Origin of the sequence: Methanocalculus chunghsingensis (genome assembly GCF_018132105.1) — an archaeon.
In the GTDB taxonomy this organism is placed as follows: domain Archaea; phylum Halobacteriota; class Methanomicrobia; order Methanomicrobiales; family Methanocorpusculaceae; genus Methanocalculus; species Methanocalculus chunghsingensis.
Genome location: NZ_JWHL01000001.1, coordinates 228,694 through 275,126 on the forward strand (window position 1 = coordinate 228,694; position 46,433 = coordinate 275,126).

Here is a 46,433-nt window from a genome sequence, read left to right on the forward strand (position 1 = left end):
GGCCCGGTGAAATGGAAGAGGATCTCAAGCGATCCACTATTATATAGCTCTTGTAGCTCTGGTTTGAACCGGAAGAATGCCTTCAGGAAGACCTCCTGGATCATATCTGTATCCGTTGTCTTTGGATCGTTGCATTCAAGACTCACACGGAGGATCGTTGTGTCTGTATCTCTTCCTCCATAGAGGAAGGCTTCATACTCACCGGTAAGATACTCCATATTCTCCTTCTGAAAAACTCCCCGCTCGACATCGACGCGGCAGAAGGATCGACCCTCAACCCAGAACCGTTCACCCTCACGCTCAGGTGTTTTAATCCGGAGTGATGTCCTCCCACAGATACACCGATCACGCGAGACGACCGCAGTTGCATCCTCAGTATCATAATTAATGAGCAGTGTTCCGCATCGTTCCCCTACAGGCAGGAGTTTTGTTAAGATGATCCGCCCGTACTCTCCGTCTTTTACAAAGTGATCCATCCGGGGGTTATAGAGATCCATGTGGATGAGATCCTCGGGGACATGAAGGCCTGCTTTTGCATAACACTCCCCGCACATCGTCCCCTCAGTACTCCCATAGGTATTATACACCTCACAGCCCCATAGGCTCGACATATAGGTCCGGGACGCCTCGGCAAAGCTCTCCCCCCCGACGACGAGCCTCTCGACCCCGGAGGTCTTTGGATCAATCCCCTCTGCAGTCAGCCGCCTGGCAAGCCGGATCAATTTGAAGACCGATCCGATGATAACAGTCGGCTTGTAGTTCTTCACCACCCGGACAGGAAATGTGCACTTTCCTTCCGGGATGATGGTACTCCCTGTCCGGCGTGCGGCGAGCGTCATCATATTTGCACCGACATTCATCCCGTAGCTTGCACAGACGACGATCCGATCCCCGGGAGCAATCCCATACGATCGGAAGATACGTGCGTACTTCTCTGAGTACCGAAGCCAGTCCTGCCATGTGAGAAAGAAGGCCTTTGGTGCCCCCGAGGTTCCGCTCGTTTCATGAATGGTATAGATCTCGTTCATTCGTGCGGAGAGAAATTCAAAACGTTCTGTGACGGGAGGCTGATTATTCCGGATTGTGCTCCCCGAGATGATAGGAAGCTCCAGGAGATCTTCGTGCTCCCTGATCGAGGAGATATCGATGGCATGCTCTCTGAACCATTTGCGATAGAACGGGGAATGTTCATTTGCGTAGTGAATGGTATATCTGACTCTTTCATCGATGACTGCATCAAGCTCGTCACGCGGCATCGTCTCGATCTTCTCGCGGAAATACCCTGTCTCGCCCATACGCTTTTTGATGCTATATGACCGGATATATCTTATCATAGACCGGGGAAGGTATTGGATCGCTTCTTTTTTCAATGCACAGATACGATCAGGTATAGGAATGGCATCTCATACACAACTGACCCCGGCGATGAAGCAGTTCTGGGATATGAAGAATCAGTATCCTGACTGTATTCTCCTTGTCAGGATGGGGGATTTTTACGAGACGTTTTATGAGGATGCAGTGACCTGTGCACGGGAACTCGACATCGTCCTGACGACACGATCAAAAGATCCCGAGGGGAATCCCATCGCACTTGCGGGTGTGCCGTACCATGCCGCAGAGACCTACATCCCACGTCTGGTGCGAAAAGGGTACCGGGTTGCCATCTGCGAACAGGTTGAGGATCCAAAGAAGGCAAAAGGTGTGGTGAAACGGGATGTTGTCCGGGTTGTGACCCCGGGGTGCGCCATCGACCCGATGATCATCGATGCTCCGGAGTCACGGTACCTGATGGCGATCCTACCGGACAGGAAGAACGAGTCCTTCGGCATCGCCTGTCTTGAGCTATCAACTGGTGAATTCTTCGTCAGGATGATTCAGAAAGGCGAGGGGAGAATGGGGATCGCCTCTCTCATCGAGGCGTCCCGGCCTGCTGAGTGTCTCATCCCTGAACGGACCGATCCGGCAGTTACCAGCCTTATCGCCTCTCTTGGGGTAGTCATTACCGAGCGGAGTCCGGCAGAGTTCGATCCCGCAGATAGCGATACCATCCTCTGCCGGCAGTTCGGTGTCGCATCGCTGGAAGGGTTTGGCCTCCGTGAGATGCCATTAGCTGTGGGTGCTGCAGGTGCTGCTTTCTCCTATGCAACCCGTACACAGAAGACTGCACTTCCGCACCTCTCAGAGATCAGGGTGATGCAGCCATCTGAGGGGATGATCCTGGATGCCGTCACCCAGAGAAACCTTGAGATCACCCGGACAGAACGTGGCGAAAAGAGTCGTTCAACCCTCCTTGGCACGCTTGATCTGACGAAGAGCCCGATGGGACGGCGGCGACTCTCAATGGAGATTACCGCACCCCTGACCAGCATATCCGCCATAAATGAACGTCTTGATCTGGTGGAGTGGTTCATACATCACCCCTTGATCCGATCAGATATTGAAGATCTATTGTCAGAGTGCAGCGATATTGAGCGGATCGCAGGGAGGATCGCCTATGGAAATGCATCCCCACGTGATCTCCTCTCCCTCGCGGGATCCCTTTCGTCTCTTGTGAGGATCAGAACCTGTCTCTCCGGAGAGGTACCTCCTCTTATGGATAAACTCTCCCGGGATATCGGACAGTTCGGGGATATCATTGCGCTGATCGAATCTGCAATCGCAGATGACCCCCCGCTCCTCATCCGAAACGGTGGTGTCATCCGTGAGGGTTATGATCCAACCCTCGACGAGCTCCGGAAGACAGCCGGCTCCGGGAGAGAATGGATTCTTACCCTCCAGCAGTCTGAGCGGGAACGGACCGGGATTAAATCGCTGAAGATCGCGTATAATCAGGTATTTGGGTATTATATAGAAGTGACGAAGCCGAATCTCACAAAGGTTCCTCCTGAGTATGAGAGGAAGCAGACGACGGCGACAGGGGAGCGTTTTACGCTTCCTGAACTTCGTGAATATGAGCGGACGATTGCCACCGCCGATGAACGGGCACTCCTCCGGGAGGCAGAACTTTACATACACCTCATCGAGGAACTCCGCCCGATGGTTCCGGCGTTTCAGAAGGCGGCACGGGCAACGGGGATGATCGATCTCCTCCTCTCATTTGCCCTGGTTGCAGAGAGGCAGGGGTACACACGCCCGGGCCTGACCGGGGGCGGATCTATCCGGATACGTGGAGGCCGCCATCCCGTCGTCGAGTCGACGGTTACCGGCGGGTACGTCCCGAATGATACAGACCTCGATACCGTCGGGGATCAGATCCTGATCCTCACAGGGGCGAATATGGCGGGAAAATCCACGTATATGCGTTCTGTAGCCCTCATCTGTATTATGGCACAGACCGGGAGCTTCGTTCCGGCAGATGCAGCAGAGATCGGGGTGATAGATCGGATATTCACCCGTGTCGGTGCCTCAGATGATCTCGCAGGCGGGCAGAGCACCTTCATGGTCGAGATGGTGGAGCTTGCATCCATCCTCAGGAATGCCACTGAGCGGAGCCTTATCCTGCTTGATGAGATCGGGCGGGGAACGAGTACCGTCGATGGATACAGCATCGCCAGATCCGTCCTTGAGTACCTTCATGGCAAGCGGCCCTCAGGGCCTAAGACCCTCTTTGCAACACATTTCCATCGGCTCGTCGAGGTTGAGGGGGAGTTATCCCGGGTCCGGAACTACCACTTTGCTGTCAGAGAGACAGAGAAAGAGATCACGTTCCTTCGAAAACTCATCCCGGGTGCGACAGATCGGAGCTATGGTATCCATGTCGCACGTATTGCCGGTGTCCCAGAGAAGGTTCTCATCCGTGCGGATTCGATTCTGAAAGAGGTGCTTGAAGAAGAGGAGCGGGGAGGAACAGAAGGCAGGCGGAGGCCCCGGTATACCCAGCTCCTCATCTCTGATCTGAGTCAGGAGAAACCTCCGGAGAGTCCTGTCCTTGCAGAACTACGGCAGATAGATATCGATCGTCTCAGTCCCATTGAGGCGTTGAATATCCTTTCTGACCTGAAGAAGAGAGCTGGTGATTAGATGATGGACAATCCAGTCATCCATATTCTTGATGAAGAGACCGTCTCACATATCGCGGCAGGAGAGGTTGTGGAACGGCCGGCATCGGTTGTGAAGGAACTGGTTGAGAATGCAATCGATGCCGGGGCGTCGAGGATCCGCATCGATATCAGGAGTGACCGGAGCGAGGTCAGACGTATCATCGTCACCGATAACGGCATCGGGATGAGTCCGGATGATGCCGAACGTGCTTTTCGACAGCATGCAACGAGCAAGATCAAAACCGCAGACGATCTCGGACTCATCCGGACACTGGGGTTTCGGGGTGAGGCACTTGCAAGCATCGCTGCAATATCCGAAGTCGTCCTCTCCACGAGAAGAAGAGATGATATTGCAGGAACAGAGGTTCACCTCTCAGGTGGGGCGATCACCTCAGTTTCTGAGTGTGGAACACCCCCGGGGACGATCCTCGAGGTCTCCGGCCTCTTCTTCAACACACCTGCACGGAGAAAGTTCCAGAGGACCATCTCAACGGAGCTTGCCCATATCTTCGATATGGTGGAGCGGACGGCACTCTCACATCCCGGGGTCTCTTTTCAGCTCCTTCACCAGGAGAAGGAGAAGTTCCGGACCTCAGGACGGGGGGATCTCCTTGATACGATTCAGAGCCTCTTTGGGGCAGATCTCTCCCGCCGACTCATTGAGGTTCTGCCAGCTCCGGGTGGAATCTCCATATCCGGGTTTATAGCGTACCCTCTTGTATCACAGAGGGGGAGATCCTCGGTGTATCTCTCGGTGAATGGTCGCCAGATAACCTCTCCCTCCCTTGCACGTGCGATCCGGGATGGCTTTGGGGAGAGTCTCCCAAAGGGTGAATATCCGTTTGCTGTCATCGACTGCAGGATGGATCCCGAAGAGGTCGATGTGAACGTCCATCCAACCAAGAAGGAGGTCCGGTTTTCATCAGAACGGGCTGTTGCTGATACGGTACGGGGAGCTGTCCGTTCTGCCCTGACGACCTCGGGTTCATTTCAGGTGCCGGAGATCAGGCAGAATCCGGCACCTGTCCCGATCAGAGATGGGGAACTCCATCATCCGGAACCGGTATTACGAACGGCTTCAGGTGCCGTGGAATTCCCCCGGCAGCCCGTCGTCGCCGAAGGAAAGGGTATTTATGGCCGAACCGACCGGCAGCTTCGCCAGACCGAGCTTCCCAGGAAGAGTCAGGAGATTCCACCCATCCCGTCAGTTCTCGGGCAGATTGATGGAACCTACATCCTCGCCGCGGGAAAGGATGGGGGTCTGCTGATCATCGATCAGCATGCAGCGCATGAAAAGATCGTATATGACAATCTCCGGAAGCAGACGGATGGTACAACCGCGTATCAGCATCTCCTTGAACCGGTGACGATCAGCCTTTCACGCAAGGATTCAGCCCTTCTCAAGGATGCACTAGAGGATATCGCTTCTGCCGGTATCATCCTTGAGGAGTTCGGTGGTGATACCTGGATGGTCCGTGCAGTACCGGCAGACGGAGTGAAGCTTGAAGAAGCTGATGAGATCCGATCGCTTCTTCTTGAATTGATTGAGGGTGTTCGGGGACCTGCAGGGGATCGACGCCTCCGGATGTACCAGACGATCGCCTGCAGAGCAGCGATCAAGGGAAATACCCTCCTCTCACAGGAGCAGATGGAACGACTCCTCTCCCAGCTCTTCACTGCTGCCCCTCCGTATACCTGCCCCCATGGGAGGCCAGCTGTTATCAGCTATGCGCCATCGGATCTTGAGCAGCTCTTCAGGCGAAGGTAGGATGAAAAAGGGCACATTGATTATCACCTCCTGCCTCACATGATATACTGTGAAATGGGGGATTCTTGGTGGCGGGCTGACTGGTGTGACGCTCGCCCGGCTATTGCATGAGGCAGGAGAGGACCCGGTTGTCTTTGAGAAGGAGGACCGGATTGGTGGTCTCTGCCGTTCCATGCGTCAGGATGGCTTCACCTTTGATCAGGGTGGTTCACATATTATCTTCTCACGTGACACCGATGTGCTCACGTTCATGCATTCCGTTCTTGATACCAATAAGGCTGAGCGGAAGCGAAATACGAAGATTTTTTATAAAGACCTCCTTGTGACATATCCTTTCGAGAACGGGCTCTATGAACTTCCTAAAGAGGATCTCTTCCTCTGCATCAACGAATATATCAGGACACTCATCGCCGCTGAAAAAGGGGAGATTCCCGCTCCTGAAAACTTCCGTGAATGGATTTATTGCACCTTCGGCCGGGGGATAGCTGAATGTTATCTTGTTCCATATAACGAAAAGATCTGGAACTATCCGACAGAACGGATGTCGGCACACTGGATGGAAGGGCGCGTTCCACGCCCCCCTGTTGAGGATATCATCCGGTCTGCGACCGGAATTCCAACAGAAGGATATACCCATCAGTCGGTCTTCTGCTATCCTGTCGAGGGGGGAATCGAAGCCCTTGTATCGGCAATTGCAGATCCGATCAAGGGGAAGATACATACTGACTGTGCAGTCAGCTCTCTTCGAAAGGATGGGGACGTATGGTTCATCGGAGATGGAAAGGACGAGTATCGGGTCGATGCGGTCATCTCCACGATCCCGCTCCAGTATCTCCTGCCAACTCTTTCTGAAATCCCTTCTTCGGTCGTGGAGGCCTGTAATAATCTCCGTTACAACTCCCTCATCTCGGTCTGTATCGGATTTGAAGGGAGGGTCCCTCCCCTCTCCTGGGTTTATATCCCTGACAGCGCCACAGGCCATTTCAACCGGATATCATTCCCATCAAACTACAGTGATGCGGTCGCCCCGCCCGGCCATGCATCGATCCTTGCCGAGATCACTTATAATGACGGAGATGTCATCTCAGAGCTGACCGATGAGGAGATACTCGATGATACCATCTCTCACCTGATCCGGATGGGCTTCATCCCTGAGGATGCCAATATAGTCACCCGTTCGGTCGCCCGTTCGGAGTTTGCCTACGTCGTCTATGATCTTGAGTACCTCAGGAATATTCAGATTGTGCGGTCCTATCTTGAGGATCTCGGCATCCACCTCGTCGGGCGTTTCTCGCAGTTTGAATATCTCAACATGGATGGTTGTATCCGTAGTGCTCTTCAGTTTATGGAGGAATTATGAGAGTGAATATCTTTGTTGAGGATATCTTCTTCTTCAAGTACCTCGGCTGTTCAACCCTGGCAAAGACACTCTTTCGGGGGATATCTGCATCAAACTCTATTGATGCTCACTGGAACTCCTATAATGCCGATTTTGATCTTGTTCATTATCATAGCTTCGGACCGATGACGCTCACCCATAAATCATATAGTGATGGGGTCAAGGTTCTGACGGCACACTCGACCCCCCGTTTAAATGACGGCAACATCGCCTTCTCTTCCTTCATAAACAACCAGTATCCGAAGATCTACTCGAAGTTCGATCATATCATCGCAATCACACCCCCAAGCCTGCGCGAGATCAAGGAGATGCTCCCCGATATGGAGACAACCCTTATTCCAAACGGGGTGGATCGAGAGAAGTTCAGGCCCGACAAGGAGAAGAGAGACCGCTTCCGGGGGTTCATCGGGGTTTTGGACACAGATATCGTCGTCCTGACTGTAGCACAGGAGACGCCGAGAAAAGGGATCTATGATTTCCTCAACCTTGCAAAGCTTTTCCCTGATGTCACCTTCGTCTGGGTTGGAGGGTACCCATACAGCATCTTCTCAAAGGATTATGCAAAGATCGAGTACTGTAAGCGAAATGCAGGAAAGAACGTCATATTCACCGGATTTGTTCCTGATATCACCGAGGCGTATGCAGGAGCCGATATCTTCCTGATGCCGTCGTTTGCCGAGATCATGCCGATGGTCCTCCTTGAAGCTCTCTCAAGTGGCGTTCCGGTCATCGCCCGTGACATCCCGGAGTTTCGGGAGGTCTTTGGGTGTGCTGCCCTCCTCTTCTCGGATATTGAAGGGGCGGCAGCCCATCTGAGGGATGAGCCAGAGATCAGGCGTATCCGAACCATCGCGAGGCCATTTACGGAACGGTATGATATCAGGAAGATTGCAGACGAGCATATTGCGACATACAGAAGACTGGTGAACGAGGCATGATATCTGTCATTGTACCAACCTATAACGAAGAGGGAAATATCGAGGCCTGCCTTCAGAGCCTCTCAGACCAGACGATCCCACGATCGGACTATGAGATCATCGTCGTCGATGGCAACTCACGCGATGCAACCCGGACTATTGCAGAGAAGTATGCAGACTCGGTCTTCATCCAGACCAGTGCAAAGGTCGGCGGTGCACGCAACGATGGTGCTGTAGCATCAAAGGGGGATATCATCGCAACGACGGATGCCGACTGCCTCCTGCCGAGAGACTGGATTGAGCGTGTTGCAGCAGGATTTTCCGATCCTGAGGTAGTACAGCTGTATGGCCTTGTGGATCCACGTGAGCCTGGAATCAGGCATATCATCTCGCTCGCCTTTGCCAACGCCTTCTCTCGGATTGGGCACTCTACGAACACCCTTTATTATACACTCGGATGCAACACGGCATTTCGGAGGGAGTCCTTCTTTGAGGCAGGGATGTACCGGACCATCGATGCAGGGGATGATCTTGAGATTGCGCGACGAATGAGAAAGCTTGGCAGGGTCCGGCTCGACAGCAGGCTCCGTGTCCGGTTCTCTATGAGGCGTTATGTCCAGTTTGGGACGCTCAAATCCCTGTATGAATGGCTCTATATCACCGTGAAGGGTGGGGATGATGAGAAGTACCAGTACTCCAGGCGTGAGTACAAGTGATTAGAAGAGGCGTGTCTGTCTGCTTCCGGCAATCGAAAGATACGGGAGTGCATGCCTGAGGATAACCCCTGCCTCCTTCAGGAGTGCCGGTGATATCTCCCTCCCTCTCTCTCTGAGTACCAGAATACGTTCTGCTGCCTTGGGCCCGATACCGGGGATCCTGAGCAATTCCTCCCTGCTACCTGATGCCGGGTCAAGAAGGTGTGATTCGGCTGCATGTATCTTCGGATCGCCCGGGAGGAGCATCCCATCATTACCAAAGGCAGGACGAAGTTCCTCTTCATTGTATCCATATGAGCGAATCAGTGCATCGACGGCATAGAGCCCTTTTACACGTGCCGGATCTGCTCTTTCTGCCCCCTGAAGCGGGGTCTTCTTAAGGGGCGTAAAGCCGGAATAATAGATTCTGGCAGGCTGGTATTTCCGGTATTCAGACGCGATGAAGGAGAGGATCTCATCATCGCCTTCTCCTGCAGCCCCGACGACGATCTGGGTGGTATGCCTGCCGGGTGCTTCTTCTGCAATCCATGCATGCCTTCTCAGGAGGTCGGATTCATAGTTCTTTACAGATGCGATCTCAGAGAGGCGACTTTTACCAACTGCTTCGAGATTGATACTTATCCGATTCGCAATACGTGCCGCCTCGGCGATATCCCCTCGTAATGCTCCGGGTACAATCTTCAGGTGGAGGTATCCGGTAAAGCCACCCTGCCTGAGGAGTTCTCCGGTCCGGAGGAGCTTCTCCATACTCTCATCAGTATCACGGGGGATACCTGTTGAGAGGAAGAGGCCGTCTATCACTTTTTCCCTCCAGAGCTGGAGGACAAGCGAGGCGAGTTCGTCTGGAGAGAAGGAGACGGGTGATTCGTTTCTGCATATGGCACAATATGCACAGTCAAAACTACAGCCCCCATCAAGAAGGCACTTCAGATACCGTCCTTTTACCATACCTGAGCGCATATCTCCGTTTGGGAGGGTGAGATCGAAGCAGGATCGTGAGAGTACCCTGAGCTTCCGAAGCTGTTCTGACATTCCAGGTGATCATCTGAGGGAAGAGATGATAGTCTCAAGGGCCGGAGGGTGAAAGTGTTCTTCCCTTCTGATGATGGAGCGAAAGCGGGTTTTCGACCAGCGGGAGAAGTCTTATATTCACCCTCTCCCTCTCACTCTTCTGGAGAATAGTATGAGGGAGTTGGTCTGTACTATCTGTGGAAAGAAAGCAGTTGGGTGTCAGGTGTTTGGCTGCTGCGGATCCTATGTCTGCCATGAACATGCAGATAAACCTCTGCAGGATCTGAAACCCGGAGAGAAGCTCGATCTCGGTGGGAGATATTACCTTCGCTTGAAAGATGAATCCAATGAGGAGGTTGATACCTCTGTTGATACGGAGGGGGTGGAGTAATCAGCCAGAGGCCGGGGATTCCCCCGGCACCTTAAATGATAAGTCTCCTCCTCATCAGGTTCAGCCCGATCACAAAGAAGATTGCCGCAACCCCGATGATCCAGATGATGTTATAGAGGATCAGGGGCGAAAATTCCGCTGCTGTGATGGCCCGGTTCAGGCTGACGACGTTGGCAAGGGGGAGGAGGCCGAATGCAAAGTACTGAAGTGACTCCGGAAGTATGGATATTGGGAAGAATGTCCCTGAGAAGAGGAACATTGGGGTGATGAAGAGAAATGCCGGATAGTTGAGGGAGTCGATGCTCGGGGTGATTGCAGTAAAGCAGATGCCGATACTGGCAAAGAGGATGCCTGCCGGGATGGCACAGGGGATCAGAAGCAGCGAGATCGGCAGATCGATGACTCCAAAGAGGAAGAGGACCGGTATCATCAGTCCGGCATAGATTGTCCCTCGGGTGGCACCCCAGAGAATCTCGCCGGTGACAATATCCTCAATTGAGAGCGGTGTTGCGATGATCGCATCAAATGTCTTCTGATAATACATTCTCACATAGCTTGAATAGGTACACTCAAAGAAGGCTGAGTACATAACCGATATCGAGACGAGAGCCGGGGCAATGAAGACAGGATAGGGGATGCCGTTCACATCCTCGATGAGTGCCCCGACACCATACCCGAGAGCGAGAAGATAGAGGACGGGCTCGACGAATGGAGGGATGAAGTTGACTTTATACGTCCTGATGAATGCGTCAAAGTTCCTCCGCCAGACAGCCAGTGACCCTCTTGAGATCTCAGTTAATCCAAAGTATCCCATATCTTCTACTCCCGAAGCGTCCTCCCGGTGAGCTTCAGAAAGACATCCTCAAGGGTCGCCCGGCGAACAGTGACAGTCGTATGACGGCATGATTCCATCAGCGTATGTGCAATAGCCTGAGGTGTTGCAGTCTGTACCTGGAGGAGATCACCGAAGATATCATAGGAGATATCCGCAGCTTCCAGGCAGGAGATAGCCTCAGGAGTCGGGGTGGTCTCGATGATCTCGGATCCGGCATACTCCCTGACAAGTTTCTCAGGACTCCCCTCAACAAGGATCTTTCCATGATCCATGATGACAAGACGATCGCAGAGCCTTTCTGCTTCATCCAGATAATGCGTCGTCATTACCTGGGTACATCCTTCTGCCTTCAGATGGCGTAATTTCTCCCAGATCAGGTGGCGGGCCTGGGGATCGAGGCCGATGGTGGGTTCATCCAGTATGAGGAGCTGTGGATCATTTATCAGCGCCCGTGCAATGATGAGGCGCCTCTTCATCCCTCCTGAGAGCTTCTCAATCAGAACATCCCTCTTCTCCGAAAGTTGCATGAATGCAAGAAGCTCTTCTGCCTTCGTCTCGGCATCACGGCGGGGTATCCCAAAGTAGCGGCCATAAATCGTCAGATTCTGGAATGCAGAGAAATCAGGATCAAGATTATTCTCCTGGGGTACAATCCCGAGGCGCTCTTTAATCTTCCGTGCATCTTTGTTGACATCCATTCCAAAGACGGAGAGGATCCCTCCGGTCTTGGGTGAGACGCAATGGATCATCTTCATTGTTGTCGTTTTTCCGGCACCATTTGGTCCGAGAAACCCAAATATCTCCTTTTCTTCCACCGCAAAGCTGATCTGGTCAACAGCTGTCAGGTCAGGGAACCGCTTCTCAAGCCCATGTGCTGATATCACCTCCATATAACTACCTTGCTCTCTGTTTGTCTGGTTTGAGACAGGGTGAATCGGACTCCCCGGCATGACTATGATCGTATCGTCTCTTATGTCTGTGCATCACATAGTACCTGAGTGATAGGTACGCTATCAGGCCTTTATCAGGAGAAGAGATGAGCTGGCAGGATATTACAATATCGGTCATCACATTTCTGCTCGCTGCCATGCTCCTACCCCAGCTCGATGATGTGATCCGCCGGGGAGCTGTGGTTAACTTCTTTACAGCGTTCTTTACGAGTTTTCTTGCCTTTACTCTGACATTCATCTTCGCGACCCTCAGCCTCTGGACAGCAACAATCGGGCAGACCACTGTTGCCACGGTCTGGCTTCTTCTGGCATACTACTCCCTCAGAAATGTTCGCGATATGCAGTATCCGGATCAATCCGTTTTTTTTGTGGCACGCGATCATCTCGGGGTGTGGTTGATGGGCATTTCATATGTTCTATCACGTTTTTTCAAGGCTTTCTTAAGAAAAGGATGATATTACTCTCTTTCTCCCCGCACAAGTGATATGATAACGCCGATTGAACAGAGCCCCATGTAGATGAGGAAGGCCATTCTCTGGGCCGCTATAAAGTCTGCGGCCTGTCCGGGTCCGATCTCCATCGAGCCGATGAAGATGGTGAAGAGGAAGAGGGTGATCCCCATCGAGAGGACCATCCCAAGCTGCCGCATCGTCGCTACCGTTCCGGATGCAACACCATACTCGCTGCTTTGTACCGATCCCATCACGGCATTGGTATTTGGGGAAGAGAAGAGGGCAAATCCAAATCCGAGAAATAATAGGGCGAGAATGATTGTTGGTATCGTCGTCCCGGCAGTAATGGTTGCAAGGATGAGAAGACCGACTGCATTGAGTCCCATACCAACGGATGCGACATACTTTGGATCGATTCGATCTGATAACCGCCCCGCCCATGAGGAGAAGAGGACCTGCATCAGGGGCTGACTGACCAGGATCAGTCCGGCACTCTGTGGATCTATCCCCTTAACCACCTGGAGATACAGGCTCAGCAGAAATGCAATAGCAAATGTAGCGCTATAGTTGATGAGGGCAGCAATGTTTGAGAAGGCAAAGACTCTGTTCCTGATAAATATCCGGATATCAAAGACAGGAAATGCGGTTCTTCTCTGATATTCAATAAAAATCGGAAGGAGGATGAGTGCAGAGATAAGAGAGATGACTCCTTTCATCGATGTGATGGATGTGATACCATATATCCCAAGGAAGATCATGCCTGCATACATTCCGGCCCCTGCGAGATCGAATGGTGGAGCTTTGGGGTCTCTCCAGTCTTCATCAAGATAGCGGTGTACCATCACGAGGACAATCATACAGAGTGGAACAAGTGCAAAGAAGATGCTCTGCCATCCGAGATAGTGGGTCAGCACCCCGCCGATGACAGGGCCGAGGGATAGGCCGGCGTAGACACCTGTTACATTGATCCCGAGGGCCCTGCCGCGCTCCTCCTTCGGATAGGCTGATGTAAGGATCGCAACCGACGTTCCAAAGATACAGGCACTCCCGATCCCCTGGAGGGCTCGTATCCCTATCAGAACCATGATTGACGGAGAGAATGGGGCAAGAAATGCTGTTAATCCGATGATAAGAATTCCAATGGTAAATATCTTCCTTCTCCCATAGATATCAGCCATTTTCCCTATCGGGATGAGGAACATCGCACTTGCCAGAAGGTAGACTGTCGGTATCCATCCGAGGAGGATAGCATCAGCACCGAATTCAGAACCAATCTGTGGGATTGCAAGATTGACCATGGACCCGATGAATGGAGTCAGAAACGATCCCATCGTCGAGACGATCAGAACGGCACGAAGAACGGATCTGTCATACATGGTATCCTGCATCCTGCTCACAAACCTGTTGGGAGTCTCCATGGATGACTCCTCCGGTACTCATTCGGGACACCATTATATACTCAGAGGAATAACATTATTTTATGCGTGGTGGATGCTTTTTCGCCGGTGAATGTTTTTATCTCCGGTAGCAGAGCGTATGAACCTTCCGCAGATCAGTTTTTAATTCGACCTGTTAAGCCCGTAGCTTGGGCTTTTTATGGTTTTTATCGCTATTTTAGATATGCCTGATGAGACAGCCGGCAGGTTGTTCTCGATGGGCGTGTATCTGGAGGTTTGGTAGTATGTATGGTAAAGATATTCGTATTGAACGTATCATGGATCGAAAAACGAAAAAGATGATCATCGTCCCGCTCGACCATGGGGTCTCACAGGGTCCTATTCACGGCCTTATTGACCTCTGTGGAACGGTTGATGCCGTTGCTGAGGGTGGGGCAACAGCCGTTCTTGGCCATGTGGGGCTTGCCCTTCATGGCCACCGGCGATCCGGAGAGGATATAGGGCTCATCCTTCACCTCTCTGCCAGTACATCTCTTGGTCCGGATCCAAACAACAAGGTGATCGTCAACAGCGTCACCCATGCCCTGAAGATGGGGGCAGATGCTGTCTCGGTACATGTGAATATCGGGGCAGACTCCGAGTCTGCGATGCTCTCCGATCTCGGGAGAATCTCGATTGAATGTATGGAATGGGGGATGCCACTCCTTGCGATGATGTACCCGAGGGGCAGAAAAATTGAGTGCGAAAGCGATGTGGAACATGTCAAGCTCGCCGCGCGGGTGGCAGCAGAACTCGGTGCAGATCTCGTCAAGACCGTCTACACAGGTGATCCCGACTCATTCCGTGAGGTGACAGAAGGGTGCAGCGTCCCTGTCGTTGTGGCGGGCGGGTCGAAGATGAATGATCGTGAGATGCTTGAGATCGTCGAAGGGTCGATGCTCGGTGGAGCTGCAGGGATTTCTATCGGGAGAAATGTCTTCCAGCACCGGGATCCTGCTGCATTCCTCACTGCTGCCCGCGCAGTCCTGATGGAACAGCGTTCAGTTGAAGAAGCACTGGAGATACTTGAGGGGGGAGAGAAATGATAGGAAAACAGATACGACTTGAGAGGATAATGGATCGTAATACAGGCCGCAGCGTCATCATACCGATGGATCATGGCTTCACACTTGGCCAGATTGAGGGACTCCTTGATATGCCAAAGATCGTCGATGATGTCAGTGCAGGTGGGGCAAATGCCATTATTCTCCATAAAGGTATGGTCAAAGGGGGGCACAGGCGGAGAGGCAGGGATATCGGACTTATCGTCCATCTTTCTGCAAGCACGTCAATGAACCCGGATCCGAATGATAAGGTCTTGATCTGTACCGTGGAAGAGGCGATCACCCTTGGTGCCGATGCCGTCTCGATTCATATCAACCTTGGTGCTCCACAGGAATCGAGGATGATCGAGGCAGCCGGGATCATCTCACAGGAATGCAACCGGTGGGGGATGCCGCTTCTCATCATGATATACGCCCGTGGAAAGGATATCGATCCTGATGATCCCATCGCCATCGCCCATTGTGTCAGGGTTGCAGAAGAGCTTGGGGCAGATCTCATAAAGACCAATTACCCCCGGGATAAAGAGGCATTCAGACGGATCGTTGCCGCCTGTTCAGTCCCGATCCTCATCGCCGGTGGGGAGAAAGGGGGCGATCTTGCGGCACTGGAGATGATCGACGATGCCATCGACTCCGGGGGATCAGGCGTCTGCATGGGAAGGAATGCATTCCAGCGAGAGAATACCACAGAATTTGTCCATGCGATCTGCCGGGTCGTTCATGACCGTGATAATCCGGCGGCTGTTGAGAGGCGGCTTGCATGAAGGAGTTCTGGGTTGAGATCCGGCCCTGGAAGAAGGAGGCTGCACTTGCTGCGATTGAGGGGGGAGCAACCGCGCTCCTCCTCGATACTAAGGAAGATGCTGCGTCGCTTGCCAGGATTCCGATCATCGCACCTGATGGCGATCTCCTTGAAGGCAGGGACTTCCGGAGGGTAGAGATCACTGATAAGGCATCTGAGGAGAAGGCGGCAGAGTCTGCCCGTCTGGGTCCTGTCATCGTGAGTACAACCGATTGGACGGTGATTCCACTGGAGAATCTCGTGGCAGTCTCAGATCGTATTATTGCCGGGGTGGAAGATGAGGCTGAGGCTGAACTTGCCCTTGGCATTCTTGAGAAAGGGGTCGGGGGACTTCTCCTGACATCTGATGATCCTGATATCATCCGGCGTGTCGCCGCTCTCATCGAAGGGGGTGCCGGAACAGTCCCGCTTGTCCCCTTGACCATCACCGGGATCACCCCTGTCGGTGTCGGGGACAGGGTCTGTATCGATACCTGCTCCCTCTTCGCTGAAGGGGAGGGGATGCTCGTTGGTAATACCTCCTCTGCCCTTCTGCTCGTTGCCGCCGAGACACTTGAGAACCCCTATGTCTCACCCCGTCCATTCAGGGTGAATGCAGGGGCGGTCCATATGTATATCCTCGCCCCGGACGGCAGGACACGGTACCTCTCCGAGATCGGAGCAGGAGATGACGGGACTGCCGTCGCAGAAGCGGGTAAAACCCGGACGGTCGCGGTTGGACGCGTGAAGATCGAACGGCGTCCTCTTCTTCTGATCGAGGCGGAGGGTGAGGGGCAGACGGCTAGTGCCATTATCCAGAATGCTGAGACGGTACGGCTCGTTGGCGAAGACGGGGTTGCACGGAGTGTCGTGGAGCTGAAGCCGGGTGATCGGATACTTGGCCATCTGATGAAAGGAGGGCGGCATTTTGGGGTTGCCATCGATGAGACCATCCTTGAGAGATGATGGCCGCAATGTCGGGATCATCGGAGGAACCGGCCGGATGGGAGAGATCTTCGCCAGGGTCTTTGAGGCAGCAGGCTGTACAGTTGAGGTGATCGGCCGGGCTGATCCTGGTGAGTATCGTACCCTTGCCCGGCGGTGCAGCGTGATCCTGATCTCGGTACCGATCGATGTGACCGAAGCGGTCATCTCTTCCGTCACTCCGGTACTTGAAGAGGATCAGTTGATCGCAGATCTCACCTCTCTCAAGATGATGCCGGTCGCTGCGATGATGGCATCACGGGCTGAGGTGATCGGTCTCCACCCCCTCTTTGGACCGCATATGGCGACCCTCGAAGGGCAGAAGATGATCATGACCCCCGCACGCTCCTCTCAGGCGACGGCAGACTGGCTCAGGGAGATCTTCGAGGCGGTCGGGATGTCCGTCACCGAAGCTACTGCAGAAGAACATGATCATGCGATGGCGGTGATGCAGGGGCTCATCCATTTCCAGAGTGTGGTGCTTGCAATGACCCTCAGGAGATTGGAACTCCCGATATCCCGCCTCCTCCCGTTTGCAACACCGAATGCGCATGCATCCCTGGCCTTTATGGCACGGACGCTTTCTCAGGATGGCGGGCTGTACGGTGGAATGCTCCTTGGAAATCAGGAAATCCAGAAGATCCTCGCCACGTATACCCTCTCCATCAATGCATTGGAGGATACGATTGGATCAGGAGATCTCGAGGCATTTGTCAGGGAGTTTGAGATGAATGCCGACTTCGCAAAGGAATTCTCTGATGCAGCGCTTCCGCTCACCGACCGCCTCCTTGACACGGTGGTGAGGGAATGGTGATCGCTGCCTTGGGGCCTGAAGGTACGTTCAGCCACGAACTTGTCGTCCGTCTCTGCAGGGAAGAGCCGCTCCTCCTCCCGACCATCTCACGGGTATTTGCAATGGTAGAGAATGGCGAGGCGATCGGCTTTGTTCCGATCGAGAACAGCGAAGCAGGGGGTGTGGGCCCGACCCTGGATGGCCTCTGCGACTATGATGTCAGTATAACCGGGGAATGCTACCTCCCGGTCCACCACCACCTTGCATCATCCTTGAGTCTGGATGAGATCACGGTGATATATGCTCACCCACAGACCCATGAGCAGTGCAGTCGTGCACTTGACCGACTCACTATTCCCGTGATTCATACAAGCAGCAATGCAGAGAGTGCATTACTGGCAGATTCGAAGGAGGGGGCGGCGGCAGTCATCTCGGATGGTGCCGCAGCCTACTATCATATCCCGATTATCCTCCGTGATCTCCAGAACAGCCGATCGAATACCACGCGGTTCATCAGGATAGATCGGGATCCATATACCGAAGGGGATGCGGTCAAATGCAGTATTCTCATCGATCCTGCGCAAGATTCCCCCGGCCTCCTTCATGCCCTCCTATCACCGTTTGCAGAGAGGAAGATCAACCTCTCACGGATCGAGTCCCGCCCTTCCGGCCGGGGTATCGGGAGTTACCGGTTCTTCCTTGATTTTGAGGCAGTACCAACGGCGAATGATGCACTTGCTGTCCTGAAGAGGAAGGGGCTGGTGCGGGAATTTGGTTGTTATCCACGCCTTGAGGTGCCGGAATGATAGTTCATCTGGAGAAGAGGCAGGACCCTGTTGATCTGGTTATACAGGCTCCCCCTTCGAAGAGTTATACCCACCGTGCCTTCATCGCCGCAGCACTTGCAGATGGGGAGTCCTTCATTGAAGATCCTCTCATCGCAGAGGACACACTTCTGACCCTCCAGGCACTCAGGACCCTTGGAGTAAAAGTTGAAGAAGAAGAGGGGGGCATTCGTATTCATGGAACCCGGGGGGCTCTTCGGCCGGGGCGGCCTGTCACCATCGATCTGAAGAACTCGGGAACGAGCATGCGCCTCCTTGCATCCGTCTCACTTCTCGCCGATCATCCGGTCATCCTCACCGGAAGTCCCCGTATGTGTGAACGCCCGATCGGGGATCTCGTCGAAGCAATCAACCGTATCGGGGGGACAGTCCGGTACCTTGGCCGTCCGGGCTACCCGCCGATTGAGGTCTCCGGCAGACTGCTTGGTGGGCAGGTCAGACTTCCATCTGGTGTCAGCAGCCAGTTCGTCACCTCCCTCCTGATGACCGCCCCGTATGCAGCGGAACCAATCGAGGTGCGGACCGGGGAGAACCCTGTATCAGCCAGTTACCTTGGCATCACCACTGATCTGATGAGAAACTTCGGTATCAACGTAGATGAGAGCAAACCGGGTCTCTTTCGGGTCCCCAATACCTCGGCATATCTTTCCCGGAGATACTCCGTCGAGGGTGATTACTCCTCTGCATCGTATTTCTTTGGCATCGGAGCCATCTGCGGAGGAGAGGTGACAGTGACAAACCTGAAGAAGGGATCCCCGCAGGGTGACCGGGGTTTTCCCGCCATCCTTGAGATGATGGGATGCCGGGTACAGTCCGGAGAGACCTCGGTTCATCTCCGGATGGAAGGCCCCCTCTCAGGGACAGATATCAATATGTCTTCGATGCCCGATACCGTCCAGACCCTCTCTGCGGTTGCTGCGTTTGCAGACAGCCCCACAGAGATTACTGGTGTTGGACACCTCCGTCATAAGGAGAGTGATCGGATCGAGGCTATCAGGCGTGTCCTTACGGCATTGGGTGCGGAAGTGGTCGCATCCGGCGATGCAATCCGGATAACCTCCGGCAGACTGCACGGTGGAGTTATTGATCCGGAGAATGATCACAGGACTGCGATGAGTGGTGCTCTTCTTGGACTTGGGATTGGTGATGTCAGCATTCTGGATGCAGGCTGTGTTGCCAAGTCATATCCTGCTTTCTGGGATCTCCTGATGGAGGCGGGATTATGGAACGGTATGTGATCATCGGTCTGCGGGGTACCGGGAAGTCAACGATTGGGAGATTGCTGGCAGATAGGATCGCTGTTCCCTTCCATGATACCGATGCCCTCATTCAGGGACGAACTGGTCTCCGTATCCCTGAGATCTTCTCCAGGTATGGTGAGGAAGAATTCAGGAGGATTGAGCGGGAGGTGATCGCATCACTTCCGGCCGGCCCGGCAGTTATTGCAACCGGGGGTGGTGCGGTGATGGATCAGAGAAACAGGCTTCTCCTCCGGCAGGGGGCACATATCATCCTCCTGACAGCAGATCAGGCAACCCTCGCCGCCCGCACCCGGCGGAGTGGACGGCCTCCTCTCACCCATCTCTCTGCTGAGGAGGAGATACATCATCTTGCAGAGAGACGTGGTCCCATCTACCGTGGTTGTGCTGATCTCTGTATCAGCACCACCGGAGAGAATCCCGATCGGATTGTTGATCGGATCCTGAGCTGCCGGGGTATGACGGAGCGAAATATGCCCCTTGCCGGTCAATATTCTCTGGATATTTCCCGTGCTGATCTCAGGGATATGCCACTCATATCTGCCATTACCGGAAACCCTGTCTCCCATAGCAGAAGCCCGGATCTCTATAACCGGCTCTTTTCAGAATATGGCATCCCTGGGCGGTATATCTTTCTTCCGGCTTCGTCAGCAGAGGATGCGATCAGGGCGATGCGGGCCCTTGGTGCGAAAGGACTATCTGTTACGATCCCGTTCAAAGAGACGATGGTATCCTGTATCGATGAGCCCGATGAGGATGTCACCGCGATTGGTGCCCTGAACACTGTCGTTGGTTGTGGCGACCGCCTCTATGGCCATAATACCGACTGGATTGGTGTTCGGGAGCCTCTCAGGGATCTGGTGGGTTCTGATGCCCTCGTCGTCGGTGCAGGGGGTGCCGCCGCTGCTGCCGTCTATGCACTCCTTTCACTGGATATGCGGGTGCAGATAGCGAACAGGACCCCGGAACGGGGGGAGGTACTGGCAGAACGGTTCGGATGTACTGCCATCCCCTTCCAGGAGATCAAAGCTCCGGATCTGATCATCAATGCGACATCAGTCGGTATGAAGGAGAGCGATGGCTCGCCTGTCCCCTCCTCTCTCCTCAAGCCCGGGGTCACCGTCTTTGATCTCGTTTATACACCTCCGATGACCCCGCTCCTCAGGGAAGCATCGGCGGCTGGCTGCAGAATTATCAAGGGAACGGAGATGTTTATCTACCAGGCAACAGCACAGTTCCGGCTCCTTACCGGGATCGATCCCGATCCCTCGAAGATCAGGGAGGTACTGGGATGATGAATACCTTCGGCCACCTCTTCCGTGCCACCACTTTTGGGGAGAGCCATGGTCCTGCCATTGGCGTTGTGATAGACGGCTGCCCTCCGGGTATCCCTCTGAATGAAGCAGATATCCAGCCGCTTATGGAGCGGAGACGACCAGGACGTGGTCCGACGACCTCCCCACGAAATGAGCTGGATCAGGTTGAGATCCTCTCCGGAGTCTTTGAGGGGCAGACCACCGGCATGCCCATTGCGATCCTGATCCGATCAACCGGTGCAGAGAGCAGGGATTATGAGTCTCTCCGTTCGGTCGTCCGGCCCGGTCATGCAGACCGGACCTACCAGCAGAAGTACGGGATCCGTGATCACCGAGGCGGAGGAAGAAGTTCCGGCCGTGAGACCGCGGCACGGGTCGCGGCGGGGGCTGTTGCAATGAAATGCCTTGGCCTGAAGGGGATGACGATACGTAGCAGAATTACCGAGGTTCATGGTGTGTCCGATCCCGCACTCTTCGATGCGGAGATTTTGAAGGCAAAGGAGCGGGGCGACTCGGTCGGCGGCTGTCTTGAGGTAATAGCAGACGGCTGTCCTCCCGGTCTTGGTGATCCCGTCTTCGGGAAACTGGATGCCGCTATCGCAGGGGCGATGATGGGGATCGGTGCCGTCAAAGGGGTTGAGATTGGAGAAGGGTTTGCCTCTGCAGGAATGTATGGGAGCGAGTGGAATGATCCCCTCTTCAGATCAGGACCGGCGACGAACCATGCAGGGGGGATTCTTGGTGGGATCAGCAATGGAGAGCCGATATATCTGCGGCTGGCAATCAAGCCGACACCCTCCGTCTCCATCCCCCAGGAGACGGTTGACCTGGATGGTACTGAGAGGGTGATTGAGATCAAAGGACGCCATGATCCCTGTATCGTCCCGAGAGCACAGGTTGTTGCGGAATGTATGCTCGCGCTTGTTCTCATTGACGCACTGCTGATGCGGGATCGGTTCAGTGGTTTTGTATAAATTGTCCCGGCAGCCGGATCACCAAATCCGGCCCCCATTCTCCTGATGACACCGTGTTCCTAAGATGCCCCATCCCGGGTGAGGAGCGAGATGATCGCCCGCATCTCCCTGATATGGTACTGCCCGGCGGCAGTCGGCTCCCCGGCATGGCAGTATGCACAGGCCGATCCCATCATCAGGAAGAACGGACGGAGCCATGCGTATGCCGACCCCATGATCGAGAGGCAGATCGGCTTTTCCGCATCCAGAAGATACCGGAGCAGGAGCAGTGCATCCTCGTCTGTTCCGGGTGCAAGAACGATCTTAGGTATATCACCAAACCTTCGGAGCCGGCTGGAGAGGTTGAGAAACTGATCTGCATCAAGCATCAGGTCGGCATGGTAGGAGGCGACCACAATCTTTTGCAGGCCACTGATCCATCCTGCATGTTCAGAGAACCGCTCCTCAATATCGACCATATCGCAGAATGGAAGATACGGCTCAATTTGTCGCCTCCACTCATCAGGATCACCCGTGAACCGCCCTCCTTCGACAACACTCCGGAGGGTGAGAAGGATCCTCCCGCTCCAAATTTGTCGCACCCTGGCCAGATCATTTGCGGTCAGTCCGTCGATGAGATCAAGCCGGATTTCTATTGCCCAAGGGTCCTCTGCGACGACAGCCTCGAGATCTGTGAGTGAATGCAGTGACACAATCAGGTTCATTGGTCTCCTCGCTGGAGGAACTGCCCGGTTGTGATCCCTCCCCATGCAACCATTCGTATCTCCTCCTTCAATGCCTTCAGCTCTTCCGCACCTGCGGCTAATGCCTCATGATACGCCCTGCAGACGATCCGGGCATACGTTTTTGTCCTGCCCCGAACCTCGATCCCGAGGATGGCAACACCGGCATCGAGGATCAGATGCAGATGATCGATGAGACAGGTCTCCACAGCATTGCTGATGATGGTTCGGCACTCTGCATCCACCCTGACCGGGAAGAGTCGCCCGGTATGATCTGCGAGTGCAGAGAGGCGCACATCCCCGCCACCGGGGCAGGGGAATCTCCCTTGTGCAGGGCAGTGTTCGGTGATCATTGCTGGTACGGATCCCTGGACAAAGAGCTCGATCACCTCCCCCCCGGAGATGCCCAGACGCTGGACTTCTCTATATGAGATCTCATGTGAGAGGCTGAGTGATTGATGGTCCGGCTTCATCTCTTCGATCGCTTGACGGTTCATCAGGTTCAGCCCGGATGAGCCGGCAATCTCAATATCTGGTACAATTTCGCGGATCGCCTCTGCCATACCCACGCCCCCGACCATCACGCCTCGAAGCCCTCTGGCAGAGGCTTCACCCAGGATCGGCAATGCATAATCGAGGAATCGCTTTCGGGTTATCTCAGGAAACTTCCAGAAGCAGGTTGCACCATGCTCATTGCAGAGGGATATGATGCTGGAGAGATCATGAAGAACAGTCTCCTGCCACCTCTCTTTTGAGAAGACGGTCCGCTTCTCACAGGATGCGATAGGATGAGCCGGCTCATAGTAGATCCTGGTTGCTCCGCCATCAAGAGCTCCGGCCACCTCATCCATCGAAGAGGCATAGATGGCAAGTATCGGGGTATCAACCCTCTCTGATCGCCTCTCATCTTTCATTGACCTGAGACAATCCCGCCACCTCTCTTCTGCCGCTTCCAACTCCCGGGGGGGACCCGCTCTCAGCGCAGCCTCTGCAGCAGATATAAGATCCCGCCTCAGTTCTGTGAGCACCCTGATTGGGAGGAAGAGACCTCCGGGATATAAGATCGAATGAATTGTAATGGTAAAGCCGGTCTCGCCGGTCCTTGTCATGAGATCAATGATCGTCTCTTCAGTGACCGGCCGGGTCTCTGCCGGAACCATCGGAGAAGAGGATCGTGCCGAGATAGTGATCCCGCCTCCCCAGGGTGCGGATACGTATCCATCAAGCCTGAGATGATCCCCTTCCATCGATATAGAGAGTTCAATTTCGACTTTTCTCCCACCCCCACGATTATATGAGGCGATGGTTCCTGCTGCATCTTCCTCGACGGCACGTCGTTTATTAATGGCAACATCCATCCCCGTCTTCACCGGAACCGGCGTCTTCAAACGGAGTGTCCCTTCTCGTATCCTGACAGGAGCATGAACGTCACAACCAACATCATCCTCGCCATCTTTATAAAAGACGACTCCGTCCCCGCGTTCGGGATACGGTTTTGAGAGATCCCCGATGACTGCCTCCCCTTTGTTTCGATCATACCAGGTGACGGTGCCAAACCGGACTCCACGACTGTCAGGGCGATCTTCTGAGACGAGAGCAGTTCCCTTCGCTCCGAAGAGATGGCCTTCGGTGAACCCCCTGGAAAAGACGAAGGCGGAGTTGCAGAGTGCCTCCTCATCAGGTACAAACGTGCCCGATGCTATCTGATCGAGTGCCTTCCGGTACAGGGAGACGACTGTAGCGACATACGCCGGAGACTTCATCCGCCCTTCGATCTTCAGTGCTGCTACTCCCGCCGTGATCACCTCAGGCAGGCGGGTACATATGGCAAGATCCCGTGGTGAGAGGAGGTACCGTGGCTCGGTATTCACCCCTTTTCTAATAACTGGTCGTCCATACGGGTCTATATTGCCGATCACCGGCTGATACAGGCGCCGGCAGGGTTGTGCACAGGATCCCCGGTTGCCACTCCTCCCTCCGATGACAGATGAAAGGAGGCACTGGCCTGAGTAGCCCATGCAGAGTGCTCCATGGGCAAAGACCTCAATCCCGACACCGAGCGCATCTGCCTGACGGGTTATCTCTCTGACCTCATCGAGGGTGAGTTCACGTGCAAGGACGATCCTGGATATACCCTTTCTGGCAGCATATCGCAGCCCCTCGGTGGAGTGAATTGTCATCTGGGTGGATGCGTGGAGCAGGAGATCCGGAAGCATAATCCGTGCGATCCGCAGAACCCCCTGATCCTGAACGAGGATGGCATCCGTTCCAATCCGGTACAGGTAGAGGAGATAGTCACCGACATCAGGAATCTCGTCATCGGAAAGAAGGGTGTTTGCGGTGACATAGACCCGGATACCCCGTCCATGTGCATCAGATATGACCTCTCGAAGGGCATCATCATCAAAATTCGTCGCATACGCCCTGGCACCGAACCGTGTACCGGAGAGATACACAGCATCTGCTCCTGCTGCTACTGCAGCCTCAAACGCCTCCCGTGATCCCGCAGGGGCAAGGAGTTCAGGGATATCAGTACGCCTCTCCATCACGAGTACTATGGTATCCCTGGAGATAAAGAAAAGGTTCGGTGTGGGAGGGATACTATCTGATATCCACCCTCTCTCCGGTGATCATATAGTGGATCTTTTCGGCTGTTTTGCAGGCATGATCCGCACACCGCTCAAGGTATCGATCGACGAGGAGATACGTTGCACAGTAGGGAATAGTCCGGGGATCCTCCTCCATGATGCTTATGCAGTCTTCATAGATCAGGTATCGCAACTCATCGATGACATCATCGCGGCTGGAGAAGCCTTCCAGGATGCTGAGATCACGTGTCTGGAAAGCATGGAGTGAATCCTCAAGCATTGATAATGCACCTTCCGCCATCTCAGGGAGGCGGGCCATGCCCCTGATATGTATCCCCTCCGGGAGTTTGTATGTGCAATGACAGATATCTTTTCCATACCTCCCAATCCGTTCAGCTGAGGAGATGAGGTTCATGCAGCAGGAGATCGTCCGGAGATCGTATGCAACCGGCTGGTGAAGAGCTATCAGTTTCAGTCCCTGTTCTTCGAGCTGATCGCTGCGCAGGCTGAGAAAGACTTTTCTTGGGACACGAATCTCCTGGTGCATCGCCGGTTCATCGGTCTGAATACAGAAGTTCTCCATGCCCCCGGCTATCTCGCACGCAAGCTCCCTGTCGAGGGACGAGAAGGCGTCAAAGGCGTCACGAAGCATTGTGATTGCAAACCGGCTGTAACCACCGACTGATACCTGGTATGCTTCGAGTTCCTTGTGATAGTGATCTTTCATCTCTTTCACCCAAATCTTCCGGTAATATAATTTTCAGTCAGCTCCTCTTTTGGCTTTTCAAAGATGACTGGTGTCGAATCAAACTCTATCAGTCTTCCCATATACATAAAGCCTGTGTAGTCGGAGACTCTGGCTGCCTGCTGCATGTTATGGGTCACAATAACGACGGTATACTCGTCCTTCAACTCAGTGATCAGGTTTTCTATCTTCGCCGTTGCAATCGGATCGAGGGCAGAGCAGGGCTCATCCATGAGAATAATATCCGGGCCGACGGAGAGTGTTCGTGCGATACAGAGCCGCTGTTGCTGGCCACCGGAGAGGCCACGAGCCGCATCATGGAGCCTCTCTCTGACCTCCTCCCAGATGGCGGCCCCTTTCAGGCTCTTCTCGGCGATCTCATCGAGTTGTTTTCGATCTCTGACGCCATGCACCTTCGGTCCATAGATGACATTCTCATAGATGGACTTTGGGAAGGGGTTTGGCTGCTGGAAGACCATACCAATCCTCTTCCGGAGCTCGACTACATCGGTTGATCGTCCTGTTATCTCTTCCCCATGGTAGAGGATTGAACCTGAGATGGTACAGTCGGGGATGAGATCATTCATCCGGTTGAAACATCGGAGGAGTGTGGACTTTCCACACCCGGATGGACCAATCAGTGCGGTGACCTGGTTTTTCGGGATCTGTATATCGACATCGATGAGTGCCTGTGCTGATCCATAATAGAGATTAAGTGCTTTTGTCTCAAGTGCGTTATCCTGTTGTTTCATGGGTTGGTTTACCACCTCACTGTATTCTGTGCATGCTTCCTCATCAGTACTGCAACGGCGTAGATGCCTGTCACAAGGATGAGAAGAACAAGGGCTGTTCCATATTTTTGTGTATCTGCACCCGGTACATTGGTTGCCAGGATGAAGAGGTGATAGGGGAGGGCCATCACGGGCTCAAAGACCGAATCCGGCAGGAACCTCTTTGAAAAGACGACCGCTGTGAAGAGGAGGGGGGCAGTCTCTCCGGCGGCCCTTCCTATTGAGAGGATCGTTCCGGTGAGGATGCCCGGAGCCGCTGCCGGGAGGACGACCCTTGAAATGGTATGCCAGCGGGTTGCACCAAGTGCAAGGCTCCCATGCCGCAGGGAATCGGGGACGCTCTTCAACGCCTCTTCACTCGTCCTGATGATCGTCGGGAGAACCATCAGGGCAAGGGTGATCTGTCCGGCAAGGAGCGAGACTCCAAGGCCGACGAAGATCACGAGGAATGCGAACCCAAAGAGACCAAAGACGATCGAGGGGGTTCCATTGAGGAGATCATTTCCGGTCCTGATGATCTTCGTCATCTTGCCTTCGATGGTGTATTCATTGAGATAGATTGCCGCCCCAACCCCTATCGGAAGAGCGATGGCAATAGCGCCGACTACAAGGTAGATCGTTCCGACGATTGCGGGGAATATTCCTCCTGAGCGGCCGAGATCGCGGGGACCTTCCGTGAGAAACTCCCAGGTGATGGCAGAGAGGCCATTGCTGACGATATCAAAGAGGATGACGAAGAGTGTGAAGAGGACGAGGCCGGTCGCCGCGGTTATCATCCCAAAAGCAATTTTTTCGGTTATCTTTGGTGTGATGATCCTCTGTATAAGGAGATACGCTCCTATTGCTCCAATGAGGAGGAGGGCGCCACTCAGTCCCGAGATGACGGTTAATACTCCGATGAGAAGGATACATGCCAGCCATAAGCATACTGTTTTTACCTTCCCCTTCACTTCATGGGAGAGGAACGGTGTTTTTCCGGTTCCCATCTGGGCGTTCCGAATCCGGCCGAGGATGACAGTGGCTGAGAGATTGATAATGAGCGCTATCAACAGGAGGACGAGTGCGATCGCAAAGAGTGCATGGTAATGCGTACTCCCGATAGCAACCTCGCCCATCTCGATACCCAGCGTTGCTGTCAGTGTCCGAACAGGTGAGAGGATATTCCAGAGAGGATCCGGGATGATGGCGGCATTACCGGTGACCATCAGCACGGCCATCGTCTCGCCGATTGCCCGTCCCATACCCAGGATAACCGCAGCGGTGATACCCGAGAGTGCCGCAGGAATAATAACACCGATAATAGTCTGCCATCGGGTGGCGCCCAGTGCAAGAGAGGCTGCACGGTACTCCTGAGGAACACTCGTTATTGCATCCTCGGAGACCGAGATGATCGTTGGAAGCGCCATTATCCCCAGGATGATCGATCCGGCAAGCCAGGTGGCGCCGGAGGAGAGATCAAATGTGATACGAAGCCAGTTTGTCAGTACAACAAGCCCGAAGAACCCGTATACAACCGAGGGAATGCCTGCAAGAAGCTCGATAGCAGGCTTTATTGCTTCCCGGACTGAACGGGGCGCGATCTCAGCGATGAATATGGCACTCCCGATACCCAGAGGGACTGCAATCACCATCGCTCCGAGGGTGACGAGGATTGTGCCGATGATTAAAGAAAGGATCCCATAGCTGGGTTCGACACTCGTTGGTGTCCAGATCTCTTCAAAGAGGAACTCCCGTAATCCGATCTCAAGAAGTGCGGGAAGCCCCTCTTTCAGGAGAAATCCAAGGATAAGGATGATGGTGATAACGGCAACAAGAGCTGTGGCAAGCCAGATACCGGTTATGACACTCTCTTTCTTCTGCCTGCTGATACCTGCCGGGCTGCTGAGTGACGATGAATGATCATTCATCCTATGCATAGCGATCAGGAAAAAATTACTGGACAGGGACGAATCCCTGTTCAGCGACAATCCTCTGTCCTTCTACGCTCATCAGGAAGTCAAGGTACTCTTTGACAAGACCTGATGGCTGGCCCTGGGTATACATGTTAAGACCACGGGCGATCGGATAGGATTTGTTCTTGATATTTTCGATATTTGGCACAACAGAGTCTCCATTGAGATCAATGGTGACCGCTGCAACGGTATTGTCAAGATAGCCGAGACCGACATACCCGATAGCATCAGGTGTCTGGGCCACGGTCTGCTTTACGGCACCATTTGAGTTGAGCTCCTGCTGGGTTCTGACGAACTCTTCTTTGTGCATCACTGCTTCATAGAAGAATTCACGCGTTCCTGAGGCGCTGTCACGGCCGACCGGAACGATCGGGCGATCCTCTCCGCCAAGGTCCTTCCAGTTGGTGATATCACCTTTATAGATCGCCTTGATTTCATCCATCGTCATTGTAGTGACAGGGTTTGATGGGTGAACGATTAGGGCAATACCATCGACTGCAATGACATGTTCAACAAGGTTTGGGTACTTTTGCTTCTCTTCAGCTTTTATATCGCGGGATGCCATTCCGATGTCGGCTGTTCCTTCACCGACAGCTTTGATCCCGGCACCTGATCCACCACCTGAAACGAGGATCTCATCATAGAGGTGTGTATCCATATATGCATCTGCTGCTGCCTGACCGACCGGCAGCACAGTTGTTGATCCTGTGACGGAGATTGTCCGCCTCTCCTCAGGGGAGTCATTTCCTACACATCCGCTCACAAACAGTGTGATGGCGAGCAGAAGCACCGCCGCACCGACACAGTATGTCAGAGGGAATCCGGGTTTGTTGACTGAACCAGTCATCAACCTACTCCTTGGAAGCAAAGAAGTATATCTATTCCCAATATTAAATATAGCGCTATCATAAAATATAATGTAATATAGGCTTCTATGATTTTTATAGAGAAAGATATTCTAACGTAGGAACATATAGCTATATAATGGATATTCGGAAGATTCAGGTCACCGGCGGCTCATCGTATGTACTCTCCCTCCCAAAGATTTGGGCCGTCTCTCATAACATCAAAAAGAATGATCCCATCGGGATTATAACCCAGCCGGATGGAAATCTCCTGATAACAGCAGATATCAAGGGTTCTCAGTCCCAGCGTGAGAAGATATTCACCATCAGTGAGCATCATGATCCGGAATGTCTCTTTCGATGTCTTATCGGGGCATATATTACTGGTTTTACAACGATCAGAATACAATCAATGGCGCGCATCCCCCCCCGGATACGGCAGATGGTCAGGGCGTATATTCAGATGGCGATCGGCCAGGAGGTTGCGGAAGAGGCTGATGATACGATCGTTCTGAAGGATGTTCTTAACCCTGCCGAGATGCCGTTGCATAATACCATCAAGCGAATGTACTCAATCGTCAAAGGGATGCATGAAGACGCAATGACAGCGCTTCAGGAGAGGAGATCAGATCTTTGCGCCGACATCATCTCACGTGATAATGATGTTGATCGCCTCCACTGGCTTATCAGCAGACAGTACCACCTGATCACACACACCCCGGCCCTCTCGCGGAAGATGGATATCAGTCTCCAGACTGCAACGACCTTCTTCCAGATATCGCGGACGATAGAGCGGATAGCAGATCATGCCGTCACCATAGCAACAAACGTTCAGAATCTCATGGATTCTGATCTCAGTGAGGAACTCATCGCGCAGATACGCAGAGCAGATGATGCTGCACTCGCCATCTTTAAAAGAAGCATGCGCTCTTTTTATGACAAGAATATCATAGAGGCCAATGCCAATATTAACTCAGTCCAGGAACTGACTGTTCTCTACAAGGAACTGAAGAAGGAGGTCACCCTCCTGCAGAATCCTGATAGTATCTTCTGCGGTTACATCGCTAACAGCATCGCACGGATCGGGGAGTATTCAACCGACATCTCCGAGGTTGTGATAAACCACTGCATCAGTGAGGGATGAGATACATTCAAGGTCTCAGGCGGGAAGGAGTGATCATCTGAGGTGGCTGCCAGATGTCAGAGGTTCGTGAACTCACAGACAGGACCTGGGAGAAGAGTGTTGAGAAGGCGACTGATCCTGTTGTAATTCTCTTCTACTCTCCAACCTGCTCGCATTGCAGGACGATGATGCCGTACTTTGAAGCGTATGCAGAGGAGCTTGAAGGAACAGTAGCTTTTGTCAGAATCGACATTACTGCCAACCCATGGACGGCCCAACGATATGGTATCATGAGTACCCCGACCTTTGCGATCTTCTGCTCGGGGAGATCTGTTGCCCAGATTGTGGGTGCCGTCTATCCGACACTTGTAAAGAAGATGATCGAGGATGGCATCAGAAACGCAAAGGAGTGTGCAGGGAGTTCAACGGTGATCGACTATGAGATCACCGGCTATGGATAACTTCCATATTTCTTCTATCCTCTCCTGATAACCCTGAATATCCCCTTTCCTTTTTAGACCATTTGCATTCATGTATCGTACCATTCCAAAGATCGGCCGCTCCTTCCAAGGGCGATCATGCTTTCCAAAACACCATGCAACCCCGGTATACCCGTTAGGATCCCGCCCGTCAAGCTCATACTCGTCATTAAGTACGATGGCCCGATCATATCCCGATTCAGGAGTATCGGACCATTCGAGGATCTTCTTCCCCCAGTACATCCGCATGTAATTATGCATCCTCCCGCAGAGGAGCATCTCCTTCTGGGCTGCATTCCAGTAGGGGTCATGGGTCTCTGCGCGTCTAAGCTCGTCGTCCGTATAGAGGTACTCCCGCTCATCCCCTGCATGCTTCTGCAGTGTCTTCTTTGGCCAGTCCGGTAGACCATCAAATAGATCATATCGGGAATTATACCAGACGAAGTTGATTGCAAGCTCACGCCGGACAATCAGCTCTTCAAGGAATGCGCTACTACCTGGCTTCCCTGATACGGCACGCGCAACCTCGACTGGTGAGATCTGGCCGAAGTGAAGATAGGGGCTGAGCCCTGAGGTGACCTCCTTCCCGGGATCGTTTCTCTGTGTGGAATAGTACTGAATAGTGCTCCCGGTAAAGGCCTGGAGACGCTTCATCGCCTCATATCGTCCCCCATCTGCAACCAGGGGATTTTTCGGCTCAAATAAACCGATTTTTTTAAGGACCCCATCAATGTCGGTTATCGCAAACTCCGGGGTGTCAATCTTTAGTGCATTCTTCTTCAAAACTCCCTCGTCAATGGTATGTAGATACTCCGGAATCTGTGGCGTGATCTTCTTCCTGAGTGTCGCAGCAGACCACTCTTCCTTCAGAGATGCCGCTCGCACCGGGACGACGGTTTCTGTCTCGACCTCAATGAGTGGGCAGGTTAGTCTCTTCGCTATCTCCTGACGCCAGTTTCGTTCATGTCGGAGGTACCCTCGATCAGAGATGACGAGGGCTGCATCTTCTGCGCCTTGAGGGATATTTCGGATGGGATCGCCGATGGTGGGGAGAAAGAGGATCTTCCGCGCTTTCAATCGTTCTGCTGTCTCCTTAAGCCCTTCGAGCATGAATCTGTACGCCCGATCTGGTGCAGCGGGATATGCCGGATCGATACAGAAATGAACAACGAGGGGAAGTGAGAGCCTGTTCGCCTCAGCTACGGCGTACTCCAGAGCATGATTCTCCTCTGCACGCTGGGATCGCTGCATCCAGTAGATGATCCGGTCACCGCGGCCGATCTCAGCTTCGGAAAGGTAATGGATCCGCTCTTTCTCTATCACAATCCGAAACTCTGCTGTCATTGATGATAATACCCTCCATCAATGCCCGAAGAGAGAGTATTTTGATCATTGACGTACGACTATTCTGGTGTGAACGGAACGCTGGACCAGGATCAGGCCCTTGCTGAAAGAGAACTCCTCCTCTCTATCGAAAGAGATGGCCTCTCCCCGGAATCTATCTCTCTCTTTCAGGATCTGATCCTCTTATTCTACCGCTCATCCGGGCGTGATCTCCCATGGAGAAGGACGACTGATCCATATCATATCCTCGTCTCTGAGATTATGCTCCAACAGACTCAGGTTGACCGGGTCATCCCGAAGTACGATGAATTTCTTGGAGCTTTTCCTACGATCGACGCTCTTGCAGATGCCGGCCCCTCACAGATCCTTCCCGTCTGGAAAGGGCTTGGCTATAACCGGCGGGCACTCTCTCTCCAGAAGACTGCAATGACGATCCGGGATGAGTATTCCAGTAATGTTCCGGCAGATCCCGGGATCCTTGCAACATTTCCCGGCATCGGGGATGCAACGGCCGCGGCAATCTGCGCTTATGCCTTCAATATGCCGGTTGTGTATGTCGAGACGAATATACGCCGGATTATCCTTCACTACTTCTTCCGGCATATGGACGGTGTCAAGGATGTGGATATTATCCCCTATATCTCTGCAACCCTCTATACCGGGAGCCCGCGAGACTGGTATAATGCTCTGATGGATTATGGGTCACACCTGAAACTGCGTCTTGCCGACCCCAACAGGAGGAGTGCACATTACTCGCGTCAGAGCCGGTTTGCAGGATCTGATCGGGAGATGCGGGGAAAAATTCTCTCTCATCTCATGAATCAGGAAGAGATAACCGCGGATGCAATGGCCAGCTTCATCGGCAGCGATCGAAGGAGGGTACAAAAGATATGCGCTGATCTCTGCCGGGAGGGTTTCCTCCGCGAGGAGGGCGGATCATACTCAATAGAAAAGTGATTGGGGTATTGATTATACGTTCTTCAGAGCAACGATATCTTTCACTCCCGTCAGTTTCCATACCATTGATCTCTCTTCAAGCGCTATCGCCTCCGGTGGGTCCTGAGGGGAGTGACCAAGTGCTGCAAGAATATTGTTTGAGAGTTTATGGTTTTTGATCAACTGAACGAATTGTTCCCTGATGATCTTCTTCTCAATTGAATCTGTCACCTCTTCGATTCTCCCCTGCATCGTCTCGAACGTGTAGCATGAGAGATCCTTTGAATATTTCTCAACCTCGACGGAGACATAGGGGCTCTCCCGGAAAAGACCCATCTTCTTTCCATACTTGGTTGAGAGGAAGTAGAGGAATTTGCCATCGAAGACATACAGGAAGGGAGCAATATATGGGTATTTCTCACCCTGAAATGCAATTCTTGAGATATATCCCTCGGCGATCAGATTATCATACTCTTGTTTCTGCATCTTTGGAATTTTGACGATCTCCACCAACATTCACCTGTTGATGAGTAATATTTTCTTGGTTTTAAATCTATTGTTTTAATTCTCCACGATAATTATCGATTCCCGCACATCTTGCCATTATGATGAAAATACCTACAGATATGAGAGAAATTATCCCGGCAACCTCAAAAGCGGCTCTGATATCAAAGAGATCCATGATGAATCCCGACAGCACCGGGGCTGAGACCATGCCAACACTCATCGCTGTATTGAATGCTCCCATGCATGCCCCCTGTCCATAGGTCCTCCCTGCGATCGTTACAACTGCTGTCGATGCAGGGATCGCAAGGGCACTTCCTATGCCGAGGATCAGGGAGAGGAGAAAGAGATCATAGAATCCGGATGAAAAGGGGATGGCGATGAGGGCGAGGGATACAATGAGTGTTCCTCCTGCGATCAGGTTTGTCTTTGAGAAGCGATCGGCAAATTTCCCAAACGAGCGCTGGAGGAGACCTGTTGCGAGGATTGAGGAAGAGATAATAATTCCTGTCTCAAATGCTGTTAATCCGAGCCAGAATGTAGCTATAACCGGAAGGAAGACCATGAATGTACCATTTGCATAGGCGTTCATGATCCGAAAGAAGAGGACAGGCCGCATTCCGATACTTCCGGCAACCTCTCGTAGCGAGTAATGTGATGTTTTGATGAGCGAGCCTTCCGGAAGAAGAAGGCCACAGATTATAAAGGCAATAAACGAGAGGAGTGCCATCATCAGGAAGACCGGCGCAATACCTGCCATATCAAAGATTGATCCACCAATAAGCGGGCCACATCCAAGACCTAGAAAAAGGGAGCTATTAAAGGATCCCATATAAAATCCTTCCTTTCCCTCTGGTGAGAGATCTGCAACATAGGCCATCGCAACCGGAATAACCATCGCAGATGCGAATCCATGTGCCATTCTGATCGCTGTCAGTTCGACAACCGAGGAGGCGAAGATATAGGCGACAGAGATGATGGTGAAGAGGCCAAGTCCGATAAGGATAAAGATCTTCCGCCCTCTCTTATCTGAATATCTCCCGATGAGTGGCATGAAGATGGTGCGGGAGAGGGCAAATCCCGAGAATATCAGACCGATTCCAAGCCCGGTCGCACCGAGTGTATCTGCATAATATGGCAGGAGAGGAACGACGATACCGAGGCCAAGCATTGTGGCAAAAACAGCAATAAAGAGGATTTGAATCGGGAGTAGCCGACCTATCAGCTTTTCCGTTCCTCTTCTGCCTTGATCTGCAACCATCTTTATTCCTTGTATTGTATATCTGGTTCTATCAAAAACTGTATCAGTATCTGCACGAAACGATCATGTGCAAGGTTTTGTATGCAGGATCTTCTTATACGCGACGATATATTTGATGCCATCATTTTTGATCTCGACAATACTCTTGTTGATTTCATATCGGCAAAACAAAAAGCCTGCTCTGCTGTTATTGAAACTCTTGGTCAGGGAGATCCTGATGTACTTTTCTCTTATTTTCGAAGGGGGCGGTATGGATTTGAAGATTATGGGAATATCTTCGATTACCTCTCTGATATCGGCGTCGCAGGATCGAAGGAATACCTCATGAGCTGTAGTATTTATGAAGAGGTGAAACTCTCCTCTCTTATGCCATATCCTGGGATCAGAGTGGTGCTCGAGAAACTTAGAAATACGGGTCTCTCACTTGGTGTCGTCACGGATGCAGGTTCAGATCATGCCTCAAAGAGACTTGAAAAAGCGAAGATCGCTGATCTCTTCGATGTGGTTATAACCCCTGATATCAGTGGGTATCGGAAGCCCCACCCCTCCTCATTTGTTCTCGCCCTTGACAGTCTCAGGACTGAGCCATTCCGGGCCGCCTGTGTTGGCGACAGCATTCGCCGTGATATTGAACCCGGGAGGCACCTTGGTATGCTGACCGTTCATGCAGCATATGGTGACTGGCATCCGGATGAGACGATCGCATCAGCTATCAGAACACTCAGGGTTGATCATCCAGGGCAGCTGATCCCTCTCTTCCTTGGGAGGGATACATACGACAATTCAGATGACCTTTGAGATGACTATCTCGGAAAGCATCTTACCAAGCTCTGTTAATTTTATTGAGATATTACGGCCGCGTTTCTCTTTTTTGATAAAACCTGCTTCCTCAAGTTTCGAGAGATGATGTGATAAGCGGCTCCTTTCACTTCTGAACTGCTTGCTGTCTTTCTGGATATCCGGAGTGATCATGAAGATAATGCTATCGAGTGAATCGACCCCGTCTCCGATGAGGGTGATAATATGTCTCTGTTCCTCTCCGGGATAATCGACCGGGATCACCGGGATCTCAATAATCTCCTCTACACCGACTTCTTCCCCGGCATCATCATATCTGGGTATGGATGTGATCATCCGTGACCGGGTCATACAGGCTGCAATATATGCACCGACAGAGAGGGTACGGAGGGATCCGGATGCATTGAGGAGTACATCGTTTCCTTTCAGTTTCTCCTCCTGGATAATTTTGAGGAGCTGGTTGGAGGCTTTGAGGACAGATTTCTTATCGATTCTCCTGACTTCAATATCCCATAACTTATTCAATTCTGTCTGGATGTCGTTTGCAACATTCTTGACGATCTGTTCGCCTGGTAGATTGTCATCTTCTCCGATGATGAGGAAAAGTTTCGAGAATGGTATCTCTCGCAGGGCACTAATCGACTCGATGAGACGATCTTTATGGTGACCAACGAAGACAACATGTGTGGTTGGCATATTTGAATATATAGTAAATTTAATTATATATGTTTTTTGGCATTAGTGAATTGTAGACTTATCCTTCTAGTCTACATAGTATAGTCTACATTAATATCTACATACTATAATCTACTTCAAATCTACATTTTTAAATCTACATTTTAATATGGATATGATAATCTACATTTTTTTATCTACATACAAATCTACATAAATATGTCTACTCTAAAATTTAATAATATAATATATAGTAAAATTTATGTGGTATGGCTGGATTCAAATATAACTAAAAAAATTATAATATTTCGTAGGAATTTATTTTAATTTATAAAAAAATCACTCGTTATTCACTCATTTTTTAACAGAAAGACATCATTCATTGTGTAATCGGTTGCTTCTTTGAGGAGGAAGTGACTCAGAACGGTCCTGATCGCAACAATCGCCCCAAGCAGGAGAACATCCTCAATCGAAGGTGCGAGGATAGTCGCAAGAACATCAGCCGCAATGATAAATTCAAGCCCGAATATCAACTTATTTGTAAAATCAATGCGTACTGTATTATAATATATATTTGTTCGATGTATCACCTCGATCAGGACGACTCCAATGGCGGCACGTACTCCCCCATATACGATCATGATGGCGCCCATTAGTTCAAAAATAAGGATAAAAATCGAGATAAACCAGGTCAGATATTCCATACAAATGAGATCATCACATGTAAATATAAAGACTATCGATTCCATCTCATGAGATATTCTCATGTATGTTGGGGCAGAAGAATAGTCAGGTAATGTTATGGATACGAAGGGACGCGTACAGGATATGATGCGGCTGATGGCCTCGAAGGTGAGAACAATTGCAGATATGATCGAGGATGATGAGGTGGAATCATTCATCAGGGAGATACTCGCTTCAGAGAGGGTCTATGTGATGGGTGCCGGTCGCTCCGGTCTTGTTGCAAAGGCATTTGCGATGCGGCTGATGCATCTCGGACTGCGATCCTATGTCGTTGGTGAAACAATCACACCGGCAATTGAGCCATCTGATATGATCATCGCATTCTCTGGATCCGGAAATACAAAGACAGTAGCGGATATCTCTGAGACTGCAAAGGAGATCGGTGCTAAAGTTGGTCTGATCACCTCAAACAAAGATTCGCGGATCGGAAAGATCGCAGATTCCATCGTCGTCATCGAGAGCCAGCGGGATGCGGTGACAGACGACTCTCATGAATATGAGATCCGGCAGATGATGGGTGAACACAAGTCTTTTGCACCACTCGGCACGATCTTCGAGACGACAGCAATGATCTTCTCAGATGCGCTCGTCTCCCGGCTGATGGAGATCACCGCCACCGATGAGGGAGAGTTGAAGAAACGCCACACAAACATCGAGTGAGGAAAAGACGATGCAGTTTGCACAACGGGTTTCGAACCTCGAGATATCCGGCATCAGGAAGCTTTTTGAAGCAGCCGGGCCGGACTCGATTAACCTCGGGCTTGGACAGCCCGACTTTGACACTCCTGCTCATATCAAGGAGGCAGCCATTCAGGCGATACAGGAGGGCAGAACCGGGTACACTCCGAATCTTGGAATACCTGAGTTGCGGCAAGCCCTCAGCAGGAAATTTGAGCGGGAAAATGGTCTTTCGTATGCACCTTCTGAGATTATCGTCACTGCTGGTGCAAGTGAGGCACTTCATATCGCAATGCAGGCGATCATCAATGCAGGGGATCGGGTGCTCTTTTCTGATCCGGGTTTTGTATCCTATGGAGCTCTTGCAGAGCTTGCAGGCGGTGTCCCCTCACCGGTACCACTTGATGACCATCTCAATATCGATCTGGATGCGACCTTCGAAGCGATGGATGGTGCCCGGGCGATTGTTCTGAACTCGCCGGCCAACCCGACCGGGGTGGTCGAGACTGAGGAGACGATCCGGGGTATTGTTGAGTATGCGGACGATCAGGGTGTCATCGTCATCTCCGATGAGGTCTATGAACATTTCATCTATGGTGCTACACATTATAGTGCAGGGCGGTATGGTGAGAATGTCATCACCATTAATGCCGCCAGCAAGACCTATGCAATGACCGGCTGGCGGGTCGGCTCCCTTGCTGCCCCACAGGAGATCATCGATGAATGCCTGAAAGTTCATCAATATATTCTTGCCTGTGCAACCTCCATCTCGCAGTATGCAGCTTTAGCCGCATATACCGGAGATCAGCGTGTCGTCACTGCTATGCGCGATGAATATCATGCCAGGCGTGATCTCCTTGCAAGTGGCCTGAAGAGAATGGGCTTTGAATTTCCCCTCCCCGAAGGTGCCTTCTACCTCTTCGTCCCGATGGATCAGGATCTCATCGAGTCGATCATTCAGGCCGGTGTCATCATCGTTCCAGGACCTGCATTCGGTGAGAATGGTCAGGGGTATGCACGCTTCAGCTATGCAGCATCACGGGATATGCTCAATGCCGCCCTAACAAGAATTCAAAAATTAATTTAAGTGATTATCATGGTTATGGAACTACTCAGGCGTCTATCTGACGCACATGGTGTATCAGGATTTGAAGAGAATCTTGTTGATATCATCTCTTCTGAGATCAAGCCGTATGTAGATGAACTCAGTACAGATGCAATGGGAAATCTGATCGCTATTAAGAAAGGGGGGGACTTCTCAGTTATGATCGCAGCCCATATGGATGAGATCGGCTGCATGGTCCAATATATCGATGATCGAGGCTTTATCAGGTTTGTTCCAATCGGCGGATGGTATACCCCTGCCCTCTATGCCCAGCGGGTGATTCTTCATGGCACGAAGGGGCAGGTTACCGGCGTCCTTGGAGGGAAGCCTCCCCATATGATGAAGGAGGAGGAGCGGAAGAAAGAGATGAAGATCGAAGATCTCTTCATAGACGTTGGTGCGACAACTGCTGAAGAGGTCGCCGATCTTGGAATCGAGATAGGCACTCCGATCACAATTGACCGTGAGGTGAAGCCCCTCGCCGGAAAGCGGATCACCGGGAAGGCGTTTGACAACCGGGTTGGTGTTGCCATGCTTATCAGGACCCTCCAGCAGGTTGAAACACCTCATACCATTTATGCAGTCTTTACCGTCCAGGAGGAGGTCGGGCTGAAAGGGGCAAAGACCAGCGCCTATGCTCTCAATCCTGACTGTGCCATCGCAACCGATGTGACGATTCCTGGTGATCACCCCGGGATCGAGAAGAAGGATGCCAGCATTGAGATGGGGAAGGGGCCGGTTATCATCATCGTCTCGGCAAGCGGGCGAGGTCTCATCTCTGATCCGAAGATGGTTCGATGGCTGAGGAGAAGTGCCGAAGTGGCAGATATTCCCCATCAGATTGAGGTCGGAACCGGTGGAAATACTGATGCGACGATCATTCACCTTGAGCGTGGTGGAATACCCAGCGTCCCACTCTCGATAGCATCACGATATATCCATTCACCGGTCGAGGTGGTCGATGGTGAGGATATTGAGAATGCTGTGCGTCTCCTCTGTGAGACGCTAAAAACAAAACCGTGAAGGGCTTTTACGCCTCTTCAATATCATCTTCTTTCTGCTTCTGGGGTTTCATCGATGGGAAGAGGATGACCTCTTTGATGGAGTTCTGCCCGGTTGCGAGCATGACAAGCCGGTCGATTCCAATTCCGACGCCACCCGTCGGAGGCATGCCATAGCCGAGTGCGTTAATGAAGTCATAATCGATCATCTGCGCCTCGAGATCACCCTTCTGCCGCTTTGCATCCTGCTCTTCAAACCGCTCCTTCTGATCGAGAGGGTCATTTAATTCAGAGAAACCGTTTGCAAGCTCCATTCCAGCTACGAAGAGTTCAAAACGCTCGGTGAATCCAGGTTTTGTTCGATGCTTCTTTGCAAGGGGAGAGTTCTCGATCGGGAAGTCATAGATGAATGTCGGTTGAATGAGCGTATCTTCGACGAAATGCTCAAAGAAGAGGGCGAGGTACTCACCTTGTGTTGTTGCCTTCTCTCTTCCATCAATTGCATGCTCTTCTGCGATGGTCCGGAGCTCATCGACAGAGTGAGCATGGATTTCAATACCTGCGGCCTCCCTGACGGCGTCTTCCATTGAGATCCGCTTCCATGGTGTCTCGAAGCTGATGGCCTGATCGTCAAATGTGACTTCTGTTGATCCCGTCGTCTCCCTGATAATTGTTGATATGAGATCCTCGGTGAGCTTCATCATATCATGATAGTCCGCGTATGCCTCATACATCTCGACCATCGTAAATTCGGGATTATGATGGGTATCGATATCTTCGTTCCTGAAGTTTTTTGCTATCTCAAAGACCTTCTCAAATCCACCCACGATGAGTCGTTTCAGGTAAAGCTCGGGGGCGATTCTGAGATAGAGCTTCTGTTCGAGATAGTTATGGTATGTTGTGAAGGGCCGGGCATTTGCACCGCCATAGATAGGCTGGATTGTCGGTGTTTCAAACTCCATATACCCGCGATCATTGAGATATGCCCGGAGCCTGCCGGTCATCCTGCTCCGCAGATGAAAGATTGCCCGAGCCTCTTCGTTTGTGATGAGATCAACATACCGTTGCCGGTACCGGGTCTCGACCTTTGTCAGCCCATGGTACTTCTCAGGGAGAGGGCAGATCGCCTTTGAGAGGAGGGTGATCTCATCGACCCAGATGCTGACCTCTCCAACCTTTGTTCTGAAGATGTGACCACGGACACCGACGATGTCACCGATATCGATATTTTTGGAGAAGAACGTAAATGCTTCCTCTCCAAGGTCATTTTTCCTGATATAGAGCTGTATCCTGCCACTTCCATCTCCAAGGTCTGCAAAGACGGTCTTCCCATGAGATCGTTTCGTGTAGAGCCTTCCGGCGACAGATACGGCCTCCTCACTCTTCTCATGGCCGATATCCGGAAATTTCTCATGGATCTGGCTTGCGAGATCAGTTCGCTCATACTTCCAGGGATAGACGGTGACTCCGTTCTCCTGTAACTCCCTGAGTTTTTGTACTTTCTGTTCATCAAAATTCAGGCCGGGTGTTTCGTTCATGAGTACATCCTCTGATTTTTTCGGTTACATTCAGGATGGTATACGATCCCGGAATGTGTAAGTCCGTATAGAATGGTATTGAAGAATATTAAGCTGTGAGGGTTTACTGCAGGAGAAAAAGATTTGTTATCGGGATTTTGCCTGAACTCTCGGCTCAATGATTGACCAGATCATCTCGGCGAGTTCCCGTACGTTTTTGGTCTGAATATATATCTCCCCAGGCCCGGTAATCTCTGTGACAAGCCCTTCTCCGGAGAAGAGCGTCTCTTTAAGACCTCCAAACTTCATCACGCGATACTGGCAGGTATCGCTGAAGGCGACGAGGTGGAAGTTATCGACGATCATCTTCTCCCCCGGCTTGAGCAGATGTTTATCGATTGCGCCAAATGTATTGATGAAGAGCGTCCCCTCACCAGAGACTTTTATCATCAGAAGACCCTGTCCGAAGAGCCCCTTTGTGAATCCTTCCCACTTGAGATCCAGATTAACGCCCTGTTCTGCGGCAAGATACGAGGATTTCTGAACAATGAATCCCTTACCGGGTGCGATAGAAATCGTCTCAATATCTCCGAGGGGTGCAGCACTTAAGGCGACCTCCCCACTTTCATTACCCGCAATGTAATCCGTAACAAAGAAACTCTGGCCGCCCAGGAGGGCAAGCCCGATAGATCCCAGGAGGCTTTTTTCCCGTTTTCGTGTTGATACCTGAATGGATGGATGCATATAGGTCATCGCACCGGCTTCGGCGGTGATCCGCTCACCTGGCCCGAGGGTGACGACGAGAAGGGAAAAAGAGGGCTTGTAACGAATTTCATATCTCATCGACTATTCACCATCTTAGTATCTGCGCAGAAGATGATGAATCTATCCGGGCATTGTTGGACTCTCTTCCTAATATTCGAAGGTATCCATCACTTTCTGTACTTCATCAGCTGTCGAGTTATTTTTCCGGAGGTGAATGCTCCCACCGTTTGCATCAAGCGATGCATCAAATGCAGGAGGTGCATCGATGGCAGATAGGGGATGCTGATGGCAGCATGTATAGCCATAACAATCAAGAATCCTGAAGAGTTTATAGATCTCAGGTGCTTCAAGATTATTCGCTTTTAGAAGCTCCCCATCCGAAAAGATGGTGTGGGCATCTCCGTCTGCCACGATGGTGGTGTTGAGCACAACAACCCGGTCTGCAAGATGGGAGACCGCATTGACATCATGCATGGCCACAATTGTCGTAATCCCCTTCTCCTTGTTGAGTCTGTTGATGAGGCTGATCAGGATGGAACGGTTCTTTGGGTCAAGATTTGCAGTCGGCTCATCCAGGATGAGGATTCGGGGCTCCATCGAAAGGACCGCGGCGAGTGCCGCCCTCTTCTTCTCTCCATAACTCATATGGTGAGGGACGCGGTCCTCAAACCCGATAAGGCCGACTGTCTCAAGTGCGTTTCTGACACGACGCTCAACTTCATCATGCGGCAGTCCCATGTTTGTCGGGCCGAATGCCACATCATCATAGATGGTCGGCATGAAGAGTTGATCATCGGGATCTGCAAAGACAACACCGACCTTCTCGATTCTCTTCTCTATCGGCATATATCTGACATTTTCCCCGAAGATGAGTACATTATCCTCAGTACTTTTAATCGAACCATTCAGATGAAGGAAGAGAGTCGTCTTTCCTGCCCCGTTCTGCCCTATAATGGCAAGCCTTTCACCCTCATTGATTGTCAGGGAAACATCTTCGAGTGATACGGTTCCATCAGGGTAGTGATGGTTGAGATTACGAATGGTTACAGCTTCTTTCAAATTATCACCAGTGGGTATACCTGCAGTGCTCCGGCAATAGCGATGAGGAGGAGACCTGCGCCATAGTCGGTAGCCTGTATTGTGAAAGGTGCAGATGATATATGGTTTCCACGATACCCTTTCGCCTCCATCCCCCGATATACCCGTTCAGCCCTTTCATAACTTTTTACAAGCAGCATTCCGATCAGGTTGCCGATGATGGAGAGCCCATATCTGTTCAGTCTGAATGCATATCCTTTGGAACGCATCGAACTCCATATCTGAAGAAACTCATCCATTATGACATAGATATAGCGATACGTGAAGAAGAGCATCTGAATGATGACACCAGGCACTTTGAGGAGTGAGAGTGCCTTGAGCGTCGTCTCGATCTTCTGGGTCCCAAGCAGAGTGAGAACGAGGGTAATAGCAGCGAGGGCCCTGATCGTTATGAGAAGAGCGAGTGAGAGCCCCTCCTCAGAGAAGGTGATCGGTCCTGCTGACCAGAGGGATGTCCCTGATACCGTTAACGGCATCAGAAGGAGAATTGGAAGGATGAATATTAAAATCACCTTTGAACGTCTGATCATAAAACTGATCGGCAGACGGGAGATGATGAGGATGATAGCTGCCATTGTAAGCCCGAGAAGGGCTGCCTGAATGTTCAGGACAAAGACTACTGAAAAGATGAGGATGGTGAAAGAGAGAATCTTTACCCGTGGTTCAAGATTGTGGATGGGGGAGTTTAATGTTGCATATCTGTCAATATCCGGGTAGTGCATGCCCCTCCATCCTGATTGGTGATCCTCAATTGTTCTTCTGCATCTTCCGGGCAGTATATATCATCGCGAACCCGGCAAGTCCGAGGAGATACCCAAACCCTGCAATGATCCGCGCAGCTAGTGGGATCTCATTGCCTGGGGATGTCATCGATTCTCCGGACTCAAGATCCAGGGTCATTCGTGCACGATGGCCGGTATGTTCAACGACGATCTCATACTCTGTCACCCTCCATTTTGGTTCAAAGGCATAAAAGCCCTGTCCATCGGTGAGATCCTCTATGTAGATCTCTTCTATGCCGTCTTCAATTGCATAGATGGTGACCCTGGCATCTGCCATCGGGGTGTTTCCTTCATACCATGCCCTGATCATAACGTCATCATGGATGTCGCCCGTCATAAATGCGCCAACGAAGGCTCTGTGGGCAGATACCGGGGCAATACATGCGGTACAGAGAAGGAGCACGATCAGCCCGACCAGTATCAGCTTATCTCTTTTCATCTTTTTTTCCTCCAAATGGGATGCGGAGCAGTTCCGGTTTGACTCGTGCAAGATATCCGACAACCGCTCCTGTAACAATCGCCTCAACGATGATGATCGGCAGGTGGGCGACGGCGAGCACCCCGGCGATGGCATAGAACTACTCACCGGATATGACAAGGACACCAACGAGGAGAAGCATTGTCAGAATTATTGCAAATCCACCACAGAATCCTCCTGCAAGCGATAATGGCAGTTCCCGTTTAGCACCGAAGAGAAATGCAAGATAGCAGATGAGTGCTGGAATTCCGATCATTACGGCATTCACTCCGATGACGGTGATGCCGCCATGCTGAAAGAGGAGTGCCTGAAGAATGAGCCCGATGAAGAGGGCAATATAACTGAGTGGACCAAGGACGATTCCAACGAGTCCGTTTAAGATAAGGTGAGCGCTTGATGGCGGAATGTCTATATGGATGAGAGAGGCGACGAAGAATGCGCCTGCCATCACCGAGACTTTTGGTATCTCTGCTGCGATATCGCCCTGGCGGGCAGCCCAGCGGAGAGTGACACCCAGAAGAATAATGGTGATAAGCCATCCGCCGACGATAACCGGCATCGGGAGAACACCGTCTGAGATATGCATCTTCTTACTCTCCTATTATTACCAGATTATTCATACAATTTCTATCCGAAAAAGATGATATCCAGGGTGGGGGAATTGGTCCTCCCACCTGGTTGGATTCAGGAACGTCGTGCATACACTACTGCTGCAATGCCGGCAAGAGCAGCAAGAAATCCAAAACCGGGGCTTTCTGCAGGCTTCGATGCAGATGCGGCCGGTACATCAAGGGCAGCGGTGAGTGCAGATGTATGTATCAGCATATGTTTCGCATCACGCTCTGCCTGGTGAGCGGTATTATGGACGCCCTCGGCATGTTCTTTGTGTGATGCGGGAACAACATGCTCCAGGTCATGGATGTTATCATGCTGATTACCAAGGATTTCGAGGAAATCTCCGATATCTTCTTCGATATCTGCAATCACTCTGTCTATAGCCGTTCTGTTGGTGTCTGGATCTCTGATCAGGGGCTGAAGCTCAAGGGTGTTTTCCTGAAGATGCTCCGCGATATGCTCAAGCTCATGAGCGGCCTTGTGGATAGTCCTTGATACCTCTTTAATCTCATCACTGATAGTATCATCCTTATTGATGACTCTGGTCTCGGCCAACAATACCATTGAGAGGTCATAAAGGTCATCAGCATGTTCGATGACTTCAGCAACCTCAATTTCGATTGCTTCCTGATCAGCCGATACCGGCATACAGATGAGTGCAACAGCGAGCAGTGCCATGAACATGGCTTGTACGTTGAAGATAGTGTGTTTCATTGGTCAACACCATAGATCGTGATGATCTACAAAACTATTGTTTCGTAAAATTAAAAAAAGTTGCGTTTGGTCTATGGCATATTAGATTGTATCATAGGCATTATCATGATGCCGGAGAATTCTATTTTTTCTGCTCGAAGATGACACTCCCAACGCAGAAAAAATAATAGGATATTTTTATAATCGTATCTATTGTTGCAGGATGATTCGGGTGAATGTATTTCACGATCTAACAGGCAGGA

44 protein-coding genes and 1 pseudogene (1 of these 45 running past the window's edge) are annotated in these 46,433 nt (G+C 51.8%); 22 read left to right on the forward strand and 23 right to left on the reverse strand.

The window, feature by feature from the left end; genetic code table 11:
• Positions 1-1,295, reverse strand: the 5' portion of a protein-coding gene (ftsA, locus tag RJ53_RS01225) for a coenzyme F390 synthetase (RefSeq protein ID WP_211529778.1). It extends 61 nt beyond the left edge of the window; 1,295 of the gene's 1,356 nt are visible here — the first part of the coding sequence; the start codon lies at positions 1,293-1,295; the stop codon falls past the left edge of the window.
• A 100-nt stretch (positions 1,296-1,395) separates the two neighbouring features.
• On the opposite strand from ftsA, the gene mutS reads away from it, so the two are divergent.
• Genes mutS through RJ53_RS01250 form a run of 5 tightly spaced genes read left to right on the forward strand, consistent with a single transcriptional unit; the run spans position 1,396 to position 8,840 of the window.
• On the forward strand, positions 1,396-4,020 hold the full coding sequence (mutS, locus tag RJ53_RS01230; protein WP_211529779.1) for a DNA mismatch repair protein MutS: 2,625 nt from the start codon (positions 1,396-1,398) through the stop codon (positions 4,018-4,020).
• Positions 4,021-5,808 (forward strand): DNA mismatch repair endonuclease MutL, encoded by a 1,788-nt coding sequence (gene mutL, locus RJ53_RS01235; protein ID WP_211529780.1) that lies wholly within the window; start codon positions 4,021-4,023, stop codon positions 5,806-5,808.
• A gap of 49 nt (positions 5,809-5,857) precedes the next feature.
• Entirely contained in the window at positions 5,858-7,168 is a 1,311-nt protein-coding gene (locus tag RJ53_RS01240) for a protoporphyrinogen/coproporphyrinogen oxidase (RefSeq protein WP_211529781.1), read from the forward strand.
• The gene (locus RJ53_RS01245; protein ID WP_211529782.1) at positions 7,165-8,145 is read left to right on the forward strand and encodes a glycosyltransferase family 4 protein; all 981 of its coding nucleotides are present in this window, start codon (positions 7,165-7,167) and stop codon (positions 8,143-8,145) included. The genes RJ53_RS01240 and RJ53_RS01245 overlap by 4 nt, the downstream gene beginning before the upstream one ends.
• Positions 8,142-8,840, forward strand: a complete 699-nt coding sequence (locus tag RJ53_RS01250; protein WP_211529783.1) for a glycosyltransferase — start codon at positions 8,142-8,144, stop codon at positions 8,838-8,840. Before RJ53_RS01245 ends, RJ53_RS01250 begins: the two co-directional genes overlap by 4 nt.
• Here RJ53_RS01250 and RJ53_RS01255 read toward each other — a convergent pair whose 3' ends face one another.
• Positions 8,841-9,872: a radical SAM protein gene (locus RJ53_RS01255; protein WP_211529784.1), complete on the reverse strand. Its 1,032-nt coding sequence runs from the start codon at positions 9,870-9,872 to the stop codon at positions 8,841-8,843.
• Between the two features lie 151 nt (positions 9,873-10,023).
• Between RJ53_RS01255 and RJ53_RS01260 the strand changes: the two genes are divergently transcribed.
• Positions 10,024-10,242 carry a hypothetical protein gene (locus RJ53_RS01260; RefSeq protein ID WP_211529785.1) on the forward strand — a complete coding sequence of 73 codons (219 nt, stop codon included), beginning with the start codon at positions 10,024-10,026 and terminating at the stop codon, positions 10,240-10,242.
• A 31-nt stretch (positions 10,243-10,273) separates the two neighbouring features.
• Here the strand turns inward: RJ53_RS01260 and RJ53_RS01265 are convergent, their stop codons facing one another.
• A complete protein-coding gene (locus RJ53_RS01265) occupies positions 10,274-11,056 on the reverse strand; it encodes an ABC transporter permease (RefSeq protein WP_211529786.1) in 783 nt (260 codons plus the stop codon).
• Positions 11,057-11,061: 5 nt separating this feature from the next.
• Positions 11,062-11,967: an ABC transporter ATP-binding protein gene (locus tag RJ53_RS01270; RefSeq protein WP_211529787.1), complete on the reverse strand. Its 906-nt coding sequence runs from the start codon at positions 11,965-11,967 to the stop codon at positions 11,062-11,064.
• Positions 11,968-12,113: 146 nt separating this feature from the next.
• Between RJ53_RS01270 and RJ53_RS01275 the strand changes: the two genes are divergently transcribed.
• Positions 12,114-12,482 carry a hypothetical protein gene (locus tag RJ53_RS01275; RefSeq protein WP_211529788.1) on the forward strand — a complete coding sequence of 123 codons (369 nt, stop codon included), beginning with the start codon at positions 12,114-12,116 and terminating at the stop codon, positions 12,480-12,482.
• 2 nt (positions 12,483-12,484) lie between these two features.
• On the opposite strand, the gene RJ53_RS01280 is transcribed toward RJ53_RS01275, so the two are convergent.
• On the reverse strand, positions 12,485-13,897 hold the full coding sequence (locus tag RJ53_RS01280; protein WP_246495914.1) for an MFS transporter: 1,413 nt from the start codon (positions 13,895-13,897) through the stop codon (positions 12,485-12,487).
• 263 nt (positions 13,898-14,160) lie between these two features.
• On the opposite strand from RJ53_RS01280, the gene RJ53_RS01285 reads away from it, so the two are divergent.
• The 8 genes from RJ53_RS01285 to RJ53_RS01320 are packed head-to-tail and all read left to right on the forward strand — an operon-like array spanning position 14,161 to position 21,931.
• Entirely contained in the window at positions 14,161-14,961 is an 801-nt protein-coding gene (locus RJ53_RS01285) for a 2-amino-3,7-dideoxy-D-threo-hept-6-ulosonate synthase (protein ID WP_211529789.1), read from the forward strand.
• Positions 14,958-15,743 (forward strand): 2-amino-3,7-dideoxy-D-threo-hept-6-ulosonate synthase, encoded by a 786-nt coding sequence (locus RJ53_RS01290; RefSeq protein ID WP_211529790.1) that lies wholly within the window; start codon positions 14,958-14,960, stop codon positions 15,741-15,743. The genes RJ53_RS01285 and RJ53_RS01290 overlap by 4 nt, the downstream gene beginning before the upstream one ends.
• Entirely contained in the window at positions 15,740-16,726 is a 987-nt protein-coding gene (locus RJ53_RS01295) for a 3-dehydroquinate synthase II (RefSeq protein ID WP_211529791.1), read from the forward strand. Before RJ53_RS01290 ends, RJ53_RS01295 begins: the two co-directional genes overlap by 4 nt.
• Positions 16,704-17,558, forward strand: coding sequence for a prephenate dehydrogenase/arogenate dehydrogenase family protein (locus tag RJ53_RS01300; protein WP_211529792.1), 855 nt, complete (start codon positions 16,704-16,706; stop codon positions 17,556-17,558). The genes RJ53_RS01295 and RJ53_RS01300 overlap by 23 nt, the downstream gene beginning before the upstream one ends.
• The gene (locus RJ53_RS01305) at positions 17,552-18,343 is read left to right on the forward strand and encodes a prephenate dehydratase (protein WP_211529793.1); all 792 of its coding nucleotides are present in this window, start codon (positions 17,552-17,554) and stop codon (positions 18,341-18,343) included. Before RJ53_RS01300 ends, RJ53_RS01305 begins: the two co-directional genes overlap by 7 nt.
• Positions 18,340-19,620, forward strand: coding sequence for a 3-phosphoshikimate 1-carboxyvinyltransferase (gene aroA / locus RJ53_RS01310; RefSeq protein WP_211529794.1), 1,281 nt, complete (start codon positions 18,340-18,342; stop codon positions 19,618-19,620). The genes RJ53_RS01305 and aroA overlap by 4 nt, the downstream gene beginning before the upstream one ends.
• A complete protein-coding gene (gene aroE, locus RJ53_RS01315) occupies positions 19,605-20,936 on the forward strand; it encodes a shikimate dehydrogenase (RefSeq protein WP_211529795.1) in 1,332 nt (443 codons plus the stop codon). Before aroA ends, aroE begins: the two co-directional genes overlap by 16 nt.
• Positions 20,936-21,931: a chorismate synthase gene (locus RJ53_RS01320; RefSeq protein ID WP_211529841.1), complete on the forward strand. Its 996-nt coding sequence runs from the start codon at positions 20,936-20,938 to the stop codon at positions 21,929-21,931. The genes aroE and RJ53_RS01320 overlap by 1 nt, the downstream gene beginning before the upstream one ends.
• Before the next feature lie 59 nt (positions 21,932-21,990).
• On the opposite strand, the gene RJ53_RS01325 is transcribed toward RJ53_RS01320, so the two are convergent.
• The 6 genes from RJ53_RS01325 to RJ53_RS01350 are packed head-to-tail and all read right to left on the reverse strand — an operon-like array spanning position 21,991 to position 29,576.
• Complete coding sequence (locus tag RJ53_RS01325) at positions 21,991-22,635, reverse strand: type I 3-dehydroquinate dehydratase (protein ID WP_211529796.1); 645 nt, start codon at positions 22,633-22,635, stop codon at positions 21,991-21,993.
• Positions 22,632-25,199, reverse strand: coding sequence for a U32 family peptidase (locus RJ53_RS01330; protein WP_211529797.1), 2,568 nt, complete (start codon positions 25,197-25,199; stop codon positions 22,632-22,634). Before RJ53_RS01330 ends, RJ53_RS01325 begins: the two co-directional genes overlap by 4 nt.
• Before the next feature lie 55 nt (positions 25,200-25,254).
• Complete coding sequence (locus RJ53_RS01335) at positions 25,255-25,968, reverse strand: phosphate signaling complex PhoU family protein (RefSeq protein WP_211529798.1); 714 nt, start codon at positions 25,966-25,968, stop codon at positions 25,255-25,257.
• Positions 25,969-25,973: 5 nt separating this feature from the next.
• Positions 25,974-26,738 (reverse strand): phosphate ABC transporter ATP-binding protein PstB, encoded by a 765-nt coding sequence (gene pstB, locus RJ53_RS01340; RefSeq protein WP_211529799.1) that lies wholly within the window; start codon positions 26,736-26,738, stop codon positions 25,974-25,976.
• A gap of 8 nt (positions 26,739-26,746) precedes the next feature.
• A complete protein-coding gene (gene pstA, locus RJ53_RS01345; protein ID WP_211529800.1) occupies positions 26,747-28,684 on the reverse strand; it encodes a phosphate ABC transporter permease PstA in 1,938 nt (645 codons plus the stop codon).
• Between the two features lie 25 nt (positions 28,685-28,709).
• On the reverse strand, positions 28,710-29,576 hold the full coding sequence (locus RJ53_RS01350) for a phosphate ABC transporter substrate-binding protein (protein WP_211529801.1): 867 nt from the start codon (positions 29,574-29,576) through the stop codon (positions 28,710-28,712).
• Positions 29,577-29,713: 137 nt separating this feature from the next.
• On the opposite strand from RJ53_RS01350, the gene RJ53_RS01355 reads away from it, so the two are divergent.
• The gene (locus tag RJ53_RS01355; RefSeq protein WP_211529802.1) at positions 29,714-30,718 is read left to right on the forward strand and encodes a phosphate signaling complex PhoU family protein; all 1,005 of its coding nucleotides are present in this window, start codon (positions 29,714-29,716) and stop codon (positions 30,716-30,718) included.
• Positions 30,719-30,771: 53 nt separating this feature from the next.
• Positions 30,772-31,158 carry a thioredoxin family protein gene (locus RJ53_RS01360; protein ID WP_211529803.1) on the forward strand — a complete coding sequence of 129 codons (387 nt, stop codon included), beginning with the start codon at positions 30,772-30,774 and terminating at the stop codon, positions 31,156-31,158.
• Here the strand turns inward: RJ53_RS01360 and RJ53_RS01365 are convergent.
• On the reverse strand, positions 31,120-32,520 hold the full coding sequence (locus RJ53_RS01365) for a deoxyribodipyrimidine photo-lyase (protein WP_246495915.1): 1,401 nt from the start codon (positions 32,518-32,520) through the stop codon (positions 31,120-31,122). The genes RJ53_RS01360 and RJ53_RS01365 overlap by 39 nt on opposite strands.
• 69 nt (positions 32,521-32,589) lie before the next feature.
• On the opposite strand from RJ53_RS01365, the gene RJ53_RS01370 reads away from it, so the two are divergent.
• Complete coding sequence (locus RJ53_RS01370) at positions 32,590-33,477, forward strand: HhH-GPD family protein (RefSeq protein ID WP_211529804.1); 888 nt, start codon at positions 32,590-32,592, stop codon at positions 33,475-33,477.
• Between the two features lie 12 nt (positions 33,478-33,489).
• Here RJ53_RS01370 and RJ53_RS01375 read toward each other — a convergent pair whose 3' ends face one another.
• Positions 33,490-33,966, reverse strand: coding sequence for a pyridoxamine 5'-phosphate oxidase family protein (locus RJ53_RS01375; protein WP_211529805.1), 477 nt, complete (start codon positions 33,964-33,966; stop codon positions 33,490-33,492).
• A gap of 43 nt (positions 33,967-34,009) precedes the next feature.
• Positions 34,010-35,221 (reverse strand): MFS transporter, encoded by a 1,212-nt coding sequence (locus tag RJ53_RS01380; protein WP_211529806.1) that lies wholly within the window; start codon positions 35,219-35,221, stop codon positions 34,010-34,012.
• Between the two features lie 81 nt (positions 35,222-35,302).
• Between RJ53_RS01380 and RJ53_RS01385 the strand changes: the two genes are divergently transcribed.
• Positions 35,303-36,019: an HAD family hydrolase gene (locus tag RJ53_RS01385; protein ID WP_211529807.1), complete on the forward strand. Its 717-nt coding sequence runs from the start codon at positions 35,303-35,305 to the stop codon at positions 36,017-36,019.
• Here RJ53_RS01385 and RJ53_RS01390 read toward each other — a convergent pair.
• Both RJ53_RS01390 and RJ53_RS01395 read right to left on the reverse strand, forming a co-directional pair.
• On the reverse strand, positions 36,005-36,715 hold the full coding sequence (locus RJ53_RS01390; RefSeq protein WP_211529808.1) for an HFX_2341 family transcriptional regulator domain-containing protein: 711 nt from the start codon (positions 36,713-36,715) through the stop codon (positions 36,005-36,007). The two genes, RJ53_RS01385 and RJ53_RS01390, sit on opposite strands and share 15 nt — an antisense overlap.
• A 329-nt stretch (positions 36,716-37,044) precedes the next feature.
• The gene (locus RJ53_RS01395; RefSeq protein WP_211529809.1) at positions 37,045-37,398 is read right to left on the reverse strand and encodes a DUF1622 domain-containing protein; all 354 of its coding nucleotides are present in this window, start codon (positions 37,396-37,398) and stop codon (positions 37,045-37,047) included.
• 97 nt (positions 37,399-37,495) lie between these two features.
• On the opposite strand from RJ53_RS01395, the gene hxlB reads away from it, so the two are divergent.
• The 3 genes from hxlB to RJ53_RS01410 are packed head-to-tail and all read left to right on the forward strand — an operon-like array spanning position 37,496 to position 40,244.
• Positions 37,496-38,098 carry a 6-phospho-3-hexuloisomerase gene (gene hxlB / locus RJ53_RS01400; RefSeq protein WP_246495917.1) on the forward strand — a complete coding sequence of 201 codons (603 nt, stop codon included), beginning with the start codon at positions 37,496-37,498 and terminating at the stop codon, positions 38,096-38,098.
• 10 nt (positions 38,099-38,108) lie between these two features.
• Positions 38,109-39,203 (forward strand): pyridoxal phosphate-dependent aminotransferase, encoded by a 1,095-nt coding sequence (locus RJ53_RS01405; RefSeq protein WP_211529810.1) that lies wholly within the window; start codon positions 38,109-38,111, stop codon positions 39,201-39,203.
• A gap of 9 nt (positions 39,204-39,212) precedes the next feature.
• Positions 39,213-40,244: a M42 family metallopeptidase gene (locus RJ53_RS01410; protein ID WP_211529811.1), complete on the forward strand. Its 1,032-nt coding sequence runs from the start codon at positions 39,213-39,215 to the stop codon at positions 40,242-40,244.
• Positions 40,245-40,251: 7 nt separating this feature from the next.
• On the opposite strand, the gene lysS is transcribed toward RJ53_RS01410, so the two are convergent.
• The 7 genes and pseudogenes from lysS to RJ53_RS01450 all read right to left on the reverse strand — a co-directional run bounded on the left by lysS (position 40,252) and on the right by RJ53_RS01450 (position 46,191).
• Positions 40,252-41,760 carry a lysine--tRNA ligase gene (gene lysS / locus RJ53_RS01415; RefSeq protein ID WP_211529812.1) on the reverse strand — a complete coding sequence of 503 codons (1,509 nt, stop codon included), beginning with the start codon at positions 41,758-41,760 and terminating at the stop codon, positions 40,252-40,254.
• Between the two features lie 126 nt (positions 41,761-41,886).
• The gene (locus RJ53_RS01420) at positions 41,887-42,582 is read right to left on the reverse strand and encodes a TIGR00266 family protein (protein WP_211529813.1); all 696 of its coding nucleotides are present in this window, start codon (positions 42,580-42,582) and stop codon (positions 41,887-41,889) included.
• Between the two features lie 69 nt (positions 42,583-42,651).
• Positions 42,652-43,563 carry an energy-coupling factor ABC transporter ATP-binding protein gene (locus RJ53_RS01425; RefSeq protein ID WP_211529814.1) on the reverse strand — a complete coding sequence of 304 codons (912 nt, stop codon included), beginning with the start codon at positions 43,561-43,563 and terminating at the stop codon, positions 42,652-42,654.
• Positions 43,560-44,324 (reverse strand): cobalt ECF transporter T component CbiQ, encoded by a 765-nt coding sequence (cbiQ, locus tag RJ53_RS01430; RefSeq protein ID WP_211529815.1) that lies wholly within the window; start codon positions 44,322-44,324, stop codon positions 43,560-43,562. Before cbiQ ends, RJ53_RS01425 begins: the two co-directional genes overlap by 4 nt.
• A 25-nt stretch (positions 44,325-44,349) precedes the next feature.
• Positions 44,350-44,823 carry a hypothetical protein gene (locus RJ53_RS01435; protein ID WP_211529816.1) on the reverse strand — a complete coding sequence of 158 codons (474 nt, stop codon included), beginning with the start codon at positions 44,821-44,823 and terminating at the stop codon, positions 44,350-44,352.
• Positions 44,810-45,448, reverse strand: a pseudogene (cbiM, locus tag RJ53_RS01445) (cobalt transporter CbiM). Before cbiM ends, RJ53_RS01435 begins: the two are co-directional and overlap by 14 nt.
• 98 nt (positions 45,449-45,546) lie before the next feature.
• Positions 45,547-46,191: a PGF-CTERM sorting domain-containing protein gene (locus tag RJ53_RS01450; RefSeq protein ID WP_211529819.1), complete on the reverse strand. Its 645-nt coding sequence runs from the start codon at positions 46,189-46,191 to the stop codon at positions 45,547-45,549.
• Positions 46,192-46,433 lie beyond the last annotated feature (242 nt).

What these genes read in the sequence shown, in the direction of transcription:
- mutS (WP_211529779.1), top strand. Translation starts at nt 1,396, where the DNA reads ATGGCATCTCATACACAACTGACCCCGGCGATGAAGCAGTTCTGGGAT.
- mutL (WP_211529780.1), top strand. Translation starts at nt 4,021, where the DNA reads ATGATGGACAATCCAGTCATCCATATTCTTGATGAAGAGACCGTCTCA.
- RJ53_RS01245 (WP_211529782.1), top strand. Translation starts at nt 7,165, where the DNA reads ATGAGAGTGAATATCTTTGTTGAGGATATCTTCTTCTTCAAGTACCTC.
- RJ53_RS01250 (WP_211529783.1), top strand. Translation starts at nt 8,142, where the DNA reads ATGATATCTGTCATTGTACCAACCTATAACGAAGAGGGAAATATCGAG.
- RJ53_RS01255 (WP_211529784.1), bottom strand. Translation starts at nt 9,872, where the DNA reads ATGTCAGAACAGCTTCGGAAGCTCAGGGTACTCTCACGATCCTGCTTC.
- RJ53_RS01260 (WP_211529785.1), top strand. Translation starts at nt 10,024, where the DNA reads ATGAGGGAGTTGGTCTGTACTATCTGTGGAAAGAAAGCAGTTGGGTGT.
- RJ53_RS01265 (WP_211529786.1), bottom strand. Translation starts at nt 11,056, where the DNA reads ATGGGATACTTTGGATTAACTGAGATCTCAAGAGGGTCACTGGCTGTC.
- RJ53_RS01270 (WP_211529787.1), bottom strand. Translation starts at nt 11,967, where the DNA reads ATGGAGGTGATATCAGCACATGGGCTTGAGAAGCGGTTCCCTGACCTG.
- RJ53_RS01275 (WP_211529788.1), top strand. Translation starts at nt 12,114, where the DNA reads ATGAGCTGGCAGGATATTACAATATCGGTCATCACATTTCTGCTCGCT.
- RJ53_RS01280 (WP_246495914.1), bottom strand. Translation starts at nt 13,897, where the DNA reads ATGGAGACTCCCAACAGGTTTGTGAGCAGGATGCAGGATACCATGTAT.
- RJ53_RS01285 (WP_211529789.1), top strand. Translation starts at nt 14,161, where the DNA reads ATGTATGGTAAAGATATTCGTATTGAACGTATCATGGATCGAAAAACG.
- RJ53_RS01290 (WP_211529790.1), top strand. Translation starts at nt 14,958, where the DNA reads ATGATAGGAAAACAGATACGACTTGAGAGGATAATGGATCGTAATACA.
- RJ53_RS01295 (WP_211529791.1), top strand. Translation starts at nt 15,740, where the DNA reads ATGAAGGAGTTCTGGGTTGAGATCCGGCCCTGGAAGAAGGAGGCTGCA.
- RJ53_RS01300 (WP_211529792.1), top strand. Translation starts at nt 16,704, where the DNA reads ATGAGACCATCCTTGAGAGATGATGGCCGCAATGTCGGGATCATCGGA.
- RJ53_RS01305 (WP_211529793.1), top strand. Translation starts at nt 17,552, where the DNA reads ATGGTGATCGCTGCCTTGGGGCCTGAAGGTACGTTCAGCCACGAACTT.
- aroA (WP_211529794.1), top strand. Translation starts at nt 18,340, where the DNA reads ATGATAGTTCATCTGGAGAAGAGGCAGGACCCTGTTGATCTGGTTATA.
- aroE (WP_211529795.1), top strand. Translation starts at nt 19,605, where the DNA reads ATGGAACGGTATGTGATCATCGGTCTGCGGGGTACCGGGAAGTCAACG.
- RJ53_RS01320 (WP_211529841.1), top strand. Translation starts at nt 20,936, where the DNA reads ATGAATACCTTCGGCCACCTCTTCCGTGCCACCACTTTTGGGGAGAGC.
- RJ53_RS01325 (WP_211529796.1), bottom strand. Translation starts at nt 22,635, where the DNA reads ATGAACCTGATTGTGTCACTGCATTCACTCACAGATCTCGAGGCTGTC.
- RJ53_RS01330 (WP_211529797.1), bottom strand. Translation starts at nt 25,199, where the DNA reads ATGGAGAGGCGTACTGATATCCCTGAACTCCTTGCCCCTGCGGGATCA.
- RJ53_RS01335 (WP_211529798.1), bottom strand. Translation starts at nt 25,968, where the DNA reads ATGAAAGATCACTATCACAAGGAACTCGAAGCATACCAGGTATCAGTC.
- pstB (WP_211529799.1), bottom strand. Translation starts at nt 26,738, where the DNA reads ATGAAACAACAGGATAACGCACTTGAGACAAAAGCACTTAATCTCTAT.
- pstA (WP_211529800.1), bottom strand. Translation starts at nt 28,684, where the DNA reads ATGAATGATCATTCATCGTCACTCAGCAGCCCGGCAGGTATCAGCAGG.
- RJ53_RS01350 (WP_211529801.1), bottom strand. Translation starts at nt 29,576, where the DNA reads ATGACTGGTTCAGTCAACAAACCCGGATTCCCTCTGACATACTGTGTC.
- RJ53_RS01355 (WP_211529802.1), top strand. Translation starts at nt 29,714, where the DNA reads ATGGATATTCGGAAGATTCAGGTCACCGGCGGCTCATCGTATGTACTC.
- RJ53_RS01360 (WP_211529803.1), top strand. Translation starts at nt 30,772, where the DNA reads ATGTCAGAGGTTCGTGAACTCACAGACAGGACCTGGGAGAAGAGTGTT.
- RJ53_RS01365 (WP_246495915.1), bottom strand. Translation starts at nt 32,520, where the DNA reads ATGACAGCAGAGTTTCGGATTGTGATAGAGAAAGAGCGGATCCATTAC.
- RJ53_RS01380 (WP_211529806.1), bottom strand. Translation starts at nt 35,221, where the DNA reads ATGGTTGCAGATCAAGGCAGAAGAGGAACGGAAAAGCTGATAGGTCGG.
- RJ53_RS01385 (WP_211529807.1), top strand. Translation starts at nt 35,303, where the DNA reads ATGCAGGATCTTCTTATACGCGACGATATATTTGATGCCATCATTTTT.
- RJ53_RS01390 (WP_211529808.1), bottom strand. Translation starts at nt 36,715, where the DNA reads ATGCCAACCACACATGTTGTCTTCGTTGGTCACCATAAAGATCGTCTC.
- RJ53_RS01395 (WP_211529809.1), bottom strand. Translation starts at nt 37,398, where the DNA reads ATGGAATATCTGACCTGGTTTATCTCGATTTTTATCCTTATTTTTGAA.
- hxlB (WP_246495917.1), top strand. Translation starts at nt 37,496, where the DNA reads ATGGATACGAAGGGACGCGTACAGGATATGATGCGGCTGATGGCCTCG.
- RJ53_RS01405 (WP_211529810.1), top strand. Translation starts at nt 38,109, where the DNA reads ATGCAGTTTGCACAACGGGTTTCGAACCTCGAGATATCCGGCATCAGG.
- RJ53_RS01410 (WP_211529811.1), top strand. Translation starts at nt 39,213, where the DNA reads ATGGTTATGGAACTACTCAGGCGTCTATCTGACGCACATGGTGTATCA.
- lysS (WP_211529812.1), bottom strand. Translation starts at nt 41,760, where the DNA reads ATGAACGAAACACCCGGCCTGAATTTTGATGAACAGAAAGTACAAAAA.
- RJ53_RS01420 (WP_211529813.1), bottom strand. Translation starts at nt 42,582, where the DNA reads ATGAGATATGAAATTCGTTACAAGCCCTCTTTTTCCCTTCTCGTCGTC.
- cbiQ (WP_211529815.1), bottom strand. Translation starts at nt 44,324, where the DNA reads ATGCACTACCCGGATATTGACAGATATGCAACATTAAACTCCCCCATC.
- RJ53_RS01435 (WP_211529816.1), bottom strand. Translation starts at nt 44,823, where the DNA reads ATGAAAAGAGATAAGCTGATACTGGTCGGGCTGATCGTGCTCCTTCTC.
- RJ53_RS01450 (WP_211529819.1), bottom strand. Translation starts at nt 46,191, where the DNA reads ATGAAACACACTATCTTCAACGTACAAGCCATGTTCATGGCACTGCTC.